This is a genomic window from Kitasatospora sp. NPDC058965, assembly GCF_042741245.1.
Classification (GTDB): domain Bacteria; phylum Actinomycetota; class Actinomycetes; order Streptomycetales; family Streptomycetaceae; genus Kitasatospora.
Window position 1 is genome coordinate 14,710 of the sequence record NZ_JBHYKG010000012.1, and the last position, 48,259, is coordinate 62,968.

General features: G+C 73.8%; 46 protein-coding genes and 1 tRNA gene. 23 read left to right on the plus strand and 24 right to left on the minus strand.

Annotation, left to right across the window (positions count from 1 at the left end; translation table 11 throughout):
• Nucleotides 1–44 precede the first annotated feature (44 nt).
• Nucleotides 45–500 (minus strand): ATP-binding protein, encoded by a 456-nt coding sequence (locus tag ACFW1A_RS03835; RefSeq protein ID WP_380403593.1) that lies wholly within the window; start codon nucleotides 498–500, stop codon nucleotides 45–47.
• A 142-nt stretch (nucleotides 501–642) separates the two neighbouring features.
• On the opposite strand from ACFW1A_RS03835, the gene ACFW1A_RS03840 reads away from it, so the two are divergent.
• The 3 genes from ACFW1A_RS03840 to ACFW1A_RS03850 all read left to right on the plus strand — a co-directional run bounded on the left by ACFW1A_RS03840 (nucleotide 643) and on the right by ACFW1A_RS03850 (nucleotide 4,636).
• Nucleotides 643–2,007, plus strand: a complete 1,365-nt coding sequence (locus tag ACFW1A_RS03840) for a hypothetical protein (protein WP_380403595.1) — start codon at nucleotides 643–645, stop codon at nucleotides 2,005–2,007.
• A 210-nt stretch (nucleotides 2,008–2,217) separates the two neighbouring features.
• On the plus strand, nucleotides 2,218–3,432 hold the full coding sequence (locus tag ACFW1A_RS03845) for a permease (protein WP_380403598.1): 1,215 nt from the start codon (nucleotides 2,218–2,220) through the stop codon (nucleotides 3,430–3,432).
• A 25-nt stretch (nucleotides 3,433–3,457) separates the two neighbouring features.
• Nucleotides 3,458–4,636 (plus strand): winged helix DNA-binding domain-containing protein, encoded by a 1,179-nt coding sequence (locus ACFW1A_RS03850; RefSeq protein WP_380403601.1) that lies wholly within the window; start codon nucleotides 3,458–3,460, stop codon nucleotides 4,634–4,636.
• A gap of 71 nt (nucleotides 4,637–4,707) precedes the next feature.
• Here the strand turns inward: ACFW1A_RS03850 and ACFW1A_RS03855 are convergent.
• A tRNA-Cys gene (locus tag ACFW1A_RS03855) sits at nucleotides 4,708–4,778 on the minus strand.
• A gap of 137 nt (nucleotides 4,779–4,915) precedes the next feature.
• On the opposite strand from ACFW1A_RS03855, the gene ACFW1A_RS03860 reads away from it, so the two are divergent.
• The gene (locus tag ACFW1A_RS03860) at nucleotides 4,916–5,758 is read left to right on the plus strand and encodes an oxidoreductase (protein WP_380403604.1); all 843 of its coding nucleotides are present in this window, start codon (nucleotides 4,916–4,918) and stop codon (nucleotides 5,756–5,758) included.
• A gap of 7 nt (nucleotides 5,759–5,765) precedes the next feature.
• On the opposite strand, the gene thrS is transcribed toward ACFW1A_RS03860, so the two are convergent.
• Nucleotides 5,766–6,995 (minus strand): threonine--tRNA ligase, encoded by a 1,230-nt coding sequence (gene thrS, locus ACFW1A_RS03865; protein WP_380403607.1) that lies wholly within the window; start codon nucleotides 6,993–6,995, stop codon nucleotides 5,766–5,768.
• 180 nt (nucleotides 6,996–7,175) lie between these two features.
• On the opposite strand from thrS, the gene ACFW1A_RS03870 reads away from it, so the two are divergent.
• The gene (locus ACFW1A_RS03870) at nucleotides 7,176–7,868 is read left to right on the plus strand and encodes an RraA family protein (RefSeq protein WP_380403610.1); all 693 of its coding nucleotides are present in this window, start codon (nucleotides 7,176–7,178) and stop codon (nucleotides 7,866–7,868) included.
• A gap of 4 nt (nucleotides 7,869–7,872) precedes the next feature.
• On the opposite strand, the gene ACFW1A_RS03875 is transcribed toward ACFW1A_RS03870, so the two are convergent.
• The 3 genes from ACFW1A_RS03875 to ACFW1A_RS03885 all read right to left on the minus strand — a co-directional run bounded on the left by ACFW1A_RS03875 (nucleotide 7,873) and on the right by ACFW1A_RS03885 (nucleotide 16,261).
• Nucleotides 7,873–8,379 (minus strand): hypothetical protein, encoded by a 507-nt coding sequence (locus tag ACFW1A_RS03875; protein WP_380403613.1) that lies wholly within the window; start codon nucleotides 8,377–8,379, stop codon nucleotides 7,873–7,875.
• A 135-nt stretch (nucleotides 8,380–8,514) separates the two neighbouring features.
• The gene (locus ACFW1A_RS03880; protein ID WP_380403616.1) at nucleotides 8,515–15,309 is read right to left on the minus strand and encodes an RHS repeat-associated core domain-containing protein; all 6,795 of its coding nucleotides are present in this window, start codon (nucleotides 15,307–15,309) and stop codon (nucleotides 8,515–8,517) included.
• A 367-nt stretch (nucleotides 15,310–15,676) separates the two neighbouring features.
• A complete protein-coding gene (locus ACFW1A_RS03885; RefSeq protein ID WP_380403619.1) occupies nucleotides 15,677–16,261 on the minus strand; it encodes a DinB family protein in 585 nt (194 codons plus the stop codon).
• 174 nt (nucleotides 16,262–16,435) lie between these two features.
• On the opposite strand from ACFW1A_RS03885, the gene ACFW1A_RS03890 reads away from it, so the two are divergent.
• Nucleotides 16,436–17,221, plus strand: coding sequence for a 3-hydroxybutyrate dehydrogenase (locus ACFW1A_RS03890; RefSeq protein ID WP_380403622.1), 786 nt, complete (start codon nucleotides 16,436–16,438; stop codon nucleotides 17,219–17,221).
• 101 nt (nucleotides 17,222–17,322) lie between these two features.
• The gene (locus ACFW1A_RS03895; protein ID WP_380403625.1) at nucleotides 17,323–18,684 is read left to right on the plus strand and encodes an MFS transporter; all 1,362 of its coding nucleotides are present in this window, start codon (nucleotides 17,323–17,325) and stop codon (nucleotides 18,682–18,684) included.
• 85 nt (nucleotides 18,685–18,769) lie between these two features.
• Here the strand turns inward: ACFW1A_RS03895 and ACFW1A_RS03900 are convergent, their stop codons facing one another.
• The 3 genes from ACFW1A_RS03900 to ACFW1A_RS03910 form a co-directional block, all read right to left on the minus strand.
• Nucleotides 18,770–20,395, minus strand: coding sequence for a beta-propeller fold lactonase family protein (locus ACFW1A_RS03900; RefSeq protein WP_380403725.1), 1,626 nt, complete (start codon nucleotides 20,393–20,395; stop codon nucleotides 18,770–18,772).
• A 164-nt stretch (nucleotides 20,396–20,559) separates the two neighbouring features.
• Nucleotides 20,560–21,201 carry a hypothetical protein gene (locus tag ACFW1A_RS03905; RefSeq protein WP_380403628.1) on the minus strand — a complete coding sequence of 214 codons (642 nt, stop codon included), beginning with the start codon at nucleotides 21,199–21,201 and terminating at the stop codon, nucleotides 20,560–20,562.
• A 94-nt stretch (nucleotides 21,202–21,295) separates the two neighbouring features.
• Complete coding sequence (locus ACFW1A_RS03910; protein WP_380403631.1) at nucleotides 21,296–22,051, minus strand: SDR family oxidoreductase; 756 nt, start codon at nucleotides 22,049–22,051, stop codon at nucleotides 21,296–21,298.
• 182 nt (nucleotides 22,052–22,233) lie between these two features.
• Here ACFW1A_RS03910 and ACFW1A_RS03915 point away from each other — a divergent pair, with 182 nt between their 5' ends.
• Together ACFW1A_RS03915 and ACFW1A_RS03920 are read left to right on the plus strand one after the other, a co-directional pair.
• Nucleotides 22,234–22,680, plus strand: a complete 447-nt coding sequence (locus ACFW1A_RS03915) for a protein-tyrosine phosphatase family protein (protein ID WP_380403634.1) — start codon at nucleotides 22,234–22,236, stop codon at nucleotides 22,678–22,680.
• A complete protein-coding gene (locus tag ACFW1A_RS03920; protein WP_380403635.1) occupies nucleotides 22,677–23,045 on the plus strand; it encodes a hypothetical protein in 369 nt (122 codons plus the stop codon). Before ACFW1A_RS03915 ends, ACFW1A_RS03920 begins: the two co-directional genes overlap by 4 nt.
• 46 nt (nucleotides 23,046–23,091) lie before the next feature.
• Here the strand turns inward: ACFW1A_RS03920 and ACFW1A_RS03925 are convergent, their stop codons facing one another.
• The 3 genes from ACFW1A_RS03925 to ACFW1A_RS03935 form a co-directional block, all read right to left on the minus strand.
• Nucleotides 23,092–23,739, minus strand: a complete 648-nt coding sequence (locus tag ACFW1A_RS03925; RefSeq protein ID WP_380403638.1) for an NADPH-dependent F420 reductase — start codon at nucleotides 23,737–23,739, stop codon at nucleotides 23,092–23,094.
• Nucleotides 23,740–23,839: 100 nt separating this feature from the next.
• A complete protein-coding gene (locus ACFW1A_RS03930; RefSeq protein ID WP_380403640.1) occupies nucleotides 23,840–24,823 on the minus strand; it encodes a CHAP domain-containing protein in 984 nt (327 codons plus the stop codon).
• Between the two features lie 182 nt (nucleotides 24,824–25,005).
• On the minus strand, nucleotides 25,006–26,253 hold the full coding sequence (locus tag ACFW1A_RS03935; RefSeq protein ID WP_380403643.1) for a peptidase S8: 1,248 nt from the start codon (nucleotides 26,251–26,253) through the stop codon (nucleotides 25,006–25,008).
• A gap of 397 nt (nucleotides 26,254–26,650) precedes the next feature.
• Here ACFW1A_RS03935 and ACFW1A_RS03940 point away from each other — a divergent pair, with 397 nt between their 5' ends.
• The 4 genes from ACFW1A_RS03940 (at nucleotide 26,651) to ACFW1A_RS03955 (ending at nucleotide 30,411) form a co-directional block, all read left to right on the plus strand.
• On the plus strand, nucleotides 26,651–28,042 hold the full coding sequence (locus tag ACFW1A_RS03940; RefSeq protein ID WP_380403646.1) for a helix-turn-helix domain-containing protein: 1,392 nt from the start codon (nucleotides 26,651–26,653) through the stop codon (nucleotides 28,040–28,042).
• A gap of 127 nt (nucleotides 28,043–28,169) precedes the next feature.
• Nucleotides 28,170–28,559, plus strand: coding sequence for an RNA-binding S4 domain-containing protein (locus tag ACFW1A_RS03945; RefSeq protein WP_380403649.1), 390 nt, complete (start codon nucleotides 28,170–28,172; stop codon nucleotides 28,557–28,559).
• 108 nt (nucleotides 28,560–28,667) lie between these two features.
• Nucleotides 28,668–30,002 (plus strand): DUF2252 domain-containing protein, encoded by a 1,335-nt coding sequence (locus tag ACFW1A_RS03950; RefSeq protein WP_380403652.1) that lies wholly within the window; start codon nucleotides 28,668–28,670, stop codon nucleotides 30,000–30,002.
• Nucleotides 30,003–30,057: 55 nt separating this feature from the next.
• Nucleotides 30,058–30,411 carry a DUF6204 family protein gene (locus ACFW1A_RS03955; protein WP_380403654.1) on the plus strand — a complete coding sequence of 118 codons (354 nt, stop codon included), beginning with the start codon at nucleotides 30,058–30,060 and terminating at the stop codon, nucleotides 30,409–30,411.
• Nucleotides 30,412–30,474: 63 nt separating this feature from the next.
• Here the strand turns inward: ACFW1A_RS03955 and ACFW1A_RS03960 are convergent, their stop codons facing one another.
• Nucleotides 30,475–31,146, minus strand: a complete 672-nt coding sequence (locus tag ACFW1A_RS03960) for a tetratricopeptide repeat protein (protein ID WP_380403657.1) — start codon at nucleotides 31,144–31,146, stop codon at nucleotides 30,475–30,477.
• A gap of 208 nt (nucleotides 31,147–31,354) precedes the next feature.
• Between ACFW1A_RS03960 and ACFW1A_RS03965 the strand changes: the two genes are divergently transcribed.
• The gene (locus ACFW1A_RS03965) at nucleotides 31,355–32,710 is read left to right on the plus strand and encodes an erythromycin esterase family protein (RefSeq protein WP_380403660.1); all 1,356 of its coding nucleotides are present in this window, start codon (nucleotides 31,355–31,357) and stop codon (nucleotides 32,708–32,710) included.
• Between the two features lie 31 nt (nucleotides 32,711–32,741).
• Here ACFW1A_RS03965 and ACFW1A_RS03970 read toward each other — a convergent pair whose 3' ends face one another.
• From ACFW1A_RS03970 to ACFW1A_RS03980, 3 genes are all read right to left on the minus strand, one after another.
• Entirely contained in the window at nucleotides 32,742–33,182 is a 441-nt protein-coding gene (locus ACFW1A_RS03970) for a hypothetical protein (protein ID WP_380403663.1), read from the minus strand.
• 70 nt (nucleotides 33,183–33,252) lie between these two features.
• Nucleotides 33,253–34,761 carry a glycerol-3-phosphate dehydrogenase/oxidase gene (locus tag ACFW1A_RS03975; protein WP_380403666.1) on the minus strand — a complete coding sequence of 503 codons (1,509 nt, stop codon included), beginning with the start codon at nucleotides 34,759–34,761 and terminating at the stop codon, nucleotides 33,253–33,255.
• A 16-nt stretch (nucleotides 34,762–34,777) separates the two neighbouring features.
• On the minus strand, nucleotides 34,778–35,431 hold the full coding sequence (locus ACFW1A_RS03980) for a TetR/AcrR family transcriptional regulator (protein WP_380403669.1): 654 nt from the start codon (nucleotides 35,429–35,431) through the stop codon (nucleotides 34,778–34,780).
• A gap of 56 nt (nucleotides 35,432–35,487) precedes the next feature.
• Between ACFW1A_RS03980 and ACFW1A_RS03985 the strand changes: the two genes are divergently transcribed.
• The 4 genes from ACFW1A_RS03985 (at nucleotide 35,488) to ACFW1A_RS04000 (ending at nucleotide 40,124) form a co-directional block, all read left to right on the plus strand.
• A complete protein-coding gene (locus tag ACFW1A_RS03985; protein WP_380403672.1) occupies nucleotides 35,488–37,095 on the plus strand; it encodes an FAD-binding oxidoreductase in 1,608 nt (535 codons plus the stop codon).
• A gap of 1 nt (nucleotide 37,096) precedes the next feature.
• Nucleotides 37,097–37,966: a diacylglycerol/lipid kinase family protein gene (locus tag ACFW1A_RS03990; protein WP_380403675.1), complete on the plus strand. Its 870-nt coding sequence runs from the start codon at nucleotides 37,097–37,099 to the stop codon at nucleotides 37,964–37,966.
• 47 nt (nucleotides 37,967–38,013) lie between these two features.
• Nucleotides 38,014–39,171 carry an alpha-hydroxy-acid oxidizing protein gene (locus tag ACFW1A_RS03995; RefSeq protein ID WP_380403678.1) on the plus strand — a complete coding sequence of 386 codons (1,158 nt, stop codon included), beginning with the start codon at nucleotides 38,014–38,016 and terminating at the stop codon, nucleotides 39,169–39,171.
• 290 nt (nucleotides 39,172–39,461) lie between these two features.
• Nucleotides 39,462–40,124: an IMP cyclohydrolase gene (locus tag ACFW1A_RS04000; RefSeq protein WP_380403730.1), complete on the plus strand. Its 663-nt coding sequence runs from the start codon at nucleotides 39,462–39,464 to the stop codon at nucleotides 40,122–40,124.
• Here the strand turns inward: ACFW1A_RS04000 and ACFW1A_RS04005 are convergent.
• The 3 genes from ACFW1A_RS04005 to ACFW1A_RS04015 are packed head-to-tail and all read right to left on the minus strand — an operon-like array spanning nucleotide 40,099 to nucleotide 41,663.
• Nucleotides 40,099–40,788, minus strand: coding sequence for a VOC family protein (locus tag ACFW1A_RS04005; RefSeq protein ID WP_380403680.1), 690 nt, complete (start codon nucleotides 40,786–40,788; stop codon nucleotides 40,099–40,101). The genes ACFW1A_RS04000 and ACFW1A_RS04005 overlap by 26 nt on opposite strands.
• A 7-nt stretch (nucleotides 40,789–40,795) precedes the next feature.
• Complete coding sequence (locus ACFW1A_RS04010) at nucleotides 40,796–41,314, minus strand: DUF1990 family protein (protein WP_380403683.1); 519 nt, start codon at nucleotides 41,312–41,314, stop codon at nucleotides 40,796–40,798.
• Nucleotide 41,315: 1 nt separating this feature from the next.
• Complete coding sequence (locus ACFW1A_RS04015) at nucleotides 41,316–41,663, minus strand: cupin domain-containing protein (RefSeq protein WP_380403686.1); 348 nt, start codon at nucleotides 41,661–41,663, stop codon at nucleotides 41,316–41,318.
• 107 nt (nucleotides 41,664–41,770) lie between these two features.
• Here ACFW1A_RS04015 and ACFW1A_RS04020 point away from each other — a divergent pair, with 107 nt between their 5' ends.
• Entirely contained in the window at nucleotides 41,771–42,169 is a 399-nt protein-coding gene (locus tag ACFW1A_RS04020) for a GNAT family N-acetyltransferase (protein ID WP_380403689.1), read from the plus strand.
• A gap of 25 nt (nucleotides 42,170–42,194) precedes the next feature.
• Here the strand turns inward: ACFW1A_RS04020 and ACFW1A_RS04025 are convergent, their stop codons facing one another.
• On the minus strand, nucleotides 42,195–42,563 hold the full coding sequence (locus ACFW1A_RS04025) for a hypothetical protein (RefSeq protein ID WP_380403692.1): 369 nt from the start codon (nucleotides 42,561–42,563) through the stop codon (nucleotides 42,195–42,197).
• Nucleotides 42,560–43,411, minus strand: coding sequence for a class I SAM-dependent methyltransferase (locus tag ACFW1A_RS04030; RefSeq protein WP_380403696.1), 852 nt, complete (start codon nucleotides 43,409–43,411; stop codon nucleotides 42,560–42,562). Before ACFW1A_RS04030 ends, ACFW1A_RS04025 begins: the two co-directional genes overlap by 4 nt.
• Before the next feature lie 192 nt (nucleotides 43,412–43,603).
• Between ACFW1A_RS04030 and cutA the strand changes: the two genes are divergently transcribed.
• Nucleotides 43,604–43,930: a divalent-cation tolerance protein CutA gene (gene cutA / locus ACFW1A_RS04035; protein WP_380403698.1), complete on the plus strand. Its 327-nt coding sequence runs from the start codon at nucleotides 43,604–43,606 to the stop codon at nucleotides 43,928–43,930.
• Nucleotides 43,931–43,943: 13 nt separating this feature from the next.
• Here cutA and ACFW1A_RS04040 read toward each other — a convergent pair whose 3' ends face one another.
• On the minus strand, nucleotides 43,944–44,687 hold the full coding sequence (locus tag ACFW1A_RS04040) for a class I SAM-dependent methyltransferase (protein ID WP_380403701.1): 744 nt from the start codon (nucleotides 44,685–44,687) through the stop codon (nucleotides 43,944–43,946).
• A 434-nt stretch (nucleotides 44,688–45,121) separates the two neighbouring features.
• Between ACFW1A_RS04040 and ACFW1A_RS04045 the strand changes: the two genes are divergently transcribed.
• The 3 genes from ACFW1A_RS04045 (at nucleotide 45,122) to ACFW1A_RS04055 (ending at nucleotide 46,275) form a co-directional block, all read left to right on the plus strand.
• A complete protein-coding gene (locus ACFW1A_RS04045; RefSeq protein WP_380403704.1) occupies nucleotides 45,122–45,325 on the plus strand; it encodes a hypothetical protein in 204 nt (67 codons plus the stop codon).
• A gap of 199 nt (nucleotides 45,326–45,524) precedes the next feature.
• Nucleotides 45,525–45,821 carry a hypothetical protein gene (locus ACFW1A_RS04050; protein ID WP_380403707.1) on the plus strand — a complete coding sequence of 99 codons (297 nt, stop codon included), beginning with the start codon at nucleotides 45,525–45,527 and terminating at the stop codon, nucleotides 45,819–45,821.
• Between the two features lie 55 nt (nucleotides 45,822–45,876).
• Entirely contained in the window at nucleotides 45,877–46,275 is a 399-nt protein-coding gene (locus tag ACFW1A_RS04055; protein WP_380403710.1) for a DUF6086 family protein, read from the plus strand.
• A 125-nt stretch (nucleotides 46,276–46,400) separates the two neighbouring features.
• On the opposite strand, the gene ACFW1A_RS04060 is transcribed toward ACFW1A_RS04055, so the two are convergent.
• Both ACFW1A_RS04060 and ACFW1A_RS04065 read right to left on the minus strand, forming a co-directional pair.
• Nucleotides 46,401–47,321, minus strand: coding sequence for a DUF6891 domain-containing protein (locus ACFW1A_RS04060; protein ID WP_380403713.1), 921 nt, complete (start codon nucleotides 47,319–47,321; stop codon nucleotides 46,401–46,403).
• Nucleotides 47,322–47,490: 169 nt separating this feature from the next.
• The coding region (locus ACFW1A_RS04065; protein WP_380403716.1) for a hypothetical protein at nucleotides 47,491–48,259 on the minus strand (769 nt) is incomplete at its 5' end.

Sequence of the window (48,259 nt, forward strand, 5' to 3'; positions counted from 1 at the left end):
GGAGGCCCGACTGCTGGGGGCCGGACGGTCGGGGCCCGCCGGACTCACCGGCGGACGGTCACCGCACCCGGTCGCGCCGACCCGGTCGCCCCCGCGACCACCGGGTCCACCACGATCCCGAAGTGCACGACCTTGCCGGTCGCGGTCGGTCGCCAGCCCCAGCTGCCGGCCAGTGCGGCCACCAGCACCAGGCCACGCCCGAACGGGAGTTCGTCACCCGCCGCGAGCGGCACCGGTGCGCGGGGGGAGCGGTCGGCGACTTCCACCAGGAGTCGCCGACCGCCCCAGCTCACGGTCACCTCGCACTGGCCGCCCGCGTGTTCGAGCGCATTGGCGACCACCTCGCTGGTACACAGCCGCAGGTCCTCCAGCGCGTCCCTGGAGAGCGGCAACCGCCAGCGTTCGGCCACGGCGACCACCCGGTCGCGGGCGCCGCGCACGGCCCCCGCACCGGCGGTGACGTGGAATTCGTCCCGCTCGGGACGGTACTCGCGCTCCATCTCGGCATCTCCTCGGCGATCAGGAGGAGGCCGACGTGCACGCGCCTCCCCCACGACTGATACACAGTCAATCGACTTACGCCGACGATGAGAACGGTCCATGCTGGACTGAGTCGTGAATGACGTGAATCACGGGGGAGCCATGGCACGCACGCCGAACAGAGAACTCGCCGCCCTGCTGACCCAGGCCCGCTGGGGCAACGACCAACTGGCCCGGGCGGTCAACCGGATCGGCCGGGAGACCGGCCTGGAACTGACCTACGACCACTCCGCGGTCTCGCACTGGCTGAAGGGCGTGCGCCCGCGCGCGGCGGTCCGGCCGGTGATCGCCGAGGCCTTCGCCCGGCGGCTCGGCCGACCCGTCACCTCGCAGCAGGCCGGCTTCGGCACGGCGCCGGCCCACCGGGTGGACGGCTCCGCCCGGGCGGGCCTGGCCGGGCTGTCCGACCTGGTCCGGGACGACATGGACCCGTCCCGGCGCACCATGCTGGCCGCCGGGCTCTACTCCGCCGCGATGCTGGTGCCGGGCTACACCGAGCTCGCCCACCGGCTGGACAGCGCGCGGGAGGAGGTGCGCGCCGGGCGCACGGTGCGGGTCGGGGAGAGCGAGGTCGAGACCGTGCGGGCGATGACCGAGCGGATAGCCGCGATCCTGGACGAGCTCGGCGGCGGCCACGCCCGCCCGATGAGTGCCGCCTTCCTGGCCAACACCGTGATGCCGTGGCTGAGCGCCGACGGCACGCCGCAGGTGAAGAAGGCGATGCTGGCCGCCGCCTCCGACCTGGTGTACCTGACCGGCTGGATGGCGATGTACGAACGTGCGCACGGCCTGGGCCAGCAGTACTTCACCGAGGCGCTCACCCTGGCCCAGGACGGGCAGGACCACGTGACCTACTGCCGCACCCTGCGCGGCATGGCGCTGCAGGCCGCCAACCTGGGCTACGGCCCGCGCGCCCTGGAGTACGCGGACGCCGCCGCCGAGTGCGCCCCCGCGGCCGGCCCCCGGCTGACCGCCTTCCTGCGCGGCCAGCAGGCGCACGGTGCCGCCCTGGTGCACGACCAGCGCCTCGCCTTCGCCCGGCTGGGCCAGACCGAGGCCGCCCTCGCCAAGGCCGACGGGCGCAACGACGCGGTCGGCGGCTACGACTGGGCGGCCTACCACTTCCACGTCAGCAGCGTCCTCTACGCGCTCGGCGACCTGCCGGGCTCGATCCAGGCGATGCACCAGTCCAACCGGGTCCGCCCGGCCAACGAACGCCAGGGCCGGCTGCACGCCAACGGGGTCCTGGCGTCCCGCCAGTGGGAACTCGGGCACGTGGAGGCGGCCGCCAACACCTGGCACGCGTTCCTGGACGACTACACCACCCTGTCCACCGCGCGCGGCGACGAGCACTTCGACGGCCTGCGGCGCAACGTGGCCGCGCAGTCGACCAGCCGCGTGGTGCGCCGGCTCGGCGAGCGGGTGCGCGAGGTCGGGCGGCAGAAGGCGGCCGCGGCGGCGGTCTGACGGCGCCCGGCGGCTCCGCCCGCAGGTCCGGACGGGTGGTCCGCTGCGCACGGCCGCGTCGCCGCCGAACCCGGGGGACCGACCGGCACAGTGGGGCGGGGTGCGGACACCGCCCCGCCCCACTGATCGGAAAGCGGTCGGAATACCCCCTGGGGGTATAGCGTTGTCGGCGTCGCTCACCCACCCGAGGAAGGCGGAGGCCGACAACCCATGGACGCGATCCGACATGCCCTCTCCATCACCGTCTCGATGACCTGGGAGATCACCTGGGCGCTCGTCCTGGGCTTCCTGCTCTCCGCGGTCGTCCAGGCGGTGGTGCGCAAGTCCACCGTCGTCCGGCTGATGGGTGACGCCCGGCCGCGCACCCTGGCGGTCACCTCGCTGCTCGGCGCCGCGTCCTCCTCCTGCTCGTACGCCGCGGTGGCGCTGGCCCGCTCGCTCTTCCGCAAGGGGGCGGACTTCACCGCAGCGATGGCCTTCGAGATCGCCTCCACCAACCTGGTGATCGAACTCGGTGTGATCCTCGCGCTGCTGATGGGCTGGCAGTTCACGGCGGCCGAGTTCGTCGGCGGGCCGGTGATGATCCTGGTCCTGGCGCTGCTGTTCCGGTTCTTCCTGCGGGCCCGGCTGCTGCGCGCGGCGCGCGAGCAGGCCGACCGGGGGCTGGCCGGCTCGATGGAGGGGCACGCGGCGATGGACATGTCGGTCGCGGGCGGGGGCTCGTTCCGCCACCGCCTCTTCTCCCCCGCGGGCTTCACCGCCACCGCCCACGTCTTCGTGATGGAGTGGGCGGCGATCCTCAAGGACCTGGTGGCGGGCCTGCTGATCGCCGGGGCGATCGCGGCCTGGGTGCCGGACAGCTTCTGGCACGCGTTCTTCTTCGACGGCCACCCGCTGGCGAGCAAGATCTGGGGCCCGCTGGTCGGCCCGCTGGTGGCGGTGGTCTCGTTCGTCTGCTCGATCGGCAACGTGCCGCTGGCGGTGGTGCTGTGGCAGGGCGGGATCAGCTTCGGCGGGGTGGTCTCGTTCGTCTTCGCGGACCTGCTGATCCTGCCGATCCTGAACATCTACCGCAAGTACTACGGGCTGCGGATGGCGGCCTTCCTGGCCGGGACCTTCTACCTGTCGATGGTGGCCGCCGGGTACCTGGTGGAGATCCTGTTCGGCGCACTGGGGCTGGTGCCGGACCGGAGCACCGCGCAGGTGCCGATGGCGGGGATCAGCTGGAACTACACCACCTGGCTGAACATCGCCTTCCTGCTGGTCGCCGCCGTGCTGGTGGTGCGGTTCCTGCGCACCGGCGGGCGGGCGATGCTGCGGATGATGGGCGGCTCCCCGGACGCCGGGCACGCGGAGCACGGCGGGCAGGACGGGCACGCGGAGCACGGCGGGCACGCCCACCAGCAGCACCACGACCGTCCCTGACGGTCCCTCGGGCTACGCTCCCCCCATGCCCCTCAGCCCCGCCCTCACCGACGACCACCGCCGGGCCCGGCTCGGCCGCCGCCACCTGCTGCGGCCGGCCGACCGGGCCGCCGACGTCCCGCAGGTGGCCGACGCGCTGGTCGGCCTGCACGCCACGGACGCCGCCACCGTCTACCTCACCGCCTGCGCCCGGCTGGCCGAGCCCTCCGCCCTGGCCGTCGACCGGGCGCTGTACGAGGACGTCTCCCTGGTCAAGCTGCTCTCCATGCGCCGCACCATCTTCGCGGTGACCGAGGAGTTCGCCCCGTACGTCAACTCGTCCACCGCCCGGGCCATCGCGGCCAGGGAGCGGGCCACGCTGCTCAAGCGCCTGGCCGAGGGCGCCGAGGGCTGGGACGAACCGCGGCTGGCCGCGACCGAGCGCGCGGTGCTCGCCGCGCTGGCCCGGCGCGGCGAGGCCACCACCAGCCAACTCGCCGAGGACGTGCCCGCCCTGCGGGAGACCATCCTGATGGCCGCGGGCAAGCCCTACGAGGCGCGGCAGAGCGTGGGCAGCCGACTGCTGCGGCTGCTCGCCTCGGACGGCCACGTGCGCCGGTGCCGCCCGCTGGGCTCCTGGCTGAGCAGCAGCTATCCCTGGGCGCCGGTGGCACAACTGGCCGAGGTGCCGGTGCGCGAGGCCAAGGCCGAGGTGGCCCGGCGCTGGCTGGCCTCGTTCGGCCCGGCCACCGAGGCGGACCTGAAGTGGTGGACCGGCTGGACCCTGGGCGACACCCGCAAGGCGCTGGCCGACCTGGCGGCGGTCGAGGTCCGGCTGCCCGACGGGGCCACGGGCCTGGTGGTTCCCGGCGACGAGGAGCCCGGACCACAGGAGTCGGCGCCCTGGGCCGCCCTGCTGCCCGCGCTGGACCCGACCGTGATGGGCTGGCGGGAACGCGACTGGTACCTGCGCCCCGAGGACGTCCCGGCCCTCTTCGACCGGGCGGGCAACGCCGGCCCCAGCGTCTGGTGGTGCGGCCGGGTGATCGGCGGCTGGGCGCAGCGGGCCGACGGCGAGCTGGTCTGGCGCCTGTTCACCGACCCCGGCGCCGAGGGGCGGGCCGCGATCGCGGCGGAGGCCGAGCGACTGGCCGGCTGGCTCGGCGAGGTCCGGGTGACCCCGCGGTTCCGCACCCCGCTGGAGCGGGAGTTGGTCGCTGGTTGACGCGGTGGTCGCGGCCGACGGCGGTCGCGAGGGCCGGTTGCCCGGGGGAACAACCGGCCCTCGCCGTCCGGAGGTGGAGACAGGATTCGAACCTATGTGCACGGCCCTGCAAGCCGTTGCCTCGCCCCTCGGCCACTCCACCCGGCAGTCGTGCCTGCCGGGATTGATCATGCCGCAGCCCCCGGTCCGGTACGGCACCGACAGCCGCGAAGTCACCCGCTCGGCCCAGGTCGGCCGGGTAGGCTCGTCCGCGACGGACCATTCTTGAGGGGGCATCAGATGACGCAGTTTCAGCACGGCGGCCGGGTCTGGCTGATCACCGGAGCCGGCAGCGGGTTCGGGCAGGCCTTCGCCCGCGCCGCGCTGGCCGCCGGGGACACCGTGGTCGCCGCGGTGCGCCGCCCGGAGACGGTGGCCGCGCTGACCGAGGAGTTCCCCGACCGGGTGGACGCCGTCCGACTGGACGTCACCGACGCCGCGCAGAGCGAGCAGGCCGTCAAGGACGTCCTGCAGCGGCACGGCCGGATCGACGTCCTGGTCAACAACGCCGGGTACGGTCTGGTCGGCGCGGTCGAGGAGGTCGGGGAGCAGGAGCTGCGGGACATCATGGAGGTGATGTTCTTCGGCGCGCTGCGGCTGACCCGGCTGGTGCTGCCGGCCATGCGCGAGCGACGCTCGGGCACCGTGGTGCAGGTCAGCAGCATGGGCGGGTTCCTCTCCTTCCCCGGTGTCGGTGCCTACAGCGCGGCCAAGGGCGCGCTGGAGCTGGCGAGCGAGGCACTGGCGGCCGAGGTGGCCCCGCTCGGGATCCGCGTGCTGATCCTCGAACCCGGCGCCTTCCGCACCGAGTTCGCCGGCCCCGCGCTGCACGGCAGTGCGGTGATCGAGGACTACCGGGCCACCGTCGACCCGGTGCGCACCGGCCTGGCGGCCAGCCACGGCGAGCAGCCCGGCGACCCGGCCAAGGCCGCCGCCGCCCTGATCACCGCGCTGGACCTGGACCCGCTGCCGCTGCGCCTGCCGCTGGGCGCCGACGCGGTCGGCGCGATCCGGGCCAAGCTGGCCGCCGTCGGCGCCGACCTGGACCGGCACGAGCAGCTCGCCACCGACACCGCCTTCTGACCCCTCGTCAGCCCTGCCAGAGCTCCGCGCGCTGCTCCGCCACCACCGCGCCGAGCTCGGCCAGCACCCGTTCCACCGGCAGCGGTGGGAGCCGGCGCCCGTCGCGCAGCCGGACCGCCATCGCCTCGTCCGCCGCCTCCTTGGCGCCGAGCACCGCCTGGTAGGGCACCAGGCGGTGCTCCCGGATCCGGGCCGCCAGGCTGCCGTCCCGCGGCTCGACCAGCTCGACCCGCAGGTCCAGCTCGCGGGCGCGGGCCAGCACCGCCCCGGCGGCCGGGAGCTCCTCCTCGGAGACCGGCAGGACCACCAGCTGCACCGGCGCCAGCCAGGCCGGGAAGGCCCCGCCGTGCTGCTCGATCAGCAGGGCCACCGCGCGCTCCACGCTGCCGATGATGCTGCGGTGCACCATCACGGGTCGGTGCTTGGCGCCGTCCGGGCCGGTGTAGTGCAGGTCGAACCGGGCGGGCTGGTGGAAGTCGACCTGGACGGTCGAGAGGGTGAACTCCCGCCCGGCGTTGTCGACGACCTGCACGTCGATCTTCGGCCCGTAGAACGCCGCCTCGCCGGCCGCCCGCTCGTACCCGATGCCCAGTCCGTCCAGCGCCTGGACCAACAACTCGGCCGAGCGCTCCCACAGTTCGGGATCGGCGACGTACTTGGCACCCTCTCCGGCGAGCGACAGCCGGTAGCGGACCGCCTCGATGCCCAGCGCCCGGTGCGCCCGCCGGATCAACTCCAGCGCGCCGCGGGCCTCTTCCGCCACCTGCTCGACGGTGCAGAAGATGTGCGCGTCGTTCAGCTGGATCGAGCGCACCCGGGTCAGCCCGCCCAGCACGCCCGAGCGCTCCGAGCGGTACATCCCGCCCAGTTCCGCCATCCGCAGCGGCAGCTCGCGGTAACTGCGGGCGCGGGAGCGGAACATCACCGCGTGGTGCGGACACAGGCTCGGGCGGAGCACCAGCTCGTCGTCCCCCGGCTGCTCGCCCATCTCCAGCGGCGGGAACATGTCCTCGCGGTAGTGCGCCCAGTGCCCGGACAGCTCGTAGAGCTCGCGTTTGCCCAGCACCGGCGAGTACACGTGCCGGTATCCGGCCCGGCGCTCCTCGCGCCGGACGTACTCCTCCAGGCTGTGCCGGATCGCGGCCCCGGCGGGCAGCCAGTACGGCAGGCCGGCGCCGATCAGCGGGTCGGTGTCGAACAGGCCCAGCTCGCGGCCGAGCTTGCGGTGGTCGTGCATGGCGTTCTCCCGTGTCGGGTGGGGTGGGACGAACGCCGCCGCACAGCACGAAGCCCCGGGGCGTTCGCCCCGGGGCTTCGGACCAAGTCAGCAGTCAGCGCGCCGGGACGGTGTCCGGCGTCGTCGTCATGGCGATGCGTGCGCGCTTCATGGCCGCCACGGTACTGCTATAAAGCCGCTATGGACAAGCGCATCGCCGAGCTGACCTGTGCCCACCTCGCCGACGCCTGCCTGCGGGCCGGCCTCCCCGTGCGCTGCGCGCCCGCCGGCACCCGGGCGCTGCTCCCGGGCACCCGACTGGCCGGCCCGGTGCGGCCCGCCCGGCACGCGGGCAGCGTGGACGTCTTCCTGGAGGCGATCACCCTGGCCTCCCCCGGTGAGGTCCTGGTGGTCGACAACGCGGGCCGCACGGACGAGAGTTGCGTCGGGGACCTGATCGCCCTGGAGGCCCGGCAGGCCGGCCTGGACGGCATCCTGGTCTGGGGTCTGCACCGCGACACCGCCGACCTGCGCGCGATCGGCCTGCCGCTGTTCAGCCTCGGCGCACTGCCCACCGGCCCACTGGCCGCCCGGGACCGCGCCGCCGACGCCCTGACCGCCGCCCGCTCCGGCGACTGGACCGTCACCGCGGCGGACTACGTGGTCGCCGACGAGGACGGCGCGCTCTTCCTGCCCGCCGACCGGCTGCCCGCCCTGCTCGACCTGGCCGAGGCGATCCGCGACACCGAACGCCACCAGGCCGACCTGATCCGCCAGGGCCGCTCGCTGCGCGGCCAGGTCGCCTTCGACGCCTTCCTCACCGCCCGCGCCGCCGACCCGCGCCTGACCTTCCGCGAGCACCTGCGCGGGGTGGGCGGGGCGATCGAGGAGTGAGCGGTCAGCGGCGCTTGCGCTTGGGGCGGTCGAAGACCGCGTCGTAGTGGGCCAACCGCGCCACGTCGTCCTCGACCACCTCCAGCAGGTAGCGGGTCACGTTGTAGGTGCGGTTCACGTAGTCGTTGTAGAGGGTGTGGATCCCGCCGCGGGCGATCGCCCGGCACTTCAGCTCCAGGTGGGGCTCCCCCGCCTCGACCTCGGTGAGGTGTGACTCGCCGGCGCAGAGCCGCCACAGGACGTCGAGCAGCTCCTGCCGCACCGGGAGCCACAGCTCGTGGTCCTGCAGCGCCATCATGATCAGCGCGGTGGTGGGCACCGCGCTCTGGTACAGCAGGTCCTGCACGAAGGCGTGGTCCTCCAGGGCGTTCTCCGCGAGCTGCGTCTCGTTGGTCGCGTCCACCAGCCGTTCGAAGGTCTCCGGGAGGTGCGCGGCCGTCTCGCCGCACGCGCAGCGGTACGCCGCCCAGTCGTACCGCCCGGCCTCGAAGAGGACCGCCTTGCTCGCCATCGTGTCCTGCTGCCTTCCCGTTGCCTCCTGGCACCGGAAGCGGTGCGGCGACCAGCTTAGCCAGCCGGCCGCCGCACCCGGGCTCAACCCTGCGGCACCCGTTCCCGGTGCGACCGGGACCGGGTGTCCGTCGGATCAGCCGTTGTCAGGCACCTGGTAGTACTCCTTGAACCACCTCCCCTGGTCGTCGAACAACGGACTCGGCCCGAAGTGCGAGGGATTGAGGAACCGTTGGCAGTCCTTGCAAATCGGTGACTCCACCCAGTCGTTCACCTTCGCGAACCACTTGATGGCCCGGGTCATCACGATCTCGTCCTTGTTCCCGCCGAGCGCGATGATGACGTTGCCCTCCGCACAGCGGCCGGCGCCCGAGCAGGCGGCGGCGATCTGTCCGGTCCGGGTGTTGTAGCCACCGGTCCAGGTCTTCTTGATGTAGTCGCCGTGCGGCTTGGTCCGCCCGTTGGCCATGGCGGTCCGCTCCGCGAGCTTGTTGCGCAGCTGCGCCGCCCCGGCCAGGCCCTCCTCGACCGTGGCGCCCTTGCCGGCGCTGCCCAGCTTGACCGTGGGCTTGAAGCTCCCGATCTCCGAGTCCGGCTTCATCGGGTTGTAGTACGGGTCCTCCCAGGGCTTGACCGGGTTGACCTGCTGGGTCGTGTCGGCGTCCGGCGTGGTGGGCGCCGGGTCGTTCTGCGTGGTGACCGGGTCGCCGTCGTTGAGCTCCTCGAGCTCCTTGACGTTCTTGCGCGCCTGGGCCTTGGCGAGGTCGAGGTCGTCCTCGTGCGGCGTCGCCCCGGGGTCGCCGCCGAGCGGCTTGCCCTTCTTGGCCTGCGGCTCCTCGTCGTGGGTCTTGCCCTTGCCGCCGATGTTCGCGTCGTCGTGGGAGCCGAGCGAACCGCCGCGGCCGATGCCCGAGAAGGTGCCCTCGGAGCCGCCGAGCATGCCGAACGCGACCGCGGTCTTGAACATCGCGTTGCGCAGGTGGCACCAGCGGTCCGCATCGGGCGCGGTGCAGTCCTGGATGTCCGGGATGTCGTTGGTGTCGGCGGAGGACCCACCGCCGCCACCGCCACCGCTGCCGCAGGGCACCGCGACCGGGTAGCCACCGCTGGGGTTCGGGCACAGGTCGCTCGAACTGCTGCTGCCGCCGCCCGAGTCGCCGCCGCCGTCCTGCTGGGCTTCCCGCATCAGGCCGCTGGGGTCGCTGCCACTGGTCGGGTTGTTCGCGGCGTACGAGTAGCCGCCCATCTGGTTCGGGTCGCCGGCCTCCAGCACCGGGTCGGCGGTCAGGAACCGGCCGATGGTCGCGTCGTAGTGCCGTGCGCCGAGCAGGTCCAGCCCGGTGGTGGGATCGGTCGGCTGGCCGAGGAACCCGTGGTTGTCCGCCCAGGCACCCGGCACCGAACCGCGCGGCGCACCGTACGGGTCGAAGGAACGCCGCGTGATCGCCAGGGTCTTGGCGTCGACCTGGAGCTGAGCGGTGTGCTGCGGGGTGGTCGGCTGGAAGCTGACGGTGCCGCCGCTGGAGCGGACGATCACCGTCCCGTCCGGAGCGGCGTAGTACCGCAGGCCGGTGACCGTGGTCCCGCTCAGGGTGAGCTGCTCGGCACCGCCGAACAGGTACAGCGTGGTGCCGTTCGGGCCGTGCTGCAGCAGCAGGCTGCCGCTGGCGTCGTAGAGGTAGCTGGTGTTCTGCGGGGTGCCGACGCCCACCGTGGTGGTGACGGCCTTGGTGTTGCCCTCCTCGTCGTAGCTGAAGGTCTGGCTGACCGGCGAGACACCGGTGGTGCCGCGGTCCTTGGTGTTGCCGCCCGCGTCGTAGTGCGGGGTCTGGGTGCTGGTGCCGTTCGGGCCGGTGGTGGTGATGCCGGTGACGGTGTTCGGCTGCACCCCGTTGGTCGGGTAGTTCAGCGTCTGCGTCGTGTTGTTGGCCGCGTTGCCGGTCAGGTCGTGCTTGACCAGCTGGGTGCGGCCGCCGAGCGCGTTGTAGCTGTAGCTCTGCCAGTACGGCGCCGGACCGCCGAGCGTCGACGGGGTCGGCGCGGCGGTTGCGCACCGGGCCAGCTGACCGGCCGTCGCGGTGGTCTGGCCCGCGGTGTCGGTCCAGGCCTGGGTCAGGCGCTTCAGTCCGTCGTACTGGAAGCACTGGGTGTCGAAGGCCTGGTCGGTGCCGCCCGAGGACTGCAGCTCACTGGCCGTGGTCAGGTTGCCCGCCGGGTCGTAGCCGAAGGTGGTCGACGAGATCGGGTTGGTCGTCGCGGTCTGCAGCGATACCCGGTTGGTGGCCAGCCGCCCGGTGGCGTCGTCGTACGTCTGCGCGGTGCGCAGCTGCTTGCCCAGCACTCCGAAGGTGGACTGCAGGATCTGGCCCTTCGGGCTGTACGAGGCCAGGTCGAGGTAGGACGCGAAGTCCGAGCCCATCGAGACCATGCCGCCCTGGAGGTTGTAGCCGTAGCCCACGTCCTCCGGGATCAGCCCACCGTCGCCGTTGTAGCCGGTGTCCGACAGCAGGCCGACGTTCGGCGTGTAGCCGGTGCTGAGCGTGTAGGTGCCGGCCAGCTTGCCCTCGGCTGCCGGGATGGTGACGCTCGTCCCGGTCGGCTGGTAGGCGCTGTTGTATCCGGTGACCGCCGTGGTGTAGGCGCTGCCGCCGCTCCCGGAACCGCCGGTGTAACGGGTCGCGGAGGTGGGCAGGCCCTTGGCCAGCGTGTCGTAGCTGAACGAGAGCAGCTGCTTCGTCTGGTCGGTCGTGCTGGACCCGCTGTACTCACCGGTGGGACGGCTCAGCTGGTCGTAGGTGTACGAGAGCTGCTGCCCGCGACCGTCCGTGGCGGAGGCCACCCGGCCCAGCGAGTCGTAGACCGAGCTGGAGGTGCCGGCATCCGGGTCGGTCTGGGAGGTCCGACGGCCCTGCAGGTCGTACTGGTAGGTCCAGCTGTGGCCCGCGGGGTCGGAGATCGACGCGAGCTGCCCGCCGGCGGTGTAGTGGTAACCGGTCGTCAGATCACCGACCCCGGCGCCGCCGTGGTTGACCACCGAGGTGGTCTGGCCGAGTCCGTTGGTGAAGGTGGAGGTCGGCGTGCCCCCCTGCGGCGGGGTGTAGTCCGTCTCGTCCAGGCCCGGGTAGGAGGTGCTGCTGCTCCACAGCACGGCAGCCTTGGAGTACAGCGCCTTGCCGGTCGGCCGGCCCAGGCCGTCGTAGCTGCTGACGGTCTCCTGCGGCAGGGTGTTCTCGGTCTCCACGAACAGGGTCGAGCCGGGCGCCGTGGTGGTGTCCGAGAACGCCCCGGTGGTGGAGTGCACCCAGCCGTGGCTGTCGTAGTGGGTGGAGGTGATCAGTCGGCCGGCACTGTTGTCGGCCGTGGTGGTCTGTGCCTGGCGCAACTGCAGGAAGCCGTCGTAGATGTCGACGGCGGCGCCGTAGCTGTTGTCCTCCCGCAGGGTCTGCGTGGTGACGGACGCCGGGTTCGGATTGCCGGTGCCGTTGACCGTGTAGCTGAACAGCTTGTCGGCGCTCTGCGTCGCCTTGGCCCGGCCGGGCAGCCAGACCGCGGTGCGGCGACCGAGCGCGTCGTAGCTGACGTCGGTGACCCGGTTGTTGGCGTCCACCGCGTGGGTGACCAGGCCGCGGGCCGGGGCCAGCGTGGCACTGGAGGTCCAGCCGAGCGGGTTGGTGGTCGACACACCGGTCGGCAGGGTGCCGGTCAGCGGCGTGTAGGTGGTGCTGGTCACCAGGCCGGCGGCGTCGGTGAACGTGGTGCTGCGGCCGTACTGGTCGTAGCCGATCCCACCCGTGGTCTGGAAGACCGGGTTGCCGGAGCCGTCGTACGACTTCACCGCCTGGGTCGACGTGACCATGCCCATGGTCGAGCCGTTCGCGCCGAGGCTGCCCAGGGTGCCCGGGTTGGTGACGCTGCCGTCGCCGTCGTAGAAGGTGCGCTTGTCGTTGATCGTGGTGCCGGCGCTCGCCGCCGTGCTGCAGGGCCCGGAGACGGTGAGCTCCTCGCTCACGAAGCCGAGCATCATCGGGTTCGCAGCGGGCGGGTTGGCGTAGCTGGTGGTGGTGCAGGACTCCTGGCCCGGCACGGACACGTCGCCCTTGTCGTCCACCTGCTGGGCGCGGCCCAGGCTGTCGAAGGTGGTGACGGAGCTCATGGTGCGCCAGCCGGCGGAACCCGCCAGCAGCGCCTGCGAGCGGCCCGAGGTCGACTGGACCCGACGGGACGTCAGGTCCGGCAGGGTGGAGAGGGTCGGGGCCGGGGTCTTGGAGGTCCAGGCGGTGCGCGACGCGGTGACGGTCACCGTGCTGGTCGACGGGTCCGCCAGCGCCTTGGCCACGATCGGGCCGGTGGGACCGTTGTAGGTGTCGGTCTCCTCGGCCGTGCCGGCCAGCCAGTTGCTGTCCGTGATGGTCGTGCCGGTGGAGTCGGTGAAGCTGACGGACCGCTTGGTCCCGTCGGCCTTGTAGTCACCGTCCATGCCCTGGAAGTAGTTGGCCACCACCTGGGTGACTGGATCCGGGGCCGCACCGGTCTGGGCGGTGACGGTCCGGAAGCCCCGGAAGTCGTCCCAGGTGCGGTACTGGTCGTCGGTGAACTCGGAGTCGTCCCGGTGCCAGGCCGCGCCACCGCTGTAGCTGTAGGTGGTGACCTTCGCCGGCGAGTTGGCCTTGGTCGCGTCGTTGTCGGAGACCTGGGCGACCAGCGTCTTGTTGAACCAGTCGTTGATCGGCGTGATGCCGCCCGGCGTGGTCCAGTGGACGTTGTAGCAGGCCATGGTGTCGGAGTCCGGGGACGCCGGCATGTGGTTGGCGGTGCGCGAGCACTCGGGAGCCCGGTAGGTGACCGCGATCGACTCGCCGGTCTCGGTCTGCAGGCTGGAGATCCGCGGGTGGTACAGCGGCGGGGCCGCCGGGGTGAGGCCGTCGACCCGGTTGTCCGTCTCGACCCCGGTGAAGGTCACCGGGTCCAGGGTGATGGTCCCGCTGCCGCCGGCCGACGTGTCCTGGGCGGTGTGCTGGATCTGGGAGAGCCACATGACGGACTGCAGGGCGCCCGCGTCCTTGGGGTCGACCGTCTTGCCGGTGACCGGGTCCATGGTGCCGCCGGCGTCCGAGAAGAGGTGGGTCAGCGTGTAGCTGTCCACGTTCTGCCAGCCGGTTCCCACCTTGACCTGGGTGGCGACGGTCTGCAGCCGGTAGGTCGACCAGAAGGTCGGCGAGGCCGTCTGGCAGACGTTGCTGCCGGTGCCCGAGGTCGCCATCGAGCTGGTGCAGTTGAGGTCGTACGGGGTGTCCGGCCAGTTGTTCGCCGTGTTGGCGTTCAGGTTCGCGGCCTGACAGGTGGTCGGGTCGACGGTGCAGCGCTGGGCGGTGGTGAACACCACCTTCGCCGCCGGGTCGCGGCCCGCCTGCTCGTCGGCCAGCTGGTACCCGTACGAGATCTGGGTCAGGTACCCGCCGCGGGTGTACTGGGTCATGGTTCCGCCGGCGCCGGACTGCGCGACCTGGCCGTATCCCATGTTGTAGAAGTTCGACTCGCTCGCCCAGTCGTACCGCTGCAGGTTCTTGTTCGGGTCGACGACGAAGTCGACGTTGAACCGCCACCCCATGCCGGCGCACTTGGAATTGGTGCCCTGGCCGGAGCTGTAGCAGGGGTCGCCCGACTTCGGCGTGTAGACCGGCATGCCCCAGGCCGAGTTGGTGGCGGGGTCGGAGGTGGTGCCCGGGGAGTGGTTCAGGCCCAGGTAGTACTGGGTCCCGTCGGTCGTGGTGACCTTGAAGTACTCGCCGTTCCACAACCCGTTCGACGCGCCCGTCAGCAGCTCGACCTTGGTGCCGTCGTCGTTCTGCATGTGGTACTGGCCGTTGGCGTCGCGCACCAGCTGACCGTTGTGCGAGCCGAGCGAGATGGTCGCGTTCCAGCCGGCCCAGCACTCGTCGCCGGAGTTCGCGATGCCGTCGTTGGCGCAGGACTTGTAGGTGCGCTCGATGTACCCGGGGCTGTAGCTCCAGCCGTCACCGATCCACGAGGACTGCGAGTTGCGCGCCGACGTCTCGCCGTCCACCGACTGCGAGTCGTAGGAGAAGCCGACCGACGGGGTCGCACCGCCGAGCGAGGCCGGCACCGAGATCGGGTAGCTGTAGGTGAACGCACCCGAGGACGACTGCGCCCAGTTGCCCGACGACGACAGCGACGTCGCCGTGTAGCTGCCCTGCGAGCCACTGCTGCCCGCGACCGCCGCCACCGTGGTGCTCGCTGCGGCCGCCGCCATCGGCGCGGCCATCATGCTCATCGCCCGCGGTGCGCTCGACCCGCCCGATGCGGGCAGCGCCACGCTCGCCGTCAGCCGGTGCGTCACCGGGTCGTTGGTCGTCGCCAGTGGCGTCTGCGTCTGACACTGCGCCAGCTGGGGCGTCGTCTGCGCACAGGCCGGCAGCTGCACCAGGTGCAGTCGCGAGGCCCACCCGCCGCCGTACGCCTGCGCCACCGACGAGTAGTCCAGCGAGACCGACGCCTTGCCGGCGGCCCCCGACCCGTCCTGCCGGGACAGACCCACCATCAGGCCGTCCACGCCCGCCGCCTGCGCCGTGGCCCGGTCGACGGTCCTCACCTGCACCGAGGCCGGCGTCGACGCCGGGGCGAACGGCACCGCCACCGGCTGCGCCGCGTCCGTCGCCGCGAGCGTGACGCCCGCGGCCGCCGCTCCGCCCACCGGCGCGGTCTGCGTGCCCGCCTTCGGCCACACCGGCGCCGCCACCTGATGCGGCTTCAACTCCCGCGAGCCCTTCGGCTCCGCCACCACCGGCGGCTTCGCCGAGGCACCGGCGTTGTGCCCGGCCACCTTCGGCTGGGCGGGCAGCGGATCCGCCGCCCAGATCTTCCCCTTGTACTGGTACCCGCCCACCACGGTCTGTGCCTGGGCCAGTGGCACCGTCAGCGACAGCGCTGCGACGAGGGCGGAGGCGACGGTCGTCCGACGCTCCCACCTCCGTTTCTGCGCAGCGGAGAACAGAGAACGTCTTTGGCGCACGCCGAAGAACCCCCCATGAATCCACCGCCCCTCCCCGAGAGGCGGTCACATCTCAGATCACAGTCGAGACCTGATCAGGAGTCACGGTAGGACTGTCGGATTCACTGACACAACATCAATCACGCAGGTCAGACTGGTGCCACTGGCCACTGGAGTAGTCCACTTTCATGGATGAACCACCCTGAACCCGGCGCCGGACCCACCGGAAGGTCAAGACTTCACCAAGGATCCGGCAGAGATTTTTACCAACTCATGACCTTCGACCCGCTCAGCCGACCCGCTCCCCCGTCACGTCGAACAGGTGGTGCACCGGGTCGTGGATGAAGTACTGGGCGAACGTCGCCACGGTGAACCGGGCACCGTCGCTGCGGTCGCCGGTGCGCTGCCACTGGTCGTCCGCGACCTGCTCGAAGGCGGCGGCGATCAGCTCCGCGGCGGCGGCCAGCTCGCAGCCGACCACGGCGGGGTCCTGCTCGTGGTAGCGCTCGGCGAGCGCGGTCTCGTCCTGGTCCCAGTTGGGGAAGAGCGGGCCGTCCTGGCTGAGCATCAGGTCCAGGCGGTGGGCGAAGAGGCGGAACACGTCCCGCACGTGGCAGGCGTACTCCAGCGCGGACCAGGTGGTCGGGTCCGGTCGGCCGGCGAGCACCTCCCGGTCGCCGGCCAGCAGCGCGACCCAGGCGGCGGCGTTGGCGCGGACCAGGTCGGGCACCGTGGTGGGCGCGACGGCGGGGGTGTCCAGCCCGCAGTCGGGGCAGGCCCGCTCCAGCACCCAGGTCCAGTCCTTGGTGTCCGGCACGGGGGCGGCGGGGTCGAAAGTGGTAGCGGCGGGGGCGGCGGTCTCTGCGCTGGTCATGGGTCCAGCCTGCCGGTCGCCGCAGGCCACTGACCAGTGGCGACCATGCCACTCTCCATCAAGATCCCGCCACCGCCCCGGGGTCCGCATGGTGGCGGCGACCATACCGGGCACGGCGTTAGTGGTCCCGGCTCACATGGGTGCGCCGCCCACCGCTGCCTACCGTTTCGGGCCATGGAGAGCACCCAGTCAACAGCCCAGTCCGCGCTGTCGGCGCCGCCGTTGACCGGCCGCACCGCGCTGGTCACCGGCGCGGCCGGCGGCATCGGCCGGGCCTGCGCCCAGGCCCTGGCGGCAGCCGGCGCCAAGGTGTACGTGGTCGACCTCGCCGCCGAAGCGGCCGCCGCCGTGGCGGCCGAGATCGGCGGCACCGCCGTGCCGGCCGATCTGGCCGACCCGGCCGCGGTGGACGCGCTGCCCGCCGACGCGGACATCGTGGTCAACAACGCCGGCCTGCAGCACGTGGCGCCGCTGCACGAGTTCCCGGTGGAGAAGTTCACCCTGATCCAGCGGGTGATGGTGGAGGCCCCGTTCCGGATCCTGCGCCGCACCCTGCCGCACATGTACGAGCAGGGCTGGGGCCGGGTGGTGAACCTCTCCTCGGTGCACGGCCTGCGGGCCAGTGCCTACAAGTCCGCCTACGTGACCGCCAAGCACGCCCTGGAGGGGCTGAGCAAGGTGGTCGCGCTGGAGGGCGCCCCGCACGGGGTGACCAGCAACTGCGTCAACCCCGGGTACGTGCGCACGCCCCTGGTGGAGAAGCAGCTCGCCGACCAGGCGGCGGCCCACGGCATCCCGGTCGAACAGGTGCTGGCGCAGGTGCTGCTGGAGCGTCCCGCGATCAAGCGGCTGATCGAGCCGGCGGAGGTCGCGGACGCGGTGCTCTGGCTCTGCTCCCCCGCCGCCGGCTACGTCACCGGCACCTCGCTCACCATGGACGGCGGCTGGACCGCCCACTAGACCGCCGTCCCCCGGCCCCCCGCTCACTGAACCACTGCCCACGGAACCGACCCCCGCCCACCCCGCTCCCCCACCCACCCCGCTCCCCCAGGACGGTCCCCATGTCCAGATCCCTCACCCGCGTGGTCGGTGCCAGTCTGATCGGCACCACCGTCGAGTGGTACGACTACTTCCTCTACGGCACCGCCGCCGCCCTCGTCTTCGGCAAGGTGTTCTTCCCGCACAGCGACCCGCTGACCGGCACCCTGCTCGCCTTCGTCACCTACGCCCTCGGCTTCGCGGCCCGCCCGCTCGGCGCGCTGGTCTTCGGCCACTTCGGCGACCGGATCGGGCGCAAGCGGCTGCTGGTGCTCAGCCTGCTGCTGATGGGCGGCGCCACCACGCTGATCGGCTGCCTGCCGACCTACCAGCAGGTGGGCGTGACCGCGCCGATCCTGCTCACCGTGCTGCGCCTGGTCCAGGGCTTCGCGCTGGGCGGCGAGTGGGGCGGCGCGGTGCTGCTGGTCTCCGAGCACGGCGACCAGCGCCGGCGCGGCTTCTGGGCCTCCTGGCCGCAGGGCGGCGCGCCGGCCGGCAACCTGCTGGCCGCCGGGGTGCTCTCGCTGCTCACCGGGGTGCAGTCGGAGCAGCAGTTCCTGGCCTGGGGCTGGCGGGTGCCGTTCCTGCTCTCGGCGGTGCTGGTGATGGTGGGCCTGTGGATCCGGCTCGGCGTGGACGAGTCGCCGCTCTTCCAGCAGGCCCTGGCGGCCGCCCGGTCCCGGGAGCAGGCGGCCGCGGCCGAGGGCCTGCCGCTGCTGGCGGTGCTGCGCCACCACTGGCGGGACGTGCTGATCGCGATGGGCGCCCGCCTGGCGGAGAACATCTCCTACTACGTCATGACCACTTTCGTCCTGGTCTACGCCGTCTCGCACGCGCACTTCCACAAGCAGAGCGCGCTGAACGCGGTGCTGATCGGCTCGGCGATCCAGTTCGCGCTGATCCCGCTGTTCGGGGCGCTCTCCGACAAGGTGGGCCGCAAGCCGGTGTACCTGGTGGGCGCGGCCGGGGTGGGGGCGTGGGCGTTCGCCTTCTTCGGGCTGGTGGACGCGCACTCGTTCGGCGAGCTGGTGCTGGCGGTGACGGTGGGTCTGGTCTTCCACAGTGCGATGTACGCGCCGCAGGCCGCCTTCTTCGCCGAGATGTTCGGCACCCGGATGCGCTACTCGGGCGCCTCGATCGGGGCCCAGTTCTCCTCGGTGGCGGCCGGCGCGCCCGCGCCGCTGATCGCCACCGCGCTGCTCAAGGACTACGGCAGCGCCACCCCGATCGCGCTCTACGTGGCGATCGCGGCGGTGCTCACCCTGGTGGCGGTGGCCTGCGCCCGGGAGACCCGGGGTCGTGACCTGGCGGCGGTCGGGGCGAGCTCCGGCACCGCGGGCGCCGCGGCCCGGCCGGCCGGTGGGGTGGTCGCCGCCGACCTGTGACGGTGCGGGCCGACCCGTGGCGGTGGGCGCGGCACGGGCCCTGCCGGGATCTCCCCGGCAGGGCCCGCGGTGCTGCCCGGACTGCTCAGGAGCAGCTGATGAACAGCGACGTGACGCCCGTGCAGCTGCGCTTGGCGCTGTCGTTGGTCGCGACCGGGTCCGCCGGGCTGCTGGCGGTGCGGGTCGCGGTGAGGCTCACGTTGACGCCGAACAGGCCGACCGGCACGGTGAAGTGCCGGGTGACGGCGGCGCCGTTGGCCAGCGCGCCGACCGGGCAGCTGAGCTGGCCGGTGGCCACCGTGCAGTCGGTGCTGGTGGCCCGCACACCGGTCGGCAGCGGGATCTGCACGGTGCCCGAGCCGGCCGCCGCCGGGCCGTGGTTGGTGACCGTCACCGTGTAGTCCAGGTGCGCGCCGAGCAGCGCCGGGTACGGGGTGACGGCCAGGCCCACGCCGAGGTCGGCGGTGGGCACCAGGTAGCTGAAGCGGTCGGCCGCGACGGCCGCGCTGGTCCCCGCCGCCGTGGTCACCCGGACGTCCACCGTGCCGGCCGCCTCGGCCGGGGCGGTGGCGGTGCAGGAGGTCGCGGTGCAGGAGAAGGCGGTGGCCGGGACCCCGCCGAAGCTCACCCCGGTGGCGCCGGCCAGGGCGCTGCCGGCGACGGTGACCTGGGTGCCGCCGGTGGTGAACCCGCTGGCCGGGCTGACCGCGGTGACCTGCGGGACCGGGGTGAGCAGCGAGACCGTGCCGTTGCCCAGCACGTACGCGTGCCCCAGCTTCGGGTCCAGCACCACGGACACCGCGCCGCCCGGCACCGGGAGGGTGCCGGTGACCGTCATGGTCGAGGTGGCGACCACGCTGACGGTCTGGTCGGCGGTGTTGGCGAGGTAGACGTAGGCGCCGTCGCGGCTGGCGTCCAGGCCCAGCGGCGTGCCGCCGACCGGGACGGTGGCGGTGACGGTGCGGGTCGCGGTGTCCACCACGGTGAGCGCGTTGCCGGCCGCGTCGGTGACGTAGACCTTGGCGCCGTCCGGGGACACCGCGAGCGCGAAGGACTGCGGGCCGACCGGCACGGTGGCCACCACGGCGTCGGCGGCGGTGCGGTCCAGCACGCTGAGCGTGTCGCTGAACGGGTTGACCAGGTAGGCGTAGTGGCCGTCCGGGGAGACCGCCAGGCCGGCCGGGTGGTCGCCGACCTGGTCGGTGCGGACCACCGCGCCGGTGGCCGTGGCCAGCACCGCGACGGTGCTGCCGCCGTTGTTGCTGACCAGCAGCTGGCTGCCGTCGGGGCTGACCGCCAGGCCCTGCGGCTGGTCGAACCCGGTCAGCGTGGCGGTCACGGCGGCGGTGGCGGTACTGATCACGCTGACCGTGTCGTCGCCCTTGCCGGCGACGTAGAGGGTGGCGCCGTCCGGGGTGACGGCCAGTGCCACCGGCTGCACGCCGACCGGCACGGTGGCGACCACCGCGGCAGCGGCGGTGTCCAGCACGCTGACCGTGTTGTCACCGGAGTTGGCGGTGTAGAGCCGGCTGCCGTCGGGCGACAGCACGGCGGCGATCGGACCGCTGCCCACCGCCACGGTGGCGGTCACGGCGGTGGGTGGTGCGGCGGCCGCCGCCTCGGTGACGGCCGCGGTGCTGGACACGAGCAGCAGGGCCGCTAACGCGGCGAGCACGGCGGGTAGCCGCCGTGCCTGACGGGAAGCCTGCATGATCGTCAATTCCCCTCCTGAGAACGACCGGTTGGCCGTTGCGAAGGCTAGATCAGCAAGCTGTCCGAGATCCGGGGAATGGGTGAATTCACAGTCCCTGAGCAGTAGTTCGACCACTGTTCGGTTGCCCGGCAGTACCCCGCCGGGCCCGGCGCGGGGGCGCGCTACCGGGGGTCCGGCCGGTCCACGTTCCAGTGGCGGACCACCTGGCAGATCCAGGCGTCCTCAACACCGACCGGGATCAGCGAGAAGCGGCTGATGGTGCGCTGACCGCCCTCGGCGTCGCCGTAGAGCAGGTCGATGTTCACCCGGACGCGGTTCTTCACCGGGTCCAGCAGGGCCTGGAAGTCCGGGTCCAGCGGGTCGCGCAGCGCCGCGTGCCAGAACCCGGTGTCGCCCGGTGCCACGTAGAGGTCGCGGGCCTGGCGGCGGAAGTCGGCCGGGTCGGCGTGCCGGGTCTGCCCGTAGCTCTCGGCGTCCGCGATCCGCCAGCCGTGGATCACCCCGAGCCCCGGTCCGATGTTGCGCAGCGAGGCGGCCAGGTAGAGGTTCTCGTCCGTCACCCGCAGGTAGCCGGCGCTGCCCGTGAGCCGGCAGGCGTGCCCGTCCATCCAGATCAGCTTCTGGCTCGGCGCCTCCAGCGTGGAGGCGACCAGCAGCGGGCGCAGCGAGGCCAGCACCGCGCGCTCGGCCGAGAGGGCGGCCCGGTCGGCCGAGCGGATCGAGGCGAACGAGGCCCCGGCCAGCACCAGGGTGCCGCCCGCCGTGGCCAGGGCGGAGACGGTGGACCAGTCCCAGCTAGCCATGGGCGCGGTCGCCTTCCGATCGGATGGTCGTATTGCTCAGCACGGTGGGCAGCCTAGAGGACCCGGGCTGCCCACCGGCACGGGTGTTCACGGATCAGAACATCGCCCCGTTGGCGCGCACCGTCTGGCCGGAGACCCAACCGGCCTCGGCGCCGACCAGCCAGCCGACCACCGGCGCGATGTCCCCGGGCAGCCCGAGCCGGCCGCGCGGGCTGTGCTGGGTGGCGGCCGCGATCGACTCCGGAGTCTCCGCGTGCCGGTAGAAGTCGGTGTCCACCGGGCCGGGCGCCACCGCGTTCACCGTGATGCCGCGCGCGCCCAGCTCCTTGGCCGCAGCCAGCACCATCCGCTCCACCGCGGCCTTGCTGCCCGAGTACAGGCCGTAGGGGCCGGTCATCACCGAGGTCAGCGTGGTGGAGAGGATCACGTACCGGCCGTTGTCGGCCAGCGAGCGGGCGGCCGCGCGCAGGGTGAGGAAGGCGCTGCGGGTGTTGGCGCCGATCATCGCGTCGAAGTCCTCGTCGGTGGTCTCCGCGAGGGTCTTCTTCAGCACCATGCCCGGGGTGTGCACCACGATGTCCACTCGGCCGTGGCGGGCCAGCACGCCCTCGAACAGGGCCGTCACGTCGGCGGAGTCGCCCGCGTCGGAGCGCACCGCCTCGGCGGTGCCGCCGTGCTTGCGCAGGGCGGCCACGGTCTCCTCCGCCGCCTCGGCGCTGCCCGCGTAGCTGATCACCACGGTGGCGCCGCGGGCGGCGAGGTTCTCGGCGATGGCGGCGCCCTGGTTGCGGCTGCCGCCGACCACCAGCGCGATCCTGTCGGTCAGGTCGCGGACCTGCTGCTCGGACATGGTGCCCCCCTGGATACCCGATCTGATGATCTGACGGTGGATCATATCCAGCTGGCCCGAGATGCGGAGGCGCCACAATGACCCGCGATGCCGTCCACCGACCCGACCCGACCCGAGCAGCCGGTGCGCGGTCCCCGCTGGTCGGGTTCACCGGTCGTGGGGCGCCAGCATAGGCTCGCCCGGTGACGTCGTCCGTACCCACCTGGAACCCCGGCGCCCCCGGCGTCCTGGCGCTGCCCTCGGGGCGGCTGGTCCGCGGCCGGGGGCTGAGCCGGCCGCTGCCGGACGGACCGCTGCCGCAGTTCGGGGTGTACCTGCTGGGGCGTCAGCCGGCGCCGGTGGCCTGGGAGTCCCGGTGGCTGCGCTGGCCCGACTTCCGGCTCCCGGCCGACCCGGCCGCGCTCGCCGAAACCCTGCGCGAGGTGCTGGAGCGGGCCGGCACGGAGCGGATCGAGTTCGCCTGCGCCGGCGGGCAGGGCCGCACCGGCACCGCGCTGGCCTGCCTGGCCGTGCTGGACGGCGTGCCGGGCGCCGCGGCGGTCGGCTACGTCCGCGCGCACTACCGCCCGCACGCCGTCGAGACGCCCGGCCAGCGCAGGTTCGTCGCCCGGTTCGGGACCAACGGGTGATCCGCCGGACCAAGCGGGCCCGGCGTCTGCTGGTCGGCGAGCTGACCTACCTGTGGACGGTCCGCCACCAGCACCGGGTGGACCCCGGCCCGCGCTACCGCGACTGCACCGAGGTCCTCGTGCTGCGCCGGTACCGCGCTCCCGGCCGGCTGCTGGTCCGCTTCCGTGGCGGCCCGGGCCGCGCGGTCGCCGACGGCTACCTCCCCTCGGGCGCCGTGGGCACCGCGGACCACTGGCTCAACCTGCACGAGCCCGGCACCGCCCGCGGGCTGCTCGACCTGGCCCTGGCCCGCGGCTGGCGGCCGGAGCAGCCGCGGGAGCTGGAGCTGGACGGCTGGGACCTGATGGCGCAGCTGCCCCGGTAGGTCCGGGGGCCGGCCCGGCGGCGCGGGACGCGACCGGGCCGGTGGGTCAGGGGGTGACCACGGCGAAGTTGAAGTCCGGCCGGCCGAGGACGCCGTAGAGGCGGACCCAGAGCGAGACCGCCTGCTCGGTGTCCCGGGCGCTGCTGAGGTCGCCCAGGTCGAGGATCTGCTCCGCGGTCCAGCCGAACTCCCGGAGCAGGGCGGCCACCACGGCCTTGGCCTCGGCGTCGTCACCGCCGAGGAAGACGGTGTGGTGCCCGGGGACCAGGCCGGGCCGGACCATCACCTCGTTGTTCATGGTGTTGAGCGTCTTGACCACCCGGGCCCGCGGGAAGGCCCGCTGGATCTGCTCGGCCAGGCTCAGCCCGTCCACCTGGACGACCTTGGGCGGGAAGCCGCCGGAGAAGTCGAGCGGATTGGCCACGTCGACCAGGACCTTGCCGCTCAGGTTCTCCTCGCCGGCGGCGGTCAGCGCCGCCAGCGAGACCAGGCCGCCGGTGGCGTTCACCACCAGCTCGGAGTCGGCCGCCGCCCGGGCGAAGGTGCCGTGCGCACCGCCGGTCCCGGCGGCCCAGTCGGCGGCGGCCGCGTTCTGCGCCGTGCGCGACCCGAGGGTCACCTGGTGCCCGAGCTCGACGAGCCGGCCGGCGATGCGGCGGCCGACCTCACCGGTACCCAGAACCGCGATCTTCATCTGTGGCTGTTCTCCTTGTGCGTGGAACGGGCGGTGCTCCCCGGAGCACCGCCCGCCGCCCGTTCATTCCCCCGCGGCCGGAAGATCGGCCGAACGGGTGTCAGCCGCAGTGGCTCCACGGGCTGGTCCAGCTGACGCCCTGGTAGCTGCCGCCCCACATCACGCAGGCGGCCGCCGCGGGCAGCGTGACCGGCCCCGCGTAGTAGGTGAAGTTGCCCGGGTTGTTGGCACTTCCACCGCCCTGGACGGCGAGCGTGGCGTTCAGCGCGACCTGGGTGGTCGGGTTGGTCACCAGGGTGGTCACGCAGTTCTTGCCGGTGGCGGAGTTGTAGAGCAGGTAGATCTGCGCCCCGCCGAGGTTGTGCGAGTCGACCACGCCGAAGCCGCTGCCGCAGACCTGGGTCGGGGTGTACGGGTTGCTGCCGGCCGCCACCGGGGTGGTGTAGCCCACGATGTAGTAGCCGTCGGCCGTGTCGACCGTGCTGGGCTCGCTGCCCACCGCCGTCTGGCCGGCCGGCAGGGTCACCGACACGACCGAGGAGCTGACCGCCCAGGCGGCCTGGGTGGTGGTGGTCGGGTCGCCGTTCCAGTCGCCGTTGGCGGTGGTGACCGAGCCGTCGGCGTTCACCGCGGTGACGATGCCGACGTGGTGGATCAGGGAGTCCTTGGTGGACCCGTACTCGACCGCGTCGCCGACCTGCGGGACGTAGGAGGTCGCGGTGTGCTGGGTGCCGTTGCGCTGCCCGTAGGTCTGGAAGCTGTCGGCCCCGGCGTTCAGGCCGACGGTGGAGAAGCCGCTGTTGGCCCAGACCCACATGGCGAAGTCCGCGCACCAGTACTCGGGGCCGCCGGAGCCGCCGGTGCAGCTGGTCTCGAACTGGGTGCCGCCGAGCGAGTTGTGGGTCGGGGTGTTGGCACAGGTCCCGGCGGTCTTGCCGACGTTGGCGGCGGCCAGCGCGGCGGCCGCGCTGCCCGTGGGCGTGGTGGCCGAGGCCGTCGCCGGGCTCGCGGCGCCCAGCAGCGCTGCCGTCAGGACCACGGCGGCCCATCCGGGTATCCGGCGGAGGATGCGACTGAGGTGCACGGTTCTCCTCGTACGAGAGGTGGACTGGTACGTACTCCGTCGGATTCTGCCGCCCTCCGCTGTCGTCCCGGTCGCCCCTGTGGACGGGGGAACTGACGCACCGTCCGGGGCGGGCCGGGCGCGGGCACGCGGACGGGGCCCGGCACCGGGTGCCGGGCCCCGTCGCGCGGAGCCGTCGGGCGTCAGCCCGTGAAGGCCGCCAGGCCGTTCGGGGTGCCGAGGCCGGTCGGACCGTCGTAGCCCGCACCCGCCGTGCACAGGTAGGAGGGCGAGCAGCCGGCGGTGGCGCCGGTGGTCACGTCGTTCAGCGAGCTCCGGTGGGCGTAGGCGTCGGCGGCCGGGACCGCCGCGCTCGGGGTGCCCGCGTCCGCGTAGACGCCCGCGATCAGCGGGGCGGCCACGCTGGTGCCGCCGTAGACCGCCCAGCCGGAGGCGCCGTAGGTCTGGTAGACCGCGACACCGGTGGCCGGGTCGGCGACCGCCGACACGTCCGCGACCGTGCGCCGGGCGCAGCCGCTGTCGGTCTGCCAGCTCGGCTTGGCGTCGTAGCCCGAGCAGCCGGAGCCGGCGCCCTCGGTCGAGCTGGTGGACCAGACCGACTCGCTCCAGCCGCGCGCGCTGGAGTCCCGCTTGAGCGCGGTACCGCCCACCGCCGTCACGTACTTGGAGGCGGCCGGGTACTCGACGCCGTAGCCCGAGTCGCCGGAGGAGACCGTGATGGCCACGCCGGGGTGGTTGAAGTAGCTGCTGTCGTAGCTGGTGTCCGCCGAGGACTCGCCGCCGCCGTAGCTGTTGGAGACGAACTTGGCGCCGAGCTTGACGGCCTCGTTGACCGCGGTGCCCAGGTTGGTCATGCTCGCGGTCTTGGCCTCGACCAGGATGATGTGCGCGTTGGGCGCGATCGCCGAGACCATGTCCAGGTCCAGCGAGATCTCGCCGGCCCAGCCGGAGTTGTTGGCGGGCAGGCTGCTGGTGCTGCCGGTCTGGCTGACCTTCTTGAAGCAGCCGTTGGCGGTGGTGCAGGCCGGCAGGCCGTACTGGGAGCGGTAGACGGCCAGGTCCGACTCCGCGTTGGGGTCGTTGTAGGCGTCCACGATGGCCACCGTCTGGCCCGCGCCGCCCGCCGGCAGGTTGTAGGCGCTGCGCAGGTCGGCGGGCCCGAAGCCGGCGGGGGTCGCGTTGGGGGTGACGCCCAGGGCGTTGACGTGCTGGACGGCGTTGGTGACCTGCAACGCGTGGCAGGCCATGGTGTCGCCCTTGGCCAGCGTCGCGCAGGAGCGCACCCAGGAGGTGCCGCCCTTGCTGTGGACGGTGCTGGGCGCGGCACCGGCCGGGGCGGCCGCGGCGATGCCGGACAGCGCCAGGGCCGCGGTGCCGGTGAGCGCGAGGGAGATCCGGCGGATCCGGGCGGTGGTGGGGGAGCTGAACAACGAACTGCCTCCTGGGGTCGGTGAACCGGGAGTGCACAGGGGGCCCGCGGGCACGATGGCGCCCGGGACCGGTGGGGGAGTGAGCTGCCCGAATCCCCGTTCGGTCGGGCGGCCCGCGACGAGGCTAGCCAGGCATGCGCAGGTCAACAAGGGTTGGAACAAAATTCAACATTCGGTTTACCGGGCGCCACCGGGAGGTGATCGCCCGTTACGTCGCGAATGGTCCGTACGTAACAGCACTGTGTCCACCTCACGGTCGCGGGCGCCAAACCTGGCCGAGTACCATCACAGCGCCGGACTGACTTGCCATCAGTAGGCATCATCAGGAACGCGCGTTCGGACGACAGACCCGGCCGCCCCGTAGCAGCGGCGGCACGGGCAGAGCCCAGGAGACTCGTTGGCCCGCAAACCACGTCCCATCGACCCCACCGAAGGGCCGCTGCAGGCCTTCGCGCACGAGCTGCGGAACGTACGCGAACAGGCCGGGAACCCCACCTACAGGGCGCTCGCGGTGACCGCCGGATTCAGCGCCAGCACCCTCAGCGACGCGGCCGGCGGTATGCGGCAGCCGACGCTGGAGGTCACTTTGGCCTACGTCGGAGCCTGCGGGGGTGATGTGGCGCTCTGGGAGGAGCGGTGGCAGGAGCTCAACGCAGTGCTCAACGACTTCCCGCGACAGCGATCGGCGGAGGACGAGGCTCCGGAAGCTGAAACGGAGTCATCCGATCCGCAATCGGCGCCGCCACCCCCCGCGACCGGCGCTGCGACCGGGGCACCCTCCGCCCCGGCGACCGCCGACGGCCGCTCCGCCGACCTCGACACCCTGGAGGCCGACCCCGACTTGGCCGACGAGGCCCTGGTCCGGCGACGCCGCCGCCCCACGGTCGGCGTGCTGGTGGCCGCCGCGGCCGCCGCGCTGGCGCTGGTGGCCGGCCTGATCGCCACCACCCAGTCCGGCCACGGCAAGACCGTCGCCGACCCCAGCCCGTCGGCCTCCGCCGCACCCGACTGCGGGGTGGACGCCTCGATAGCCCCGGCCGACAACGCCAAGACCAAGTTCTTCGCCACCACCTACGGCGCCGGCGCCCACGTCCACCCCAGCGCCAGCCTCAACTCCAGCATCCTGCGCACCGTTCCGGCCGGCTGCCAGCTGCACTTCTCCGGCTACTGCCTGGGCGACGTGGTCAACGACAGCTTCGGCGGCGCACCGGACATGCGGTGGTTCCAGCTCTCCACCGGCGGCCTGGTCGCCTCGGCCATCGTGCACGGCAACCCGCCCAAGGACCTGCCGGCCAGCTCCTGTCCGGGCGAGGCGCCACTGCCGAGCGGGGTCACCCTCGCCTTCCGCGCCACCGCGTCCGACGCGGGCTCGGTGGAACTGGAGGCCACCGGTACCCACCTGGCCCTGGTCGGCTTCGCGGCCTACTTCACCAGCCCGCTGGCCTCTCCCCCGGCCGGCGCGAGCGCCTCGCCCACCAGCACCGGGCCGACCTGGCACCACCTCGACCTGGTGGAGCTCAAGGACAGCCAGTTCAGCTCCGTCTGGCGGGTCGCGCCGATCCGGGCCGCCCAACCGGGCACCCCGATCACGGTGGTGGCCGTGGCCTGCCTGGGCGGCGGCGGACCCACCGACGTGGCGGACGCCCGGCTGCTGCCGGCCGACCTGCCGCCGACCGATCCCACCGCCAAGCCGACCCTCCCCCAGGCGGCGACCCTGCCCCCGGCACAGTTGCAGGCCGCCACCGTGTCCGCCTGCAACTACCCCGGGGTCAACGTTCCCCGGACCTGATGGCACGTCATTGACTGGACACCGAACCGATGCTGACGTGACATCGGGCGCCGCCCGGCGGGTGCCCCGGGCAGCGTCACCCACGGCGCCGGACCGGTCCGGCGCGGGGCGCGGGTAGAGTCGGGGCATGGCTGTAGACGAAGGTTCCGCGACCGGCTCCGCCCGGGTCGACGCCTGGATCTGGGCGGTGCGGCTCGCCAAGACCCGCTCGGTGGCCGCCGCCGCCTGCCGGGCCGGGCACGTCCGGGTGAACGGCGAGCGGGCGAAGCCCGCCCAGACGCTGCGGCTGGGCGACGAGGTGCGGGTGCGGCAGGAGAACTGGGACCGGGTGGTGATCGTCTCCCGGCTGATCAGCAAGCGGGTCGGCGCCACCGTCGCGGCCGAGTGCTTCGTGGACAAGAGCCTGCCCCGCCCCACCGCCGACCAGGCGGGCACCTTCGCCGTCCGCGACCGCGGCGCCGGCCGGCCCACCAAGCGGGACCGGCGGGCGATGGACCAGTTGTTCGGGAACCACTGACCGTCCGGGACGCGCCGCGCCGGTCGCCCGTCCGGGTGGCTGCGGGTGCGGGCCGGTGCGGCCGTGCCCAGAATGGCGCCCAGGTTCTCGATCACTGGGAGGCGCAGCGTGACCACACCGGCGGAGCGGGTCAAGCAGGGGCGGGCCGCCCGCCAGCGGGTGGGACGACGGGCACAGGGGCAGTGGCAGCCCGCCGCCGACCGGCCGGATCCGATCACCGTGCTGATCGAGCAGGCCGCGGACCGGGTGCAGGAGCTGCTGCCCATCCGCTACGGCCGGATGGCCCGCACCCCCTTCACCTTCCTGCGCGGGGCCGCCGCCGTGCTCGCCGCCGACCTGGCGAACGGGCCCGACAGCGGCCTGACCGTCCAGCTCTGCGGTGACGCCCACCTGTCCAACTTCGGGGTGTACGCCTCCCCGGAGCGCTCGCTGCTGTTCGACCTGAACGACTTCGACGAGACCCACCCCGGCCCGTTCGAGTGGGACGTCAAGCGGCTGGCCGCCAGCGTGGCGGTGGCCGCCCGGGGCAACGGCGACCCGGACGAGAAGGCCCGCGCCGCCGCCCTGGCCGCCGCCGAGGCCTACCGCCTGCACCTGCGCCGGCTCGCCGGGATGGGCGAACTCGACGTTTGGTACGAGCGGTTGGACGCCGACGCCCTGCTGCCGCTGGTCACCGGCAAGCGGCAGCGCCGGGTGGAGAAGACCCTGGAGCACGCCCGGCGCCGGACCAGCCTGCAGGCGCTGGAGAAGCTCACCGAACCGCGCGACGGCCACCCCCGGATCGTGGCCGACCCGCCGCTGGTGGAGCCGGTTCCGGTCACCGACTACCGGGCGATCGGCAAGGTCTTCAGCCAGTACCGGTCCAGCCTGCCGGACGACCGCAAGGTGCTGCTGGACCGCTACCAGCTCACCGACGCGGCCCGCAAGGTGGTCGGGGTGGGCAGCGTCGGCACCCGCTGCTTCATCGTGCTGCTGCAGGGCCGGGACCTGGACGACCCGCTCTTCCTGCAGATCAAGGAGGCCCAGCCGTCGGTGCTGGCCCGGTACGCGAAGGGCCCGGTGGCACAGCACCAGGGGCACCGGGTGGTGGCCGGGCAGCGCCTGCTGCAGGCGGCCAGCGACATCTTCCTCGGCTGGACCACCGGCCCGGCCGGCCGGCACTTCTACGGTCGGCAACTGCGCGACATGAAGGGCTCCGCCGAGGTGGAACGGATGACCACGGGCGGGCTGCGCGAGTACGCCGCCCTGTGCGGGACGGCGCTGGCCCGGGCGCACGCGCGCTCCGGGGACCGGATCGCCATCGCCGGGTACCTGGGCGGCAGCGACACCTTCGACCAGGCGATCGCGGAGTTCGCGATGCGCTACGCCGACCAGACCGAGGCGGACCACGCGGAGCTGCTGCGGGCGATCGAGGCCGGGGTGCTGGAGGCGCAGGACGTGTGACCGGGCACGGGAAATCCGGTGGTCGGGGCCGCGCCGCCCCGGTTAGGGTCGCGGCATGACCGACCGTACGTTCCGCATCATGGTCCGTGGCGTCTTCGAGCAGCTCACCGAGGAGCAGCGGGCCGAGCTGCTCGCCGAGGCGCCCGACCACGACGTGCTCTTCGCCCGCTTCACCCCCGAGGGACACCTCAGCTACGACCTGCGGGCCCGCGCCGACTTCACCTTCCGGTTCCAGGAGTCCGGCGCCGCGGACGAGGACCTGCTGCCCGCCACCGCGCGGGCCGAGGCGGCGGCGATGGAGTGGCTGGAGCAGCGCGGCTACGGCTACAAGAACCTGCGCTCCTCGGCCGAGGACCTGTCCAAGGCCGCCCTCGGCAAGCGGCAGCGGCGCGACCGCGCGGCGGGCTGACCGGGCGGGTGCCGACCGGCGGGCGGCCGACGGGTACGCCGACGGCGCACTGCGCGGGCCCTGCTACTGACCGCCCGCCAGTTCCGCCCGGGTCTGCTCGACCCACCCCAGCACGCCCTTGGCGTCCACCGCTGCGGCCTCGGTCGCGGCCTCGGCCAGCAGCTGCTCGGCCTGCGCCGGCCGCCCCGCCCGGGCCTCCAGGTAGGCGAGCGCGGCCTTGCCCGCCGCCGCGCCGGCCGTGAACCCGATCTCCTCCCGCAGCCGGATCGACTCCCGCTGCAGCGCGGCCGCGGTGTCGGCGTCGCCGGCGTCGTACGCCGCGAACCCCAGGTGGCGGACGGCGTAGCTGAGCGTCAGGCGGTCCCCCGTGCGGTGCGCCAGCTCGCGGGCCCGCTCCAGCAGCGGCAGCGCCGCCCCGCCCTCGCCCTGCACCACCTGGTGGTAGCAGCCGGCCCAGAACAGCGCCTCCCCCTCGCCCCGTTCGTCGCCGAGGGCGCGGTACAGCGCCACCGCCCGCTCGAACAGCCGCAGTTCCTCGGGGTCCGCGACCCGGTCGGCCAGGAAGCGGGCGTGCACCACCTTGCCCCGCAGCACCGCGAGCCGGGCCTCCACCTGGTCCAACGCCCGGTCGGCGCCGACCAGTTCACCGGGCTCCCCGCCGAACACGGCATCGTGGTAGCACGCGTCGGCGCGCCCCAACAGGTCCTCGGGGGCGTCCGTCTGATCAGCAGTCATGCCGCCCACGGTAGCCGCGGACGGCGCACCCGCAACCGGGTTTCCGTCCGGCAGTTGATGGACCGGTTCCGCGCCCGCACCCTCCGCCACCAGGAGCCGACGGTCGACGTGCTCGCCGCGGCCGCGCCCCTGCCGCGCACGCCCTGACCCGCTGCAACCGATCGCCCGGGCCGGCGCGTCCACGCAGCGAGTGGGAGGGAGCCCCGGCATGACCCGGAACGGATGCGGCGAACCACGCAGCCGGCGTGCGCTGCTGGCCTCGGGAGTGGCCGTCACCGCCGCGTTGCTGATCCCGGCCACCGCCGCCCAGGGCGCCCCGGCCGCGGTGGACCCCGGGCACGCGCTGCGGCCGGGCACCCACCCGCTGCGCTCGACCGAGCCCGGCACGGACCCGGCCGACCTGCACCCGCTGGGGGCGATGATCGGCGACGCGACGGTGGTGGGACTGGGCGAGGCCGCCCACGGCTCGCACGAGTTCCTCGCGGTGAAGGACCGGATCTTCCGCTGGCTGGTCGCGCAGAAGGGGTTCACCACCTTCGCCCTGGGGGTGGGGTGGCCCGCCGGGGTGCGGATCGACGAGTACCTGCAGCACGGCGGCGGCGACGTGCGGCAGTTGGTGGCCGAGACGCTGGCCGGATCGCCCTGGGACCGCGAGGAGCTCGTGACCCTGCTGCGCTGGATGCGGGACTACAACGTCCACCACCCGGCGCGCCCGCTGCACTTCGTCGGGGACGACGTCGGCTTCCCCGGGATCGGGGACGCCTTCTTCCGGCGGATCACCGACTACCTGCGGCGCGCCCGGCCCGAGCTGTCGGCCCGGGTGGCGGCCCTGTACGCGGGCCTGCGCCCGCTGGACGACGCCTTCGCCCTGCTCGGCCGACCGCTCGCCGAACGGCAGCGGCTGGCGGCCGACGCGCAGCAGGCCGCGAACCTGATCGCCGGCCGGCCCGGCCCGGACGGGCCCGCGGCCGCGCTCGCGGCGCAGCACGCGCGGTCCGTCGCGCAGACCGCCGGCTACCTCGCCTTCGATTTCGGCGACCCGGCCGGGCGGGCGGCCGCGAACCGGTTCCGCGACCGGGCGATGGCGCAGAACGTCCTGTGGTGGCAGCGGCACAGCGGCGGCAAGGTGCTGCTCTCCGCGCACGACGGGCACGTCGGGTACCTCGGCGACCTGCCCGGCCTGTACCCCGGGAGCCAGGGCTCCTTCCTGCGCGACGCGCTGGGGGCGGCCTACCTGCCCGTCGGGTGCACCTTCGGCCAGGGGTCCTTCCTGGCCAGGGACACCGCCGGCGACAACCCCGCACCGCCCTGGCAGCCGTACACCGTCGGCCCGCCCGGCCCCGGCAGCAACGAGCACACCCTGGAACAGGTCCGCCGCCAGGACTTCTACCTGGACCTGCGCACCGTGGCCCCCGTCGCCCGCGCCTGGCTCTCCAGCGCCCGCCCGACCCGCAGCATAGGCACCGACTACCCCTGCCCCGAGGTGTCGAAGGCCCTCGGGCACTCCTTCGACGTCCTGATCCACCTGCACCGCGTCCGGGCCGCCCAACCACGCTCGACCTGACGGCCCCGGGCCACCGGCCCCGCCCCCGCGGTCAGCCCGCGCCGTAGAGGTGGACGTTGACCCCGGGGTCGTGCTCCAGGACGAAGTCCACCACCTGCCAGAACGCCGGGAGCAGCGGGTGCGCCAGGCCGTCCGCCCGGGTGAGCTTGCGGCCGAACAGCGGGCTGTCCGGGTAGAGGGTGCCGCCGTCCACCAGGGTGGCGGCCGGCGCGTCCTGGCCGGGGACGGGTCCCACCCGGCAGGTGAACGTGGTGTGGTCGGTCCAGGTGTCGGGGGTGGTGCCCCAGGTGCCGAGGACCACGTCGATCCAGGCGTCGTGCTCCTGGTCCCGGTGGTGGTAGCAGTTCGCGTAGTACAGCGCGAACGGGGTGCCGTCGGCGAGGACATGGCACCAGGAGCGGTCGATCGGGGCCTGGCAGCACTCGCAGTCGAAGGTGCGGGTCTGCCGGTCGGGGCCGAGGGTGAGGTTCACGGTCCACATCCTCGCCGACCCGCGGACGGGCGGGTCCGGCGGGGTTGCCGGGCCGGGCCGCCGGGGGGCGTCAGGCGGAGAGGGCCTCCTGGGCCGCCTGCTCCGCGGCGGTCCGGGCGGTGCCGGCGAGGCCGATGCGGGTGCGGCGGTCGAGCAGGTCGGCGGTGCTGAGGGCGCCCTCGTGGGTGGCGGCGAAGCGGAGTTCGGCGAGGGTGGTGTCCAGGCCCGGGGCGACGGGGGTGGCGGGGCCGGCGGCCAGCACGGCCGGGGCCTCGGTGCCGTAGCGGCGGACCAGGTGCAGCGGTGCCGGGACGGCGGAGAGGGCCGCCGGGGCGGCGGCGCCGACCAGCGGCAGGCGGCGGGTGCGGCAGGGGGCGGCGGGCAGCGGGGTGCGGGCCAGCGCGGCGTCCAGCGCGTCCTCGGCCATCCTGCGGTAGGTGGTCAGCTTGCCGCCGACCACGGTGACCACGCCGCTGGGGTCGGTGAGCACCGCGTGCTTGCGCGAGACGTCGGCGGTGCGCCCCGTCCCGTCGTCCAGCAGCGGCCGCAGCCCCGCGAAGGTGCCCAGCAGGTCCGCGGGCGAGAGCGGCACCCGCAGGGCCGAGTTGATGGTGCCGAGCAGGAAGTCGACCTCGGCGGCGGACGGTGCGGGCACGTCGGGGATCGGCCCGGGCGCCGCCTCGTCCGTCAGCCCCACGTACACCCGCCCCTCGGGCGCGGGCAGCGCGAAGACGAAGCGGTTGGTCTCCCCCGGTACCGGCACGGTCAGCCCCGCGTTCAGCCCGCCGAACGCGGACTGCGGGAACACCAGGTGCGTCCCCCGGCTCGGCCGCAGCGTGATCCCGGGCACCACCTCCCCGGCCCAGACCCCGGCCGCGTTGATCACGATCCGCGCCCGCACCCGCACGCCCTCGCCGCCGACCCGGTCCCGCAGCAGCGCCCCCTCCCCGGAGACCTCCACCGCCTCGCACTGCGTCAGCACCTTGGCGCCCAGCCCCGCGGCGGTCCGCGCCAGCGCCACCACCAGCCGCGCGTCGTCCGTCAGCTGCCCGTCCCAGAAGGCGAGTCCGCCGCGCAGCCCGGCGGCGGCCACGGTCGGCGCGTAGCGCAGCACCTCGGCCGCACCGAGCCGTCGCGAGCGCGGCAGCACCGAGCCCGGCGTCCCGGCGGAGATCCGCAGCGCGTCCCCGGCCAGGAATCCGACCCGCACCAGCGCCGCGCCCGCGAACCCCGTCCCGGGCAGCAGCGGCACGATCTGCGGCAGCGCCCGGACCAGGTGCGGTGCGGTGCGCCGGATCAGGATGTCCCGCTCCACCGCGCTCTCCCGCGCGATCCCGACCGCGCCGGAGGCCAGGTACCGCAGGCCGCCGTGCACCAGCTTGGAGCTCCACCGGCTGGTCCCGAACGCCAGGTCGTGCTTCTCGGCGAGCACCACCGACAGCCCGCGCGCGGCCGCGTCCAGCGCGACGCCCGCGCCGGTGACCCCGCCCCCGACCACCAGCACGTCCACCGGCTCGCGGGCCTCGGCGAGTTCGGCGAGTTCACGGGTGCGCCGGGCGGCGTTCAGGGCAGTGCTCATCGGGCGGTTCCTCGGGTCAGGGGGCCAGGTATCGGTCGAGCAGCAGGCGCAGCTCCTCGTCCAGCCGGTCGAGCTGCGCGCCGCTGCCGTCCGGCGAGTCGGTGAACACCGGACCGGTGAGGGTGAACGACCACACCGTCAGCAGCACCGAGCGGGCCAGCAGCGCCGGATCGCCGGCCCGCACCGAGCCCTCGGCCATCGCCAGCCGCACGGCCTGCTCCAGCAGCTCCAGCTGGTGGTTGGTGTTGGTGCCGCGCCGGGTCAGCAGGTAGGGCGTGAGGAACTCCGGGTCCAGCTCGACGATCCGGCGCAGCAGCGGGTGCACCCGGATCCCCCGGGCCAGCCGCACCACGCCGTCCACCAGACCGGCGCGCCCGAGCGGCGAGCCGTCCTCGGGCATCGCGTCCAGCGCGAGAGTGGTCCACTCCCGCTTGGTGAGCTCGCCGAGCACCTCGTGCACCCCGCGCCAGCGGCGGTACAGGGTGGCCCGGGAGACCCCGGCCTGGCGGGCCAGGTCGGCCATGGTGATCCGCTGCAGGCCGACGGTGAGCAGCAGTTGGTATGCCGCGTCGAGGATCCGCTGCTCCGGAATGGCATTGGCGGACCGCGGCGCCGACCCGGTCAGGCCGGACCCGCTACCGTCTTCGTTGTTGATTCGCTGCGACACCACATGTACAAGTGTATCAGCGAGGCCCACCCGCAGCCCAGTACCACCCCGAGGACCCCATGACCGAGGCAGACCTCCCCCGCACCGACTTCCACCCCTACCGCTGGGGCGACCCGGCCCACCGCACCACGCTGCCCGCCGCCGCCACCGAGACCCTCGCGGCCTTCGGCGTCCGCACCCCCGAGCAGCCCCCGGCCGAGCTCGCCGCGATCCCGCTGGCCGAGCCCGCCGTCGACCTGGCCGCCCTGGCCGAGGTGGTCGGCGCCGCGCACGTGAGCGCCGACCACGACACCCGGCTGGCCCACACCCGCGGCTGGTCCACCCCCGACCTGCTCCGCCTGCGGGCCGGCGACGCCTCCGACGCGCCCGACGCCGTGGTGCTGCCCGGCTCGCACCAGGAGGTGGTGGACCTGCTCGCCCGCTGCGAGCAGCTGAACTACGCGGTGGTCCCGTTCGCGGGCGGCACCTCGGTGGTCGGCGGCCTGGCCCCCGAGCGGGCCGGCTTCGCGGGCGTGGTGGCCCTGGACCTCAAGCGGCTGGACGCCGTGCTCGCGGTGGACGAGGTCTCCCGCACCGCCACCCTGCAGGCCGGCCTGCGCGGCGTGGAGGCCGAGCGGCAGCTGCGCGAGAAGGGCCTGACGCTCGGCCACTTCCCGCAGTCCTACGAGGGCGCGAGCATCGGCGGCTACGCGGCGGCCCGCTCGGCCGGCCAGTCCTCGGCCGGCTACGGCCGGTTCGACGACATGGTGGTGGGCCTGGTGCTGGCCACCCCGCGCGGCACCCTGACCAGCGGCACCGCCCCGAAGTCGGCGGCCGGCCCGGACCTGCGCCAGCTGGTGCTCGGCTCGGAGGGCGCGCTGGGCGTGATCACCTCGGTGACCGTCCGGGTCCGCCCGCTGCCGGCCGAGCGGGTCTTCGAGGGCTGGCGCTTCCCGGACTTCGCCACCGGCGCCGCGGCGCTGCGCCGGCTGGCCCAGGACGGCCCGATGCCCACCGTGCTCCGCCTGTCCGACGAGGCCGAGACCTCGGTCAACCTGGCCGACCCGGCCGCGATGTTCGGCGGCGGCCCGGGCGGCTGCATGGCCGTCACCGGCTACGAGGGCACGGCCGCCGAGGTGGCCGCCCGCCGGGCCGCCGTGACCGAGGTGCTCACCGCCGCGGGCGGGCAGGCGCTGGGCACCGAGCCCGGCGAGGCCTGGCGCACCGGCCGGTTCAGGGCCCCGTACCTGCGCGACCCGCTGCTGGACGCCGGGGTGCTGATCGAGACGCTGGAGACGGTGACCTTCTGGTCCAACCTGTCCGCGCTGCGCACCGCCGTGACCGAAGCGCTCAGCACCGCGCTGACCGCCCAGGGCACCCCGCCGCTGGTGCTCTGCCACATCTCGCACGTGTACGAGACCGGCGCCTCGCTCTACTTCACCGTCGCCTGTGCGCAGACCGAGGACCCGGTGGGCCAGTGGCAGCAGGCCAAGCAGGCCGCCAACGCGGCGATCCGGGCGGCCGGCGCGGCGATCACCCACCACCACGGGGTGGGCACCGACCACCGCGCGACCTACGCCGAGGAGGTCGGCCCGCTGGCGATCGAGGCGCTGAGCGCCGTCAAGGCGGTGCTGGACCCGGCGGGGATCCTCAACCCGGGCGTGCTGCTGCCACGTGCGGAGGGCTGAGGTGCGCGCCTTCACCGCGATCGTCAACCCGATCTCCGGCGGCGGGCGGGCCCCGGCCCGCTGGGAGCCGATCGCCGACCTGCTGCGGCGGGCCGGCGCGCCCGTCCGCACCGAGCTGACCCGCGGCCGCGAGCACGCCGTCGAGTGCGCCGCCGCGGCGGCGGAGCGCGGTGACGTGGTGGTCGCGGTCGGCGGCGACGGCCTGGTGCGCGACGCCGCGGCCGGCGCGGTGCGTGCGGGCGGCGCCTTCTCGGTGGTCCCGGCCGGCCGCGGCAACGACCTGGCCCGGCTGCTCGGCTTCCCGTCCGACGCCGCGTCACTGGCCCGGCTGCTGCTGGACGGGACCACCCGCGCGCTGGACGTGCTGGAGGTCAACGGGGTGATCGCCCCGGGCAACGTCTACATCGGCATCGACTCGGTGGCCACCCAGCTGATCAACGCCGGGCGCGGCCTGCCCGCCCTGCTGCTCTACCGGCTCGCGCCGGTGCGGGCGATCCTGGGCTGGCGCGCGGCCGGCTACACGCTGACCGTGGACGGCGAGCGCAGCGAGGTCCGCGCGCACACCGTGGTGGTGGCCAACTCCGGGGCGTACGGGCACGGGCTGCGGATCGTGCCGCCGGCGGTGCCGGACGACGGCCTGCTGGACGTGATGGTGGTCGGCGACGGCCCGCGCTCGCAGATCGTCTCCTTCATGCAGGAGGTCAAGCGCGGCACCCACGTGCGCCGGCCCGAGGTCGCCCTGCACACCGCCCGCGAGGTGGTGGTGGACGCCGACCGCCCGGTCCCGGTCTGCGCGGACGGCGACGAGATCGCCACCCTGCCGGCCCGGATCAGACTGCTGCCGGGGGCGTTGACGATGATCGCCCCGTAGGCACAGGGTGGGACCTCCCAGCAGAGCAGCAGGAGAGGGCGGTCCGCATGCGCTTCGGCGACTACCAGAACGAGATCTACCTGAGCGGCCTCGGCGGGGTGCTGCCCGCCCTGCCGATGGCCTACGCCGAACTCGCCGCCCGGGCCGAGTCCGCGCTGCCGCCCGCCATCTGGTCGTACGTGGCGGGCGGCGCCGGGGACGAGGCCACCCAGCGGGCCAACGAGGCCGCCTTCCAGCGCTGGGGCCTCTACCCGCGGATGCTGGTCGGGGCGAGCGAGCGCGACCTGTCGGTGGACCTGTTCGGGCAGCGCCTCGCCTCGCCGCTCTTCCTGGCCCCGGTCGGGGTGATCGGCCTCTGCGCCCAGGACGGGCACGGCGACCTGGCCACCGCCCGGGCCGCGGCGCGCACCGGCGTGCCGATGGTGGCCTCCACCCTGAGCGTGGACCCGCTGGAGCGGGTGGCCGACGAGTTCGGGGAGACCCCGGGCTTCTTCCAGCTGTACACGCCCACCGACCGGGAGCTGGCGGCGAGCCTGGTGCACCGGGCCGAGGCGGCGGGCTTCAAGGGCATCGTGGTCACCCTGGACACCTGGATCACCGGCTGGCGCCCGCGCGACCTGGCCACCGGCAACTTCCCCCAGCTGCGCGGGCACTGCCTGGCCAACTACTTCTCCGACCCGGTCTTCCGGGCCCGCCTGAAGCAGACCCCGGAGGAGAACCCGGGGGCTGCCGTGCTGGAGTGGGTCGGGCTCTTCGGCAACCCGCTGACCTGGTCCGACCTGCCGTGGCTGCGCTCGCTGACCCGGCTGCCGCTGATCCTCAAGGGGCTCTGCCACCCCGAGGACGTGCGCCGGGCCCGGGACGCGGGCGTGGACGGCGTCTACTGCTCCAACCACGGCGGGCGCCAGGCGAACGGCGGGCTGCCGGCGCTGGACGCGCTGCCCGGGGTGGTCGAGGCGGCCGAGGGGCTGCCGGTGCTCTTCGACTCCGGGGTGCGCAGCGGGGCCGACGCGGTCAAGGCGCTGGCGCTCGGGGCCACCGCGGTGGGGGTCGGGCGGCCGTACGCCTACGGGCTGGCGCTGGGCGGGGCCGACGGGATCGTCCACGTGCTGCGCAGCCTGCTCGCCGAGGCCGACCTGATCATGGCGGTGGACGGCTACCCGTCGCTGGCCGACCTGACCCCCGACGCGCTGGTGCGCCTCTGAGCGGACCCCGCCGACCGGTCGAGCGGTGGAGCGGCCGAGTGGTGGAGCGGCCGAGTGGTGGAGCGGTGGAGCGGCCGAGATCGTTGCTGACAAACCGTCAACTCATATTCCTACCAGCAGTGTTGGACTTTTCCCCGGGCTGCCGCCGAGAATGCCTCGCGGTCCCGGGGCCACCCCCACGGTCCCGGGGCCGTCCACGCCCCCTACGGTATGGGCACGATCACCACGCCCGGCGCACCCCGCCGGGCCGAGCCGATGGGGGCCACACCGCAGTGCAAGCCTTGACCAGCGTGCTGACCGGAAACCCGTACCCGGGGCGGGGCGTCCTGTGGTGCCGCTCCACCCAGGGGGCGCCGCTGGGCGCCTACTTCCTGACCGGCCGCTCGCCCGCCTCCCGGGCCCGCACGCTGGGCGTGGACCCGGCGGGCGACCTGCTGGTGGCCCCCAGCGCGGCCGGGGCGCACGACCACCTGCGCCACTACGTCGCCGCGCGGCGGGTCGGCGACCGGCTGGTCTACGGAAACGGCGAGCAAGTCGCCACCGTGGCGGACCGGTTGGCCGACGGACTGGCGGCCCCGCTGGCCCTGGACGAGCTGGACTACGAGCCCGACCCGCCGATCCACACCCCGCGCCTGACCGTGGTCGCCGACTTCGCGCCGGGCACCCGCACCTGGTACGGCGCCGCCCGGCACAGCGCCGGCGCCCGGCCCGACACCGACCGACTGCTGCTCAGCGTCGGCGCGTTGGCACCGGGCGAGGGCGTGCTGCTGACCACCTACCGTTCGGACGGCGAGCAGGTGGCCACCGGCGCCCCGTTCACCGAGCTGCGGATCGGGGCGGGTTCGGCGGCCGAGCTGCTCGACGAGCTGTGGGCGGCGCTGCCCGGGCACCTGCGGGTCGGCGCCGCGGTCTTCCCGTCCACCGACCTCACGGCCGCGCTGGTCCGCCAGTAACCGGACCGCGGTCGGCCGGGCCGCCGCTGACCGGGCCGCCGGTGACCGGGCCGATCTGGTACTCGTTCCCCTCCGGGTCGAGCGCCTCACCGCCCCCGCCGGCACCCCCGTCGGCGGCGGTGAGCTGGAACCGCCAGCGGGCCGGACCCGGCCTCGGGGTGACCGGCGGGCCCATCACCAGGGTCGGTCCGGCCGCACCGGGAGCCCGCAACCGCACCACGTGGGCGGTGAGTTCGACCACCTGCCACCCGGTCGCCGCCGCCCAGAACGCACCCTGCCGGGCCGGGTCGGCGGCATCCTGGCAGAGCTGGGCGAGCGGACCGTCGGTGTCCGGGACGGGCAGCACGCAGAACTCGTTGCCCTCCGGATCCGCCAGCACCTGCCACGGCACCGCGCCCTGGCCGATGTCGATCCGGGTGGCCCCGAGCGCGAGCAACCGGGCCACCCGGTCCGCCGGGTCCGCGCCGCCGGCCAGGTCCAGGTGCACCCGGTTCTTGCCGCGCTTGGGCCCGGCCGCGCGGGTGAACCGCAGCCCGACCCCGCCCGGCCCGGCCGGGCGCAGCACCCCGTCCGCGTCCGGCCGCCACCCCAGCGCCGCCGCCCAGAACGCGGCCAGCCGGGCCTCGTCGTCGGCGGCGACCAGCACTGCATCGAAACTCGTCATCCCGCCATCATCCCCGTCCCGCCGTCATCCGCCGCAGCACCCGCCCGCAACGGCGGGCGTAGGCCGCCTGGAACACCGGGACCAGCGGCCCGAGCGCGCGGGTGGCCCAGTGTCCCGGACGGCTGAACGCGGTGACGGTGAACCAGACCTCGCCCGCCCCGTCCAGCTCCACCAGGAACGCCTCCTCGCCGCACTCCGGGTGGCCGGGCAGGCTGCCGTACCCGAAGCCGATCCGCGCCTCGTCCCGCACCGTCCACACCACCTCGCACGGCGCCGCCACCCCGATCCGCCCGCGCCCGAGCAGCACCCGCACCCGTACCCCCGGGGCGGCGCGCTCGGCGTCCGCGGTCACTCCGACGCCGACGGCGCGGTGCATGGCGAAGGTCAGCACCCGCTCGCCCGCCGCCTCGAACCGGGCGCGTCCGCTGCCCAGCCGGGTGCGGTGGCGCAGGTGGCGGTAGCCGGGCGGGAGGGAGCCACCGGGCGCGGTGGCGCCGACCTCGGGGTAGCTGAGTGCGGGCGTCATGTCAGCAGTCTGCCGCCTCGACCAGCAGCAGCGTGCCCCGGCTGCCCGGCCTGACGGTGTGCCGGGTACCGGCCGGGACGGTGCACAGCTCCCCCGTGCGCAGGGTCAGGTCCGCGCCGGCCAGGTCCAGTTCCAGCACCCCGTCGAGCACCAGCAGCAGCTCGGGGTGGGGGTGCGCCTCGGCGGGCAGTGGGCGCCCGTCCATCCGCAGCACCTTGACCACCGCGCCGGCCACCCCCGCCAGCACCTGCGAGGCCCACGCCTCGGGCAGGGCGCGGGCGAGCGCGGCGAGCGGGACGGGGGTGGGGACGGGGACGGGGACGGGGGCAGGGGTGGGGGCAGGGGTCATGGTGCACCTCTCGGTGGGTCTCGGTGGGGATGTCCGGGACGCTACCGGCTGCGGCGCCCGCGTTGGCTGACCGTTCGGCAAAGCTTCCGCGTGGCAGGCTGTCCGGCATGACCGACGGACCTCCGCTGCTGCAGGTGAGCCCCGCGCTCACCGACGCCGAACTCAACGAACTGTTCGCCGCCTCCTGGCCCGAGCACCGGGACACCTCGTTCGCCCCCGTGCACGCCCGCAGCCTGCTCTGGGTCACGGCCCGGCGCGACGGCCGCCTGGTCGGCTACGTCAACGTGGTGGGTGACGGCAGTGTGCACGCGTTCGTCCTGGACACCACCGTGCACCCGGCCGAGCGCCGCCGGGGCCTGGGCGTGCGGTTGGTCCGGGCCGCCGCCGAGCAGGCGCGGGCGCGCGGCGCCGACTGGCTGCACGTGGACTACGAGCCGCACCTGGAGTCGTTCTACGCCCGGTGCGGGTTCCGCCCGACCGCCGCCGGGCTGCTGCGCCTGCACTGACCGGCGGCCGGAGCCCCGCCCCCGCTCAGCCTCGCGCCGCCCGCCGGAAGCGGCGCAGCAGGTCGACGGCGGGCGCAGCGGCGGGGTCGAAGGTCTGGCTCGCCAGCTTCCCGGCGGTCGAGTACAGGCCGGCCACCTGGCACTCGAAGCAGAACGCGATCTCGAACAACACTCCTGCGTCCGCGTGCGCCCGGAGCGCGTACCGCGGGCTGAAGCAGCGCATCCGGGTCCCGGCGGGCATCGCCGCGACCAGGTCCAGCACCGGCTGCGCGTCCGTCCACAGGTCGAGGGTCTCGCCCGGGACGGAATCGGTCCAGCCGAACCAGCCCATCGGGTCGGTGATGCGGACGACTTCGAGGAGGTCGGCAGTGCCTGCGCCGGCGGGAAGGATCACCGCGGCAGTATCGCACCCGTCCGGTCCGCCGCCGTGCCGCCGACCGGGCGCCCGGCGGTGACCAGGTAGTAGTCGAGGATGCCCTCCCGGTACGCGCGCAGGAAGTTCCGCGGCCAGGTGTCCGGTGCCCACCACCGGCTGAGCCAGCTGTCCCACCCCGGCCACACCTGCGCACCGATCGACTCGGCGCGCGCGTCGGTGAGCCCGGCCGCGGCGAACTCCGCGGTCAGCGCCGCCACCGGGCGGGCGACGTCGAGGCCGTTGGCGAAGGTGTCGAGCATGGCGGCGAGTTGGTCGGGGCGGCCCGGGGCGTCGTCCACCGTGAAGAAGCCGGCGAGCGCGACCCGTCCGCCGGGGCGCAGCACCCGGGCGGTCTCCGCCGCGAAGGCGGCCAGGTCCGCGAAGTGCTGGGCGGCCTCCACACTGATCACGACGTCGAACTCGGCGTCCCCGAACGGCATCGCCTCGGCCGCCCCCCGGACGAACCGCAGCCCGGGCTGGGCGGCCCGGGCCCGCCGCACCTGGTCCGGGTGGATGTCCATCCCGGTCACCGCCACCCCCTCGTACTCGCGCAGCGCCAGCGCGCACCCCGTGCCGAGCCCGCTGCCCACCTCCAGCAGGTCCGCCCTGCCGGGCGCGGCGGCGGCCAGCACGTACCGGTACAGCTCCTGCTGGCTGCTGATCCGCTGCGCCTCGGTGAGCGGTTCCGCCAGGTCGATGCCGCGCCAGTACCCGAAGTTGATGAACCCGCCGCCGAACATCGGCGCCCCGCCGAGGTCGGCCGGCCCGTACGTCTCCCGCACCACCGGCCGGATCGCCGGTCCGGTGTCGGTCGTGTCCTCGTCCATGCCCTTGCCCCTACCCGCGTCCGTGCCGGCATCCGCGTCCGTGCCGGCATCCGTGCCCGTGCCCTGGTCCATGGCTTGCGTACTACCCTCGTCGCATGGAACTCATGGTGGCCCGTGACGACATCTGCGCGGGGGACGACACCGCGGGGCACGCCGTGTCCCTCGGCCTGCACCCGTTCGGCGGGCGCTGACATGACGACCCGTGAGCTCGTGGTCGTCACCACCACCCACGACGACGAGGCCGCCGCCCGCACCCTGGCCGCCGCCGTGGTCCGGGCCCGCCTCGCCGCCTGCGCCCAGGTGTACCCCGTCCAGTCGGTCTACTGGTGGGACGGCGAGGTCCGCGACTCCCGCGAATGGCGCATCGACTTCAAGACCCGCGCCGACCTCGCCGCCCGGCTGACCGGCTTCGTCACCGAGCAGCACTCGTACGACACTCCCGAGGTCATCGCCGTCCCGGTGGCCACCGCCTCCCCGGCCTACCTCGCCTGGGTGCACGAGGAGACGGCTCGGCCGTGACTGCGCCGCCCGCTCAGGCGCGGCAGCGCAGCATCTCCAGCGGCGGGTGCGCGAGGACGTCGGCCCAGAAGTCCTCGCCGAACTCGCGGATGCCCTCGGCCGACACCTGCACCGGGACCCACTCCAGCTCGCCGAACCCGGCGGCCCGCAGGCTCGCCTCGTAGACCTCACGGCGCGGGGCCGAGCCGACGATGCTGATCGGCTCCGGCTCCAACAGCGCCGTGACCCGCACCCGCGGGCCCGTCTCGATCTCCTCGCCGACGAGTTCGCAGCGGAACCCGTACGTCTCCAGGGTCAGGCAGTCGAACTGGTAGTCCGGCTTCTGAGCGAAGACGAAGAACTCCCCGCCGGGCACCAGGCTCTGGTGGACGGTGCGGCACATCCGCTCCAGCTCGGCGATCGACCCGGCGTAGTTGAGGCACTGCACGCCCAGCGCGATGTCGAACCGCCGCTCCAGCGGCTGCAGTTCGGCCACGTCCTCGACCGCGTAGCGCACCCCGAGCGGCTCGCGCTCCTCGATCCCCCGCGCAACGGCGATCATCTCGCCGGAGATGTCGACGCCGAACACGTCCGCCGCGCCGCGCCGCTTGAACTCCCGGCTGTAGAAGCCCGTTCCGCAGGCCAGGTCGATGATCGACTTTCCGCTGACGTCCCCGACCATCCCCAGGAAGCTCGGCACCTCCCCGTACCGGATCAACGGCAGCGCCTTGAACCCCTCGAACGCCTCACCGATCCGGTCGTACTGCTGCACACCCATGTGCTGCCCCCTCTGGTACGTCGTCCCGTCCTGCACCCGACCGCACCCGGTGCGGCCCGTGCCGGTAAGTCTGCTCCGGCCCGTCCGGCCGCCGTACTGGCGGATGGCACAAAGAAGTTGACCGAAGGACCGGGTACGTCCTGCCGTATCGCCCACCCCGGGACCGGCCCCGCCGCGGGACCGCGTTCGAGGCCCCCGGGCGGCCGCCCGGCGGAGGGCCCGGGATCCCCTCCGGGACGGTTCAGGGGCGAGTCGGGGGCGCACCCGATACCCGGTCCTCCGGCGACCGACCAGGATGGTCACGTTGCCAGGACGACGAGAAAGTCGGAGAAGGACCAATGACGGGTGGAATCGTGCGCCGCTTGCTGCTTGCCCCGGTGCACCTCCTGAACGTGCGCCAATCCGGTGTGCTCCGACTGCCACTGGGGTTGGTGATGTCCCTGGCGGGCGCCGTGCTCTGGTTCGACTTCCTGGTGCGGGGGATCTGCTTCCCCCTGGCCCAGCCGGACACCAGGACGTCCTGGGGCGGGCCCACCATGGCCGGCGCCTGGTTCGTCCACTTCGCCTTGCTGGCCGCCTTCGTCCTCGCCCTGCACGCCGGCGCACTGGCCCTGCGCCGCAGGACCCCGCAGCACTGACCGCGACGCTCTCCGGGCCCTGTCCGACCAACGGACAGGGCCTTCGTGCTGCTCGTCTGCGTGCGCCCGTCCGTCGTCCGCCCTCGGTCGCGCCGGCACGCCGGAGGGGCCCGCCGACCCGGGCACCTCGTGGCCGACCTATCCTCCTGGGACACGGTCGACACGGGACGGAGGGCCAGTGGCCATCATTGGGTACAGGGTGTCGGAGCACGAGGCGACCTGGGACGAAGCGGTCACCTGGGCTCAGGAGCGCGGCTGGAAACTGCCCTGCCTCAGCAGGCTCTACCTGCTCCCGCTGAGCCGGACCCTGGAGGAAACGGCGGGGCTGCGGTGCGACGAGAGCCTCTGGGTGGACTCCGACCGGACTGTCGGCGGCGGATCCTACGTCCATGGCAACGGCGACAACTGGGCCTTCAGCGGACTGGCGATCGCGGTGGACCCGGACCTCACGACGACCAGGCGCTTCGTGTACCAGTACGAGATCGAACCAGCGTGACAGGTCCGCACGGGCCACGAAGGCCGGCCCGGTCGGACACGCAGGGAGGCGCCGAGTGAGCCAGTACTACGACATGGGTGATGAGACCCTCTGGAACCCGTCCAACGGGGCATCACGGCTGTTCCTGCGTCAAGTCGGGATCTTCGAGGAAGAGCTCGGTCTCCCCTCCGGTATCGGGCCGATGGAGTCGGACGAGTGCCAGGTCGATCCCGGAGTGCTTGAAGTCTTCGCCACCGCCCTCCTGGCCCGGCACCGAGGCACTCACCATGCCGTCGTGCGAGCCCTGACCGAGGGATTCGTCATCACGATGCTGGCCCTCGCCGAGCGGGCGGGCGTCGCGGTGCGCTGGGAGCCGCCGCCGAGCATCGATCCGGCCACCGGCGAGGACGGACAGGACTGGAGTGAGGAACTCCGCCGGAAGACACGGGAGCTGGGCCGGTCCATGGCACGCTGACCAGGCCGCGTCCCGGTCCGACCGACAGCCGGAGGAGAGCGACGTCCCGGTACGGGACGGGGCCGCATGGACGACGCCGCTCGACCAACCGTCCGAGTCGAGCGGGCGAGCCGGCCCGCCGGCCCCTAACCGACCAACCGGCGGCGCCAGTCCAGCGGGGTGACGTGGACGGCTCGACCGGGGTCCGCGTCCCAGTCCGTGGGCAGGCCGGCCGCCTCCAGGGCGGCCACGAGCTCGTGCCCGATCGTTGCCGTGGTGTCGGACGACCCGTCGAAGCCCCCGTAGAGCAGCATCAGCCCGCCCCCGGCCGCGGCGGAATCCGTGCACTGGGTGTGGAAGTAGACGAAGCCGCGCGCGTCGGGCCCGGCTTCGGCGCCGATCTCCGCCTGGCCGCAGCTGCGGCAGCAGGTGAAGTTCTCGCGGGCGGTGATGCCCGCCTCCTCCAGGGCGGTGAACGCGCGGGTCAGCCTCTCGGGATCGGTCTCGCCCTGCCAGTCGGCCTGCTCCGCGACCCGCTCCAGCCACAACCGGTCCGCCAGCGCCTCCGCCTGCTCGCGCGAGAGGGGTCGGCGGTCCTTGGTGACCAGGTACTCCTCGGCCAGTTCCGCCAGTTCGGCACGGGTCGCGTAACCGCCGACCAGCACCTCGCGCACGCGCTGCTCCAACTCCGCGCGTTCGTCGTCGCCCAGGTCGAGCGGCGGCACCTCGCGGACCGGACCCGTGTCCAGCAGGGACCAGGCCAGACCGCCGTCCCAACCGGCCCCCTCCTGCCGGGCCCACCCGGCCAGGGTCGTGGCCACCACCTCGGCCGAGTCGACCGTCACCTGGAAGTGCCGGTCCGCGGCGCCGTCGCGGTACTCCACCGTGTAGTCACCACCGGCCTGGTGCCAGACCTGGGCGAAGACGTCCGGCAGATCGGGCACCCGCTGCACCACCAGGAACCGGTCGCCGTCACCACCGATGCGTCCGACCAAGGCGGCCAGTTCCTCGGCGGACACGCGGACATGCCGCTCCCGGCGCTCCGTCCTCACCACGATGTCGAGCATGCGCAGACTCTGCCACACCGCTCCGACGCCGGCCCCTGAGGACCTGGACGTGGGGCTGCTCACTGCGGCGGGGCGAGGTTCGACCGGGGCTTGCGTGCCGGTCCCCTCGTCGTGGCCGACTGGCGGGGTCCGCTGCAGTCCCCTGTCACCGGCCGCGCCGGCGCGCCGCTCAGGCGGTGTCCCGCTTCGCGGCGGGCGGCACGGCCGGCTGCTCGTCGCGGCTCTCCGGCGTGAAGGCGTCGCGGCGGGCCAGGGCCACCGCGAGCGGCACACCCAGCCGCTCGGCCGCGCGTCGCCGGACACGCACCTGCGCGCGGGTCCGGGGCCGGAACGAGGGGAGCGGCGAGCACCCGCAGCCGGGGCGGTGATCGTAGGTCAGCCCCTCGGCGAGGACGGTGGCCACAACGGACCAGGCCTTCGTGTCACGCCGTCGGGGCGCGGCGAAGTCGTAGCCGGCAAAGGCCAACTGTCCGCGGCACCCGGGGCAGACACGCCTGCGGATCGGCCACGTGCTGCCCTTGAAGGCGAGCCGGCACGTGACGCACACGTAGTGCCGGAAGGCTCCGTTGACCGCGTGGTAGCACATGGCCCGACAGAATACGCGCCGCTCGCGGGCGAGCCCCAGCGGTTTCCGTGTGCGTGCTCCGACCGTCCTGCCCTCACGACCTTCGATGACGTAGGACAGACCGAGCCCGGTCAACAGGGTCCGGAACTCGGTGGACCATTCAGGGCAGTCGGGCCGCCGAAAGCTGTCGCTTTGTAGAGAGATCGGTCGTCGCTCTTGAAGCTCGGGCCGGCTCCGCTGGTGCCCAAACAGGCCGTCATGGGACGTCGGATCGGGTGAGGAGAAGTCGGTCTGGCCGACTTTCGGAACTGCGCTGGGCTCTGTGGGGGGGCTGACAACACGAGCGCAGCGGGGGCGGGCCACCGCCCCGGTG

Excerpts from the sequence above, each read along its gene's own strand:
- ACFW1A_RS03875 (WP_380403613.1), bottom strand. The coding sequence starts at position 8,379 with ATGGCGAGCAAGGCGGTCCTCTTCGAGGCCGGGCGGTACGACTGGGCG.
- ACFW1A_RS03885 (WP_380403619.1), bottom strand. The coding sequence starts at position 16,261 with ATGACCAGCGCAGAGACCGCCGCCCCCGCCGCTACCACTTTCGACCCC.
- ACFW1A_RS04060 (WP_380403713.1), bottom strand. The coding sequence starts at position 47,321 with ATGCTCGACATCGTGGTGAGGACGGAGCGCCGGGAGCGGCATGTCCGC.
- ACFW1A_RS03955 (WP_380403654.1), top strand. The coding sequence starts at position 30,058 with ATGACCGACCGTACGTTCCGCATCATGGTCCGTGGCGTCTTCGAGCAG.
- ACFW1A_RS03905 (WP_380403628.1), bottom strand. The coding sequence starts at position 21,201 with ATGGCTAGCTGGGACTGGTCCACCGTCTCCGCCCTGGCCACGGCGGGC.
- ACFW1A_RS03870 (WP_380403610.1), top strand. The coding sequence starts at position 7,176 with ATGGACAAGCGCATCGCCGAGCTGACCTGTGCCCACCTCGCCGACGCC.
- ACFW1A_RS03895 (WP_380403625.1), top strand. The coding sequence starts at position 17,323 with ATGTCCAGATCCCTCACCCGCGTGGTCGGTGCCAGTCTGATCGGCACC.
- ACFW1A_RS03840 (WP_380403595.1), top strand. The coding sequence starts at position 643 with ATGGCACGCACGCCGAACAGAGAACTCGCCGCCCTGCTGACCCAGGCC.
- ACFW1A_RS03850 (WP_380403601.1), top strand. The coding sequence starts at position 3,458 with ATGCCCCTCAGCCCCGCCCTCACCGACGACCACCGCCGGGCCCGGCTC.
- ACFW1A_RS04040 (WP_380403701.1), bottom strand. The coding sequence starts at position 44,687 with ATGGGTGTGCAGCAGTACGACCGGATCGGTGAGGCGTTCGAGGGGTTC.
- ACFW1A_RS03860 (WP_380403604.1), top strand. The coding sequence starts at position 4,916 with ATGACGCAGTTTCAGCACGGCGGCCGGGTCTGGCTGATCACCGGAGCC.
- ACFW1A_RS03910 (WP_380403631.1), bottom strand. The coding sequence starts at position 22,051 with ATGTCCGAGCAGCAGGTCCGCGACCTGACCGACAGGATCGCGCTGGTG.
- ACFW1A_RS03890 (WP_380403622.1), top strand. The coding sequence starts at position 16,436 with ATGGAGAGCACCCAGTCAACAGCCCAGTCCGCGCTGTCGGCGCCGCCG.
- ACFW1A_RS04020 (WP_380403689.1), top strand. The coding sequence starts at position 41,771 with ATGACCGACGGACCTCCGCTGCTGCAGGTGAGCCCCGCGCTCACCGAC.
- thrS (WP_380403607.1), bottom strand. The coding sequence starts at position 6,995 with ATGCACGACCACCGCAAGCTCGGCCGCGAGCTGGGCCTGTTCGACACC.
- ACFW1A_RS04015 (WP_380403686.1), bottom strand. The coding sequence starts at position 41,663 with ATGACCCCTGCCCCCACCCCTGCCCCCGTCCCCGTCCCCGTCCCCACC.
- ACFW1A_RS03995 (WP_380403678.1), top strand. The coding sequence starts at position 38,014 with ATGCGCTTCGGCGACTACCAGAACGAGATCTACCTGAGCGGCCTCGGC.
- ACFW1A_RS03965 (WP_380403660.1), top strand. The coding sequence starts at position 31,355 with ATGACCCGGAACGGATGCGGCGAACCACGCAGCCGGCGTGCGCTGCTG.
- ACFW1A_RS03925 (WP_380403638.1), bottom strand. The coding sequence starts at position 23,739 with ATGAAGATCGCGGTTCTGGGTACCGGTGAGGTCGGCCGCCGCATCGCC.
- ACFW1A_RS03835 (WP_380403593.1), bottom strand. The coding sequence starts at position 500 with ATGGAGCGCGAGTACCGTCCCGAGCGGGACGAATTCCACGTCACCGCC.
- ACFW1A_RS04005 (WP_380403680.1), bottom strand. The coding sequence starts at position 40,788 with ATGACGAGTTTCGATGCAGTGCTGGTCGCCGCCGACGACGAGGCCCGG.
- ACFW1A_RS03960 (WP_380403657.1), bottom strand. The coding sequence starts at position 31,146 with ATGACTGCTGATCAGACGGACGCCCCCGAGGACCTGTTGGGGCGCGCC.
- ACFW1A_RS03945 (WP_380403649.1), top strand. The coding sequence starts at position 28,170 with ATGGCTGTAGACGAAGGTTCCGCGACCGGCTCCGCCCGGGTCGACGCC.
- ACFW1A_RS03975 (WP_380403666.1), bottom strand. The coding sequence starts at position 34,761 with ATGAGCACTGCCCTGAACGCCGCCCGGCGCACCCGTGAACTCGCCGAA.
- ACFW1A_RS03900 (WP_380403725.1), bottom strand. The coding sequence starts at position 20,395 with ATGCAGGCTTCCCGTCAGGCACGGCGGCTACCCGCCGTGCTCGCCGCG.
- ACFW1A_RS04045 (WP_380403704.1), top strand. The coding sequence starts at position 45,122 with ATGTCCCTGGCGGGCGCCGTGCTCTGGTTCGACTTCCTGGTGCGGGGG.
- cutA (WP_380403698.1), top strand. The coding sequence starts at position 43,604 with ATGACGACCCGTGAGCTCGTGGTCGTCACCACCACCCACGACGACGAG.
- ACFW1A_RS04030 (WP_380403696.1), bottom strand. The coding sequence starts at position 43,411 with ATGGACGAGGACACGACCGACACCGGACCGGCGATCCGGCCGGTGGTG.
- ACFW1A_RS03985 (WP_380403672.1), top strand. The coding sequence starts at position 35,488 with ATGACCGAGGCAGACCTCCCCCGCACCGACTTCCACCCCTACCGCTGG.
- ACFW1A_RS03845 (WP_380403598.1), top strand. The coding sequence starts at position 2,218 with ATGGACGCGATCCGACATGCCCTCTCCATCACCGTCTCGATGACCTGG.
- ACFW1A_RS04010 (WP_380403683.1), bottom strand. The coding sequence starts at position 41,314 with ATGACGCCCGCACTCAGCTACCCCGAGGTCGGCGCCACCGCGCCCGGT.